Annotated in this window: 45 protein-coding genes (2 of these 45 cut by a window edge); 23 read left to right on the forward strand and 22 right to left on the reverse strand. The window is 63.0% G+C overall.

Annotated features, from left to right (window positions below; all coding sequences use genetic code 11):
• From GSQ73_RS07400 to hrpB, 5 genes are all read left to right on the forward strand, one after another.
• Positions 1–1,028 carry the 3' portion of a PilN domain-containing protein gene (locus tag GSQ73_RS07400; RefSeq protein WP_158882601.1) on the forward strand. Its footprint begins 148 nt before the window's first position, so only the last 1,028 of its 1,176 coding nucleotides appear in the window; its start codon lies beyond the left edge, outside the window; its stop codon occupies positions 1,026–1,028.
• A complete protein-coding gene (gene gspM / locus GSQ73_RS07405; RefSeq protein ID WP_158882603.1) occupies positions 1,025–1,657 on the forward strand; it encodes a type II secretion system protein GspM in 633 nt (210 codons plus the stop codon). The genes GSQ73_RS07400 and gspM overlap by 4 nt, the downstream gene beginning before the upstream one ends.
• Positions 1,654–2,349: a general secretion pathway protein GspN gene (locus tag GSQ73_RS07410; RefSeq protein ID WP_158882605.1), complete on the forward strand. Its 696-nt coding sequence runs from the start codon at positions 1,654–1,656 to the stop codon at positions 2,347–2,349. The genes gspM and GSQ73_RS07410 overlap by 4 nt, the downstream gene beginning before the upstream one ends.
• Positions 2,350–2,364: 15 nt before the next feature.
• Complete coding sequence (gene gspD, locus GSQ73_RS07415; protein ID WP_158882607.1) at positions 2,365–5,073, forward strand: type II secretion system secretin GspD; 2,709 nt, start codon at positions 2,365–2,367, stop codon at positions 5,071–5,073.
• An 87-nt stretch (positions 5,074–5,160) separates the two neighbouring features.
• A complete protein-coding gene (gene hrpB, locus GSQ73_RS07420; RefSeq protein WP_158882609.1) occupies positions 5,161–7,686 on the forward strand; it encodes an ATP-dependent helicase HrpB in 2,526 nt (841 codons plus the stop codon).
• A gap of 12 nt (positions 7,687–7,698) precedes the next feature.
• Here hrpB and rox read toward each other — a convergent pair whose 3' ends face one another.
• Positions 7,699–9,129: a rifampin monooxygenase gene (gene rox / locus GSQ73_RS07425; protein ID WP_216844743.1), complete on the reverse strand. Its 1,431-nt coding sequence runs from the start codon at positions 9,127–9,129 to the stop codon at positions 7,699–7,701.
• 291 nt (positions 9,130–9,420) lie between these two features.
• On the opposite strand from rox, the gene GSQ73_RS07430 reads away from it, so the two are divergent.
• Positions 9,421–10,104, forward strand: coding sequence for a helix-turn-helix transcriptional regulator (locus GSQ73_RS07430; protein ID WP_158882611.1), 684 nt, complete (start codon positions 9,421–9,423; stop codon positions 10,102–10,104).
• A 110-nt stretch (positions 10,105–10,214) separates the two neighbouring features.
• Here the strand turns inward: GSQ73_RS07430 and GSQ73_RS07435 are convergent, their stop codons facing one another.
• Complete coding sequence (locus tag GSQ73_RS07435) at positions 10,215–11,144, reverse strand: DUF2167 domain-containing protein (protein WP_158882613.1); 930 nt, start codon at positions 11,142–11,144, stop codon at positions 10,215–10,217.
• Positions 11,145–11,431: 287 nt separating this feature from the next.
• On the reverse strand, positions 11,432–14,221 hold the full coding sequence (locus GSQ73_RS18130; RefSeq protein ID WP_174236075.1) for a pre-peptidase C-terminal domain-containing protein: 2,790 nt from the start codon (positions 14,219–14,221) through the stop codon (positions 11,432–11,434).
• 796 nt (positions 14,222–15,017) lie between these two features.
• Between GSQ73_RS18130 and GSQ73_RS07445 the strand changes: the two genes are divergently transcribed.
• Positions 15,018–16,256, forward strand: coding sequence for a TIGR03862 family flavoprotein (locus GSQ73_RS07445; RefSeq protein WP_158882615.1), 1,239 nt, complete (start codon positions 15,018–15,020; stop codon positions 16,254–16,256).
• 45 nt (positions 16,257–16,301) lie between these two features.
• Here GSQ73_RS07445 and GSQ73_RS07450 read toward each other — a convergent pair whose 3' ends face one another.
• From GSQ73_RS07450 to GSQ73_RS07465, 4 genes are read right to left on the reverse strand one after another with little or no spacing between them, the layout of a single operon-like run.
• A complete protein-coding gene (locus GSQ73_RS07450; RefSeq protein ID WP_158882617.1) occupies positions 16,302–17,081 on the reverse strand; it encodes a glutaminyl-peptide cyclotransferase in 780 nt (259 codons plus the stop codon).
• A 40-nt stretch (positions 17,082–17,121) separates the two neighbouring features.
• Positions 17,122–18,516, reverse strand: a complete 1,395-nt coding sequence (gene dbpA, locus GSQ73_RS07455; protein WP_158882619.1) for an ATP-dependent RNA helicase DbpA — start codon at positions 18,514–18,516, stop codon at positions 17,122–17,124.
• Positions 18,517–18,531: 15 nt separating this feature from the next.
• Positions 18,532–19,956, reverse strand: a complete 1,425-nt coding sequence (locus tag GSQ73_RS07460; protein ID WP_158882621.1) for a DUF2867 domain-containing protein — start codon at positions 19,954–19,956, stop codon at positions 18,532–18,534.
• Between the two features lie 31 nt (positions 19,957–19,987).
• Entirely contained in the window at positions 19,988–20,308 is a 321-nt protein-coding gene (locus tag GSQ73_RS07465) for a metalloregulator ArsR/SmtB family transcription factor (protein ID WP_158882623.1), read from the reverse strand.
• Between the two features lie 144 nt (positions 20,309–20,452).
• Here GSQ73_RS07465 and folB point away from each other — a divergent pair, with 144 nt between their 5' ends.
• The 4 genes from folB to GSQ73_RS07485 all read left to right on the forward strand — a co-directional run bounded on the left by folB (position 20,453) and on the right by GSQ73_RS07485 (position 23,804).
• The gene (gene folB / locus GSQ73_RS07470) at positions 20,453–20,812 is read left to right on the forward strand and encodes a dihydroneopterin aldolase (RefSeq protein ID WP_158882625.1); all 360 of its coding nucleotides are present in this window, start codon (positions 20,453–20,455) and stop codon (positions 20,810–20,812) included.
• Positions 20,812–21,309 carry a 2-amino-4-hydroxy-6-hydroxymethyldihydropteridine diphosphokinase gene (folK, locus tag GSQ73_RS07475; protein WP_158882627.1) on the forward strand — a complete coding sequence of 166 codons (498 nt, stop codon included), beginning with the start codon at positions 20,812–20,814 and terminating at the stop codon, positions 21,307–21,309. The genes folB and folK overlap by 1 nt, the downstream gene beginning before the upstream one ends.
• 108 nt (positions 21,310–21,417) lie before the next feature.
• Positions 21,418–22,863: a circularly permuted type 2 ATP-grasp protein gene (locus tag GSQ73_RS07480; RefSeq protein ID WP_158882629.1), complete on the forward strand. Its 1,446-nt coding sequence runs from the start codon at positions 21,418–21,420 to the stop codon at positions 22,861–22,863.
• The gene (locus GSQ73_RS07485; protein ID WP_158882631.1) at positions 22,863–23,804 is read left to right on the forward strand and encodes an alpha-E domain-containing protein; all 942 of its coding nucleotides are present in this window, start codon (positions 22,863–22,865) and stop codon (positions 23,802–23,804) included. Before GSQ73_RS07480 ends, GSQ73_RS07485 begins: the two co-directional genes overlap by 1 nt.
• A 22-nt stretch (positions 23,805–23,826) precedes the next feature.
• On the opposite strand, the gene GSQ73_RS07490 is transcribed toward GSQ73_RS07485, so the two are convergent.
• Positions 23,827–24,654, reverse strand: coding sequence for a 20S proteasome subunit A/B (locus tag GSQ73_RS07490; RefSeq protein WP_158882633.1), 828 nt, complete (start codon positions 24,652–24,654; stop codon positions 23,827–23,829).
• A gap of 130 nt (positions 24,655–24,784) precedes the next feature.
• Between GSQ73_RS07490 and GSQ73_RS07495 the strand changes: the two genes are divergently transcribed.
• Positions 24,785–25,648: a DUF6159 family protein gene (locus GSQ73_RS07495; protein WP_158882635.1), complete on the forward strand. Its 864-nt coding sequence runs from the start codon at positions 24,785–24,787 to the stop codon at positions 25,646–25,648.
• 42 nt (positions 25,649–25,690) lie between these two features.
• Here the strand turns inward: GSQ73_RS07495 and GSQ73_RS07500 are convergent, their stop codons facing one another.
• Positions 25,691–26,434, reverse strand: coding sequence for a pteridine reductase (locus tag GSQ73_RS07500; RefSeq protein ID WP_158882637.1), 744 nt, complete (start codon positions 26,432–26,434; stop codon positions 25,691–25,693).
• Positions 26,435–26,503: 69 nt separating this feature from the next.
• Entirely contained in the window at positions 26,504–27,292 is a 789-nt protein-coding gene (locus tag GSQ73_RS07505) for a hypothetical protein (protein WP_158882639.1), read from the reverse strand.
• 220 nt (positions 27,293–27,512) lie between these two features.
• Between GSQ73_RS07505 and GSQ73_RS07510 the strand changes: the two genes are divergently transcribed.
• Both GSQ73_RS07510 and GSQ73_RS07515 read left to right on the forward strand, forming a co-directional pair.
• Positions 27,513–29,702: a TonB-dependent receptor gene (locus tag GSQ73_RS07510; protein ID WP_158882640.1), complete on the forward strand. Its 2,190-nt coding sequence runs from the start codon at positions 27,513–27,515 to the stop codon at positions 29,700–29,702.
• Between the two features lie 121 nt (positions 29,703–29,823).
• Positions 29,824–31,017, forward strand: a complete 1,194-nt coding sequence (locus GSQ73_RS07515) for an SAM-dependent methyltransferase (RefSeq protein ID WP_158882642.1) — start codon at positions 29,824–29,826, stop codon at positions 31,015–31,017.
• 38 nt (positions 31,018–31,055) lie between these two features.
• Here GSQ73_RS07515 and GSQ73_RS07520 read toward each other — a convergent pair whose 3' ends face one another.
• Positions 31,056–33,254 carry an LTA synthase family protein gene (locus GSQ73_RS07520; RefSeq protein ID WP_158882644.1) on the reverse strand — a complete coding sequence of 733 codons (2,199 nt, stop codon included), beginning with the start codon at positions 33,252–33,254 and terminating at the stop codon, positions 31,056–31,058.
• Between the two features lie 74 nt (positions 33,255–33,328).
• Positions 33,329–34,558, reverse strand: a complete 1,230-nt coding sequence (locus tag GSQ73_RS07525) for a multifunctional CCA addition/repair protein (RefSeq protein ID WP_158882924.1) — start codon at positions 34,556–34,558, stop codon at positions 33,329–33,331.
• A 123-nt stretch (positions 34,559–34,681) separates the two neighbouring features.
• Here GSQ73_RS07525 and GSQ73_RS07530 point away from each other — a divergent pair, with 123 nt between their 5' ends.
• The gene (locus tag GSQ73_RS07530; protein WP_158882646.1) at positions 34,682–36,307 is read left to right on the forward strand and encodes a tetratricopeptide repeat-containing sulfotransferase family protein; all 1,626 of its coding nucleotides are present in this window, start codon (positions 34,682–34,684) and stop codon (positions 36,305–36,307) included.
• 6 nt (positions 36,308–36,313) lie between these two features.
• Here GSQ73_RS07530 and GSQ73_RS07535 read toward each other — a convergent pair whose 3' ends face one another.
• The gene (locus tag GSQ73_RS07535) at positions 36,314–37,252 is read right to left on the reverse strand and encodes a complex I NDUFA9 subunit family protein (RefSeq protein ID WP_158882648.1); all 939 of its coding nucleotides are present in this window, start codon (positions 37,250–37,252) and stop codon (positions 36,314–36,316) included.
• Between the two features lie 29 nt (positions 37,253–37,281).
• Positions 37,282–39,348 (reverse strand): transglycosylase SLT domain-containing protein, encoded by a 2,067-nt coding sequence (locus GSQ73_RS07540; RefSeq protein WP_158882650.1) that lies wholly within the window; start codon positions 39,346–39,348, stop codon positions 37,282–37,284.
• A 132-nt stretch (positions 39,349–39,480) separates the two neighbouring features.
• On the opposite strand from GSQ73_RS07540, the gene GSQ73_RS07545 reads away from it, so the two are divergent.
• A complete protein-coding gene (locus GSQ73_RS07545) occupies positions 39,481–41,082 on the forward strand; it encodes a glycoside hydrolase family 17 (protein ID WP_158882652.1) in 1,602 nt (533 codons plus the stop codon).
• Here GSQ73_RS07545 and GSQ73_RS07550 read toward each other — a convergent pair.
• The 5 genes from GSQ73_RS07550 to GSQ73_RS07570 form a co-directional block, all read right to left on the reverse strand.
• The gene (locus tag GSQ73_RS07550) at positions 40,993–41,412 is read right to left on the reverse strand and encodes a hypothetical protein (RefSeq protein ID WP_254063321.1); all 420 of its coding nucleotides are present in this window, start codon (positions 41,410–41,412) and stop codon (positions 40,993–40,995) included. The genes GSQ73_RS07545 and GSQ73_RS07550 overlap by 90 nt on opposite strands.
• Complete coding sequence (locus GSQ73_RS07555) at positions 41,409–42,218, reverse strand: endonuclease/exonuclease/phosphatase family protein (protein ID WP_158882654.1); 810 nt, start codon at positions 42,216–42,218, stop codon at positions 41,409–41,411. Before GSQ73_RS07555 ends, GSQ73_RS07550 begins: the two co-directional genes overlap by 4 nt.
• Before the next feature lie 126 nt (positions 42,219–42,344).
• Entirely contained in the window at positions 42,345–42,998 is a 654-nt protein-coding gene (locus tag GSQ73_RS07560; RefSeq protein ID WP_158882656.1) for a thiol:disulfide interchange protein DsbA/DsbL, read from the reverse strand.
• A gap of 65 nt (positions 42,999–43,063) precedes the next feature.
• Positions 43,064–43,945, reverse strand: a complete 882-nt coding sequence (locus GSQ73_RS07565) for a thiol:disulfide interchange protein DsbA/DsbL (protein ID WP_158882658.1) — start codon at positions 43,943–43,945, stop codon at positions 43,064–43,066.
• 65 nt (positions 43,946–44,010) lie between these two features.
• Complete coding sequence (locus GSQ73_RS07570) at positions 44,011–44,742, reverse strand: c-type cytochrome (protein ID WP_254063322.1); 732 nt, start codon at positions 44,740–44,742, stop codon at positions 44,011–44,013.
• A gap of 164 nt (positions 44,743–44,906) precedes the next feature.
• On the opposite strand from GSQ73_RS07570, the gene yihA reads away from it, so the two are divergent.
• On the forward strand, positions 44,907–45,566 hold the full coding sequence (yihA, locus tag GSQ73_RS07575) for a ribosome biogenesis GTP-binding protein YihA/YsxC (protein WP_158882662.1): 660 nt from the start codon (positions 44,907–44,909) through the stop codon (positions 45,564–45,566).
• 100 nt (positions 45,567–45,666) lie between these two features.
• Here yihA and GSQ73_RS07580 read toward each other — a convergent pair whose 3' ends face one another.
• Entirely contained in the window at positions 45,667–46,158 is a 492-nt protein-coding gene (locus tag GSQ73_RS07580; protein ID WP_158882664.1) for a GAF domain-containing protein, read from the reverse strand.
• A gap of 58 nt (positions 46,159–46,216) precedes the next feature.
• Here GSQ73_RS07580 and GSQ73_RS07585 point away from each other — a divergent pair, with 58 nt between their 5' ends.
• The 5 genes from GSQ73_RS07585 to GSQ73_RS07605 all read left to right on the forward strand — a co-directional run bounded on the left by GSQ73_RS07585 (position 46,217) and on the right by GSQ73_RS07605 (position 52,283).
• On the forward strand, positions 46,217–46,900 hold the full coding sequence (locus GSQ73_RS07585; RefSeq protein ID WP_158882666.1) for a TMEM175 family protein: 684 nt from the start codon (positions 46,217–46,219) through the stop codon (positions 46,898–46,900).
• On the forward strand, positions 46,897–47,577 hold the full coding sequence (bioD, locus tag GSQ73_RS07590) for a dethiobiotin synthase (RefSeq protein ID WP_158882668.1): 681 nt from the start codon (positions 46,897–46,899) through the stop codon (positions 47,575–47,577). Before GSQ73_RS07585 ends, bioD begins: the two co-directional genes overlap by 4 nt.
• A 52-nt stretch (positions 47,578–47,629) precedes the next feature.
• Positions 47,630–47,977, forward strand: a complete 348-nt coding sequence (locus tag GSQ73_RS07595) for a hypothetical protein (RefSeq protein WP_158882670.1) — start codon at positions 47,630–47,632, stop codon at positions 47,975–47,977.
• 124 nt (positions 47,978–48,101) lie between these two features.
• Positions 48,102–50,297 carry a peptidyl-dipeptidase Dcp gene (gene dcp, locus GSQ73_RS07600; RefSeq protein WP_158882672.1) on the forward strand — a complete coding sequence of 732 codons (2,196 nt, stop codon included), beginning with the start codon at positions 48,102–48,104 and terminating at the stop codon, positions 50,295–50,297.
• Between the two features lie 159 nt (positions 50,298–50,456).
• Positions 50,457–52,283, forward strand: a complete 1,827-nt coding sequence (locus GSQ73_RS07605; protein ID WP_158882674.1) for a monovalent cation:proton antiporter-2 (CPA2) family protein — start codon at positions 50,457–50,459, stop codon at positions 52,281–52,283.
• 28 nt (positions 52,284–52,311) lie between these two features.
• Here the strand turns inward: GSQ73_RS07605 and GSQ73_RS07610 are convergent, their stop codons facing one another.
• Both GSQ73_RS07610 and GSQ73_RS07615 read right to left on the reverse strand, forming a co-directional pair.
• Positions 52,312–55,761, reverse strand: coding sequence for an ankyrin repeat domain-containing protein (locus GSQ73_RS07610; RefSeq protein WP_158882676.1), 3,450 nt, complete (start codon positions 55,759–55,761; stop codon positions 52,312–52,314).
• Between the two features lie 93 nt (positions 55,762–55,854).
• Positions 55,855–56,148, reverse strand: a complete 294-nt coding sequence (locus GSQ73_RS07615; RefSeq protein WP_158882678.1) for a YcgL domain-containing protein — start codon at positions 56,146–56,148, stop codon at positions 55,855–55,857.
• Positions 56,149–56,411: 263 nt separating this feature from the next.
• On the opposite strand from GSQ73_RS07615, the gene GSQ73_RS07620 reads away from it, so the two are divergent.
• Positions 56,412–57,671, forward strand: partial view of an outer membrane protein transport protein gene (locus GSQ73_RS07620; protein WP_158882680.1) — the 5' portion only. 177 nt of this gene lie beyond the right edge of the window; 1,260 of the gene's 1,437 nt are visible here — the first part of the coding sequence; its start codon is at positions 56,412–56,414; its stop codon lies beyond the right edge, outside the window.

Below are 57,671 nucleotides of genomic sequence, written 5' to 3' on the forward strand. Positions count from 1 at the left end.
GTGCGGACTGGTATCTGCTGCAGCGCATCGGCGTGCAGTGGACGCTGCGTCGTTCCAATCATCCCGAAGTGCTCGCGCGCTGGAACGACGGCGACGACGTTTCCGCATTCGACGAAAGCGCGCGACAGGCCGCACTTCACGCGGTGCTGCAGAAAGTGGATCGCGAAGATCTGCGATTGTCGCTGTTGCTGCCGCCCGAAGCGGTGCTGCGCCGCACGCTGGCATTGCCGGCGGCGACACGCGACAACCTGCAGCAGGTTGTCGGTTTCGAGATGGATCGGCAGACGCCTTTCACTCTCGCGCAGGTGTATTACGCGGTGCGCGAGTTGCCGACAGCCGTCGGCGACGGGCGCGTTCACGCCGAACTGGTGGTGATCACGCGCGGCGCACTTGATCCGTTGCTGTCGCAGGTTCGCGCGCTGGGTGTTTCGATCGATGCGGTGGATCTGGCACAAGGCAACGGTCGTCTCGGCGTCAACCTGCTGCCGCCCGAACAGACGCCGCGCCATGCGCGTCCGCGCCGCCGCATGAACCTCATCCTGGCCGGCTGCGCCGTGCTGTTGCTGGTGCTGGCGTTGAACCAGTGGCTGCACAACCGGCAAGTGGTGCTCGACCAGATGCAGTCCGAAGTGGACGGCATGCGCAATGAAGCGCAGCAGGTCGCGTCGCTGCGCCAGCGCCTGCAGGACAACGCCGGCGCCGCCGGATTCCTGGCGCAGCGCAAAAAGGATTCCGTAAGCATGCTCAGCGTGCTTCAGGACGCTACCGCGCGCCTGCCGGACAGCACGTGGCTGGAGCGTTTCAACATCGACGCGACCGGTCAGATCGGCATGCAGGGACAGAGCCAGCAGTCGGCAAAGTTGCTCGATGCGTTGAAGGATTCCACGCTGATCACACAGGCGAGTTTTCAGGGCAGCATCCAGCCCGATCCGACCTCCGGCAAGGAGCGCTTCTACCTGATCGCGCAACTGCATGAGCCGACGCCGGCGAAGCCACCGCGCAATGTGCAGGCCGGAGGCACGCCATGAAGATGTCGAGACTCAAGCCGCGCGAAAGCCGCATCGCCGCCATCCTTCTCTTGCTGCTGGTGCTGGTGCTCGGCTATTTCGTGCTGCTGCACTGGTGGTTCGTGGCGCCGTTGCGGCAGATGCGTGCGGATATGTCCGAGCTGCGCGATACACACAGCCGTTTCGCCGCGGCGATCGCCGAAAAGCCCGCGCTGCAGCAGCGCATCGCCGCGCTCGGTGCGGGCCAGGCGGCCAGCAGCGCATTCCTTGCCGCGGACGATCCCAACACGGCTGCTGCGGATCTGATGCAGCGCGTGGTCGACGTGGTGGGAAGCAACACGCAGGGCAGCAATTGCGTGGTCAGCCAGAAGACCACCATGCCGAATCCGCCGACCACGCCGGGGGAGCCGTACCGAAAGGCCGCGGTGAGCATCAGCCTCAGCTGCGACATCGAGCCGTTGTCCGCCGTACTGAATGCGCTGGAGCAGGGCACGCCATATCTTTTCATCGACGACATCAGCATGTATCGCAATCCGGTGGCGGCGCAGCCCGGGCAAACGCCGCCGCTGGAAGTGCAGTTCACCTTGTCCGGCTACGTGCGTCCGTCGCATTCCGCGCCTGCGGCAGCACCGGCAGGAGCGGCGCCATGAACGCTGCCGACCAGCGTCGCCTGACACCCGTGCTCGCGACTGCGGTCGTGCTGTTCGGGCTGGTGTTCGTGGCCTTGCTGTCGGGCATGGGCCGACGCGTGCATTGGGGTCATTCGCGACCGGCAGCGCCATTGCCGGAAGCGGGCAATCCGGTGAATCTGCCGCACGCGCTGCCGCTGGATCAATTTGCCCTGGTCTGGCAGAAACCGTTGTTCAGTCCCGATCGCAAGCCGGTATCCCGCGCCATCGATGGCGGCAGCAATCTGGGTGATCTCAACCTCACCGGCATTGTGCTCACGCCGCGCCTGCGCATGGCGCTGCTGCACGACAAGAACGGCGATCGCCAGGTGCGCCTGCGCGAAGGCGAGTCGTTGCCCGATGGCAGCGTGAAACTGGTCGAGGTGCGTGCGCGCTCCGCGCTGTTCGACGCGGCCGGCGGACGCACCGAGTTGAAACTGCCGGCCGGCGCGCCGATCGACATGCCCAAGGCCGGCGCGGACGACAGCGCAGGCATCGCTCCCGGCGATGCCTCGATGCGCTTCGGCGCCGGTCGCGCCAACGGTGATCAACCCGGTTTGCAGGGCCCGCGCCGCCGCCCGGGCGATGCCGATGCGCCGCCCGGTTCGGTGATCGAACGGCTCAGAGAAAACATCAGACGACGTCGGGCCGGCAACGCCGCCACGACTCACTAAGGAGTACGTAGATCCATGTTCCGCAAGCTCCCACGATCAATTCTCCGCACCGGCATGCTGGCCGTCGTCGTGTGCGCCGCCGGTTGCGCCAGCCTGCCCAAACCGCACGACGACGGTGCCCTGCAGCGCGAGGCGATGGCCGGCACGCAGAATCCGGCGCCGGCACCGTTGCCGCTGACCAACGACATCAACGGCGACAACAACACCGACACCACGCCGAAATCCGAGATCAGTCGCGGCACCGGGCAGTTTATCCAGCCCAGCTTGCTGAAGACGCCGCGACCGGTGGTGGCCGGTCCCGATGGCGTCACCTTCAACTTTGAAAACCAGCCGGTGCAGGCGGTGGTCAAGACCATCCTCGGTGACCTGCTCAAGCAGAACTACACGATCGTGCCGGGCGTGCAGGGAAATATTTCCTTCTCCACCTCCGAGGCGGTGGAAGTCAGCCAGGCGCTGCCGATTCTGGAGACGCTGCTGTCGTGGACGCACAACGCGCTGGTTCAGCGCAACGGCGGTTACGTGGTGATGCCGGAGAAGGACGCAGTCGCCGGCAACATGGTGCCGAGCCTCGGTGCCGGTTCGCCGCAGGGCGGCATGCAGGCGCGACTGTTTCCGTTGCACTTCATCTCCGCCACCGAGATGCAGAAGCTTATGAAGCCGTTCGCGCGAGCGGACGCGACGCTGCTGGTGGACCCGGCGCGCAATCTGCTGGTGATGTCCGGCACGCCGGATGAGCTGGCCAATTACCAGAGCATGGTGCGCACCTTCGATCGCGACTGGTTGCGCGGCATGTCGGTCGGCGTGTTCAATCTGCAGAACGCCAACGTCGACGAACTGATGCCCAAGCTCGACGGCATGTTCGGCACGCATGGCGACACGCCGCTGGCTGGCATGCTGCGTTTCATTCCGATCGAGCGCACCAATGCGCTGGTGGTGATCAGCACGCAGCCGACGTACCTGCAGGAAGTCGGCGAATGGATCAGCCGCATCGACAGCGGCGGCGGCAACGAGCCGCAGCTGTTCGTCTATGACGTGCGCAATATCAAGGCATCGGATCTGGCGAAGTACCTCGCGCAGATCTACACCAACGGTTCCGGCAGCGGTGGCGACAACGGCGGCAAGGTCGGCCCCGGCCAGAACGGCAGCACGCTCGGCAACGCCGACAATGCCAACGGCACCAGCATGGGCAGCACCGCCGGCAGCTTCGGCAACTTCGGCGGTTCGGCCGGATCGAGCAACCTCACCGGTACCAACAGCGGCAGCACCGGTGGCATCGGCGGCTTGGGCAGCACGGGTGGCGTCGGCGGCACGAGCTCCGGTTTTGGAAACGGCAGCAGCGGCGGCATGGGTTCGGACGGCCACGACAGCAGCGGCGGATTCGGCAGCAGCGGCTCATCGGGAAGCGCCGGCGCGAATGGTGGCAGCGGCAGCGGCTCGGGCGATCAGCAATACACCTCCAGCGATGGCAGCGTGCGGATCAGTTCGGTCGACGGCAGCAACCAGTTGCTGGTGCGCGCGCGTCCATCGCAGTGGGAAGAAATCAAGGCCGCGATCCGCAAACTCGACAACGTGCCGCTGCAGGTGCAGATCGAAACACGCATCCTCGAAGTGAACCTCACCGGCGAATTTTCGTTCGGCGTGCAGTGGTATCTCGAAGGCCTGGCCGGCAGCACCACGACCACCGACGCCAATGGCGATCCGGTCGTCACGCCGGGCCAGCCGTACCGTCATCGCTCGGCGGCGCTGGGCGCCGGCGGCGCGGCGTATGGCGGCGAGCCGTTTTTCTATTCGTTCCTCAACAAAACCATGCAGGTTGCCGTGCGCGCCATGGAAACCAGCGGCAACACGAAAACGCTTTCGGCGCCTTCGATGGTGGTGGCAAACAACCAGCTCGGGCACATCCAGGTCGGCGATCAGGTGCCGATCAACCAGACCAGCGTCAACACCGGCATCGGCGTCGCGGCCAGCTACAACCAGGTCAGTTATCTCAACACGGGCGTGATCCTCAACGTGCAGCCGCGGATCAATCCAGGTGGCCTGGTCTACATGAACATCAGCCAGGAAGTGAGCCAGGTCTCCAAGGCCGGCACCAGTGCGACCAATGGCAACCCGACCATCTCGCAGCGTGAACTGGGCACCCAGGTCGCGGTGCAGAGTGGGCAGACCGTGTTGCTTGGAGGCTTGATCCAGCAGGCTGAAGACACCAACGACACCGGCATCCCGGGGCTCAATCGCATTCCCGTGCTGGGCCGGCTTTTCGGCACCACCGATCGCAACCGCAGTCGCACCGAGCTGATCGTGCTGATCACGCCGCGCATCATCCGCAGCAGCGATGACGCCAAGCAGATCACCGACGATTACCAGACCAAGTTCGAATCGCTTGAGCCGTTACGCGCAGACAAAAAGCCGACGACAACGAGCCTCGCGAATTTCGAGCCGCCCGCGCCGGCGGTGATCACGCCGCTACCGACCTCGTCCAGCACCGTCGTCACGCCCTGGGCCGAGCAGTTGCAGCAACATGCGGAAGCGTCGCTGCAGCAACACGATTACGCCAGCGCCGAAGACATGGCGATGCAGTCGTGGAAGCAAGGCACGCGTCACGGCAACCTGTGCGAACGCAACTGGCAGGTGATCGGCGAAGTGCGCAAGCACAACGACGATCTTCGCGGTGTCACCAGCGCACGAAAGCAGGAAAACGCCTGCCTGATGTCCGCGCCGCACTAGCCGCTTGAACGATGCCGGGGCGCGCGCGGTCGCGCCGTCCCGCCATCGTATGCTGGCTGCTTCGCGCAGTCGCTATCATGCGAGCGGATGACCGTCGTTTCCGCCGCCTTTCCGATCGTTCCGCTGTTGCCGCAGATCTGCGCGTCGCTCGCAGCGCATCCGCGGCTGGTGCTCGAAGCGCCGCCCGGCGCCGGCAAGACCACGCAGGTGCCACCCGCGCTGCTCGATGCCGAATGGCTGGGCGGCCGCAAAATCGTGATGCTCGAACCGCGCCGCATCGCCGCGCGCGCCGCAGCGCAGTTCATGGCGCAGCAACTCGGTGAAGCGGTTGGCGACACCATCGGCTATCGCATCCGCTTCGAGTCGAAAGTGAGCGCGGCCACGCGCATCGAAGTGGTTACCGAGGGCATCCTTACGCGACTGATCCAACGCGATCCCGAGCTCGAAGGCATCGGCGCGATCCTGTTCGACGAATTCCACGAACGCCATCTCGCCGGCGATCTGGGCGCGGTGCTCGCGCTCGACGTGCAGTCGACGCTGCGGTCGGATCTTCGACTGGTGGTGATGTCGGCCACGCTCGATGGCGAACGCATTGCACGCTGGCTCGACGCGCCGCGCATCACGAGCCCCGGTCGCAGCTTTCCGGTACGCATCGAACATCCACCGGCGCGCACGCAGGAAACCGTCGAGCATCATCTCGTGCGCGTTGCGAAACAGGCGTTGCAGGAAACCGATGGTGACGTGCTCGTCTTTCTGCCGGGACGGCGCGAGATCGCGCGCACGCAGGCACTGCTCGTCGATGCATCGACACTGACGGACAACATCGAAGTCGTCGCGTTGCATGGCGAGCTGTCGCTGGCCGAACAGCAGTCTGCACTCAGTCCGGCCGAAGCGGGCACGCGCCGCATCGTGCTGGCGACGAACGTGGCCGAATCCAGCATCACGCTGCCCGGCATCCGCGCGGTGATCGACGCCGGCCTCGCGCGCGAGCCGCGTTTCGATCCCAGTTCGGGATTCACACGACTCGAAACCGTATCGATTTCGCAAGCGTCGGCCGATCAGCGCGCCGGTCGTGCCGGTCGCGTGGCGGCGGGTACGGCGTATCGCCTATGGCCGCAAAGCAAGCGGCTCGATCCGGCGCGTACAGCGGAAATCAGCCAGGCCGAATTGTCCGGCCTCGCGTTGGAATTGGCGGCATGGGGCATTTCGGCGAATCACGACGACGATCTGCACTGGCTCGATCCGCCGCCCGCCGGCGCACTGGCGCAGGCACGTGATCTGCTCACGCAACTCGGCGCACTCGACGCCGATGGCCGCATGACGACATGCGGCCGCGATGTGCTGATACTCGGCGCCACGCCGCGACTCGCCGTGGCCGCGTTGCGTGCGCCGCCCGCGTTGCATGCCTTGATCGCCGATTTGCTGGCGCTGATGGAAGCACGCTCGCCGATGCGCGGCATGGCTTCGCGCAGCGACGATTTCCGTGTGCGCGTTGCATCGCTGCATGCGTGGCGGGATCGTCGTCATCCCGCCGGCGGCGCCGATGTCGATCGTGGCGCGCTGGCGGCGATCGAGCAGGCGAGCAAAGGTTGGCGCAGACGTCTGGACGTCCGAACGGCAGCCAGCGGCATTCCCGACAGTCATGCTGTCGGCGACTTGTTGCTGTACGCGTTCCCCGATCGCATTGCCCGTCGCGACGATGCGAATCCGCTGCGTTACACGCTGGCCAACGGACGCGGCGCACGATTGCACGAGAATACCGCGTTGCTGGGCGAGCCCTGGCTGGTGGTGCTCGATCTTCGCCACGAAGCACGCGACAGCCTGATTCTCGCCGCCGCGCCGCTCGATCTGCGCGTGCTGGAACGCGATCATTCCGAACGCTTCACGCGCGAGCGCGTGCTGCGCTGGAACGACGAACGATCGGCGGTCGAGGCGTTCGAGGAACATCGCTTCGGCGCCATCGTGCTCGATCGGCGAAGCGTTCCGCTGAAACCCGAAGACGCACGTCAGGCCTTGCTCGCTGCCGTGCGCAACAAGGGCCTCGATGTGTTGCCATGGAGTGCGGGCGCTGGCCGTCTGCGTGCGCGCATGCTTGCCGTACGCGCGTGGATGCCCGAGCTTGAACTGCCCGACATGTCCGATCATGCATTGCTGGCATCGCTCGACGAATGGCTCGGTCCATGCCTCGATGGCAAGCGTGGACTCGACGCCTTGCGCGCGGAGGAGTTGTCGCAAGCCTTGTCCGCGACCTTCACCTACGAACAGCGCCGCGCTCTCGACACGCACGCGCCAGAGAATTTGATCGTGCCCAGCGGTCAGAGCCGGCGCATCGATTACGCACAGGGCGAGCCGCCCGTGCTGGCAGTGAAACTGCAGGAGCTGTTCGGCCTTGCCGACACGCCGCGCGTGGGCGGCGGGCGCATTCCCGTCACCCTGCATCTGCTGTCGCCGGCCGGCCGGCCGATCCAGGTCACGCAGGACCTGAAAGGTTTCTGGGAACGCACCTATCCCGAAGTAAAAAAGGAACTGAAAGGCCGTTATCCGCGCCATCCCTGGCCGGACGATCCGTGGACAGCCACGCCGACCCATCGCGCGAAACCCCGCGGTACCTGAGGCGCATCACGATCACGTTCGAGAAGTTCCGAACCATCGCCGCATGTTGTCGATCAGTGTCGCCTGATCATCGCCAACCCACGCGACGTGTCCGTCCGGTCGCAACAACACCGCAGGCACATCGAGTTCATCGCTGACATCGACGACGTGATCGATGCGATCTGCCCAACCTGCGACCGAGAGTTGCCCGGTCTGGTCAAGCAGCAGCCCGCGGCCGCGATGCATGAGGTCGTAGAGGCGGCCACGTTTCAACGGCACGTCGCGCAGTCGTCGGCCCAGCAGCCGATGGCCTTCGCCGAAGTCGTAACGCACGCTGATCGCCGTGATTTTCTCGGTCAGGTATCGGTTCACCTCGTCGAAATCCATCAATTGCGATATCAGCCGCCGCACCGCCTGCGAACCGGGTTCGGTGGACATCAACTGCATCTGCGCGCGAGTGTTGTCCAGTACATCGGCGGCGACCGGATGGCGTTCGGCGTGATAGCTGTCCAGCAGATTTTCTGGTGCCCGGCCGGCGATGTCAGCGGCGAGTTTCCAGCCGAGATTGAAAGCATCCTGGATGCCGAGGTTGAGCCCTTGTCCGCCAATCGGCGGATGGACATGCGCTGCATCTCCGGCCAGCAACACGTGGCCGACGCGGTAACGTTCGGCGTGTCGCGTGGCATTGCCGAAACGCGACATCCAGCGTGGCGAATGCGCGCCGAAATCGCTGCCAGCGGTTATCCGCAACTGCTGCGCGAATTCTTCAAGTGTCGGCGGAATTCTGCGATCGCCGGCCACGCCTTCGGCGGGCACGACGACGCGGTAAACGTTATCGCCAAGCGGCATCACGCCGAAGCGCAGTTGTGTCTTGCGGACTTCGGTCATCACGGCGGTCAATGTTTCCAGCGGTGCGGTCAACACCATCTCGCCCAGCAGCGTGTCGACCGTGCTTTTTTCACCGGGGAAACCGATGGCCGAAAGTTTGCGCACCATGCTGCGGCCACCGTCGCAACCGACAACGTAACGCGATTGCAGTCGCGTGCCGTCGGCCAGCACAACGGTCACGCTGTCGTCGTCCTGACTCAACCCGACCACTTCGCATTCACGAAGAATCTCGACGCCGACCTCGGTCGCGTGCTCGGCGAGCAGGCGGTCGGTGATGCTCTGTGGAATGCCGAGAACGTACGGATGCGCCGTATCCAACCCGTCGGGCGGCGACTTGTAGATGCCGGCAAAACCACCCAGCGGATACTTTTTTCCTAGCGCGAGGAATCGATCCAGCAAGCCGCGCTGATCCATGATTTCGATGCTGCGCACATGCATGCCGAGCGAGCGCACGATCAGGCTCGGCTCCGCGCCTTTCTCCAGCACGAGCACTTGCACGCCCTGCAATCGCAACTCGCTCGCCAGCATCAAACCGGTCGGCCCGCCGCCGACCACGATCACGTCGATCATCTGCATTCGCAACTCCCATCACCGCCGGGTTCGGCTTCGGGCGGCGATTCTGTGGTGCCGCCCCGTGCTTGTCGCAAGTCCCCCGGTGCGTTATAAATTGATGGCGGGAAGAGACGATCTGCTTTTTCATCTCCCGCTCGCCGCTACAGGCACTCAAGCATCGAAGCGCACGCCCTTCGTCTCTCGCGTGCGGCATCTCTGAAGACCGCCCCCGAATCAATCCCGTCTCGACATCGTGACAACGATGCTTCGCTGCCGCGCGAATCGTCGCGGCGCTCGCACGGATAAACTGCACGCATGCACGACGCAGGCGCCATCAATCGCTATCAACTCGCCGAATTGGGAAGCCTGCTGGCAGAACCCGCGCGTGCGGCGATGCTGCTTGCATTGACCGACGGCACATCGCGGCCCGCCGGCGAACTCGCGCGTGCTGCCGGCGTCACGCCGGCGACGGCCAGCGCGCATCTGCGTCGACTGCTGGATGGCGGTCTGCTCGCTTTGCATGTGCAAGGTCGCCATCGCTATTACCGCCTCGCGGACGATCGCGTGGCGTCGATGCTGGAATCGCTTTCGCTGGCGCGCATACCCGCGCATGCACTGCCAACCAAAGGCAACGCGCAATTACGCAGGGCGCGTTATTGCTATCGACACCTGGCCGGCGAGCTGGGCGTCGCGTTCTGCGCCGCGTTGTTGCGCAACGACTGGTTGCGAACCGGCACGCGCGGATTGCAACTGGAAATCACTGGCGTCGATGCGCTGGCATCGCATGGCCTGCAGTTCGTCGATGTATCCCGCGTCTATGGTCGCAGCTGTCTGGACTGGACCGAACGCCGCATGCATCTGGGCGGCCCGCTCGGCGTGACGCTGACCAGCGCGATGTTCGAAGCAGGCTGGCTGCGTCGATCGCCACGCAATCGCGTACTGATTCCCAGCGCCGATGGCTTGCGCCGGCTCAGCGAACTCGGCGTCGACGTTTCCTGATTCCGAATCTTCATCAGCGACATCTGCGCGGTATTGGCGGACATGCCATCTGCAACTTGCGCGACATATCGTCTCCGCGTTGTCATAGACGGTAGCGTCCACGACGCAACCTAGCTTTTGCGACGGTTGAAGAATTTCTTCACTGCAGCGGCCACCGCCGCGATGCCGATGATGACGAACTTCTTCAGCGCCAGCAGCATCAGTCCGAGTTTGGCGAACAGGCCGGCCTTTGCCGCGATGCCGCCAGCCACCAGCGCGGCAACGCCATAGGCGGCGAGTTTGTCGGTCTTGCTGTCGTAATCGGCATAGCGCTCGCCGGTATCGAAGCTGGTCATCGTCAACACCTGCGGCATGTCGGCGCTGACCTTGGCCAGCGCGTCGACCGGCGCCACCGCATTGAGCGAGAGATAGCCGCGCCGGCCGAGTACGCGAATGTCGTAGTTCAGCGATTGGCCGTCCGCCGAGCCATCGGCTTTCTTGAACCTCAGGTTGCGCGCCCAGTAAAGCTTGTGCGTGGCGGCGTCGTAATGCGGCGGCTCGGCCCAGCCGACCAGTTCGATCGCGGGATAGCCTTGCTTGAGGCGCTCGGGATTCGATTCCGACGTGCCTTTCTGCATGTCCTTGAGCATCTCCGCGTAGTCGGTTTTCGCCGCATCCGCGTCGGAGACATAACCCTCCTCGGTGTACGTGACGACCACGGCCCAGTTGCTGTCGTCCAGCAGCACGTGCGGATCCGTGCTCGGAAGAATCATGCCGAGCACGCTGTTGTCGGGCGGGTTGCTCCACAAATCGCTGAGTACGCGTTGCGCGTCTTTTGCCGGCAGGAAACTGTAGCCTGGCGCAAGTTGCAGGGTGGCTTTGGCGGCCGGAATGGAAACGCTGCCCGTTACCGGATGCAGCGAATTCAGAAAGTTTTCTGTCTTTGCCGAAACGGCATGATTGGGCGACGGATCATCGGCGGCGATAGCGCGCGGCGACAGGGTCGAGACAAAAACAAACGTCAGCAGCGCAAGCGCCACGGTGAGTGATTTGCGGGTCATGAGCAATCCTTGGAAGTCATCCGGTGACGCGCGGCACATCGATGCGCCGCGGCGGGACACTCCCCCATGGCGTGTCCCGATCGCTTTTTAGCAGGCGGTCAAGTGATTGCGCCAGTCCCGCAGCGACGAACGACGAATGGCTTAAGCGATCGGGTGATCGTCGTAGTCACGATCGAACACATCGTTGCCACGTGTCGACCAAAAAAGAAGAGACCCGATCGTTGCCGATCGGGCCTCCTGTTTCGCTATCGACACGCATCGCTGCGTGTCGGTTCTATCGAGCTTGCTTACTGCGTGTAGCTGCCTTTCAACGTGACGCCGGTGTAGCTGCTATAGGCACGCACCATGATGTAGTAGGTACCGGCAGTTGACGGCGAGATGCTGCAGCTTTCGGTGTTGCCCGAAACGTACGGGCGGCAGTCGTAGCTGCTGGTGGTCGGTGCCGAGCCGCGTTTCACATAGAGGTCGGCGTCGCCGGTACCACCGGAGATCGCGAACTTCAGTGCGGAAGCGCCGGATGGAACAACCATCGTGTAGTTCACCGCGTTGTTGGTGGTCGCAGCCAGGCCTGTGACAGCCACGCCGTTCTGCAAAACGGTGCCGCCACCGCCGCCGCCACTACCGGCTGTCCACGTCGCCTTGATGCTCAGGCCCGAGAACGCGGCATAGGCATTGAGCATGACGTAGTACGTGCCGGCCTGCGGTGCTGCCACGGTGCAGGTTTCGTTGTTGCCGGTGACATACGGACGGCAGTCGTAGCTGCTAGTGGTCGGTGCGGAACCGAACTTGGTGTAGAGATCCGCATCCCCGGTGCCACCGGATGTGGCGATCACCAGGTTGGTGGCGCCAGACGGAATCACCACGGTGTACGCAAGCTGCGCATTCTTGGCAGCGGTCTGTCCGGTCAGGGCCACGCCGTTCTGCAGAACGTTGCCGGTGCCGCCGCCACCGCCACTGGACACCGTGACCGAGGAGGTCTTGGTGTTGGTTGCGCCGCCGTTGTCCGTGACCGTCAACGACACGGTGTACGTACCCGCGGCAGTGTAGGTGTGGCTCGGGCTGGCGGTGGTGGATGTGCTGCCGTCGCCGAAGTTCCACGAGCGCGACGCGATGGTGCCGTCGCTATCGGTGGAGCTGTCGGTGAAGTTCACCGTCAAGCCGCTGATGGTGTCGCTGAAGTTCGCGACCGGCGGATTGTTGGTCGGCGGCGGCGTGGTGCCACCCCAGTTTGCGGCGGCAAACGTGCTCACCTTGCCGATGTCGAAGCTGCCGAAGCCGGTGGTGTTGTCCCAGCCTGCGGCGGCGTTGTAGCCATTGCCGCCATAGCCGTTGTTGCCCGAGGTTACGTCATGCAGCAGCGACGGATTGCTCGGGAACGCGGCGTAGAACTTCGACGCGGGGAAGCCCAGGTTGTTGCCGTTGGCCGAGAGGATGCGCGCCCACGCGCCAACGAAGATCGGCGATGCCAGGCTGGTGCCGCCAACCTGATACTGGCTGCCGTTCGCGTAGATCAAGGCACCCGTAGATTGCGCAGCATCGAATGCCACGTCGGGAATTTCACGCTTGGTGACCGAGCTGCCCAGCGCGGTCTTCTGCCATGCCGGTGCGGTCTCGAATTTGCTGACGCCGCCGCCGGTTGCCCACAGCCGATCGTCGGCGGTGGTGTTCTGGTCCTGCTCGACGCCTTCGTTCCACACCGTCTCGCCGGACCACGTGGTGCCGCTGGTGGAAAGCGTGGTACCGCCCACGGCGATCACGTTGGGCGATACCGCCGGTTCGCTCACCGTGTAGTTGGTGAGGCTGACACCGGACAACACCGTAGTGGTGCCGTGCTTGAGGATGTCGCCGCCGTACGACTCGTAGACGCCTTCGTCGCCGGCCGATGCCGAGAACGTCTGTCCCTGCGCGGCGGCTTGCGCGAAGATCGCGTCGTCCGTGGCCAGCGTGCCGGAGCTGTTCGCTGCGGTTTCGTCTTCGCCGAGCGAGATGTTCACCACCTTGGCGACGTTGTCGGTCACGGCCTTGTTGTAAGCCGCGCTGATGCCGGCGTCGGTCAGCGACGCGTCATTGGTGCCGTTGACGGCTGCGTAGAAGATCAGCTTCTGCACGCCGCCGGAGGTGCCGACGATCGACTGCGAATCCAGCGACCATTCGACGTTGGAGTCGGCGTCGTTCCAGAACGTGCCGCTGCCGACATTCACTGTCGTGGCATTCACCGTGGCCAAGCCTGCGCTTGAGGTGAAGGTGCCGAGATCGGTGATGGTCTGGGTCATCTTGCCCCAGGTGATCACGCCAACCGTGGTGTTGGTTGCCGCCGGCATGCTGCTGCCGCCGTAGATGGTAGAGAAGTCAGCCGGGCTGTGACCGACCGCGGCTTGCGGCTGCGTCACCAGCGTCGCCTTGTGGAACATCGTGTGCTTCACTTCGATGTTCTGCAGACCCACGACTGCGTTGACGATGTTGCCCAGCGCCTGCGGTACGGAAGCCGCCGAATCGTTGGCGAAGCGCGGCTTGCCATTGAAATCGAACCGCTTCATGTTGGTTTGGAACGCGCTCGTGACATTCAACGCATGACCATCGGCAGTCACCAGCTGGTTGTTGCCGGCCACTTCGATGTTGGTAAAGCCGTTTTGCTGCAGATGCGCCACCACCGCCTGGACTTCGGCGTCCGTCGGCGCGTATTTCGCCTTGAACTGCGCTGCCGTCAGGAACTTGTGATAGTTGGCGCTGCCTGGTTGGTTGAGCTGGGCCAGAAACTGGTCGAGCTGATCGGCGTTGTGCAGCTTCAGGCTGACGGCGATATGCAACGGCTGGCTCGCTTCCAGCGGAGAAACCATGGTGCCGGACAAGCTGGGGTTGCCGCTCAACGCGAGGCTGTACCCCGTGAGGCCGGAACCGGCGGTGGCCGCGACAGCAGGTGCGCTGGTCTTCAGCAAGGCCGGGCCGGTGTGCGTTGCTACCCAGGTGTCGGCGGCGTGCGCCGTCAGCGACATCATGGCGAGAGAAAGAGCGGTTGGCAGCAAGGCCTTGCGATAACCCGGCGAAGCGATGCTTCGAACACGACTGCGGTTTGTCATTGACGAACTCCCAAGTGTGTTGGCCGTACGACCCGATGGGTCGAATGAGCCTATGAATGAAATGCCGTGGACAGACACGGCCTCATTGGTTCTTTTTTGTTTTCCACGATTCCGTGAGCCTGCGATCCATTCCTCCCCGCTTATTTCCCTATAGGTTCGCTCGCAGGTCTAGCCGAATAACGCCAGGACAGGATTTTCTGGCGTCATTGAATAACGGGATCATCCGTCAAGTGTCCAGTCGACGAACTGGTTGACGGTAGGCCCCCGCTCCGGGGAGCGTCAATAGGACTTTTTCAGAGAGTCGGTGACTTGGGTCACACAAGTCGCGTGGCCGCGTGCCACCGAGCTCTGCTGGTCATTTTTGAGGCAGGACAAGGGCTGCGCGGCTTTGGACGCTGAAAACGATGTAACCGTTTTCGTGAAAAATTATCCATGCGAATCAACACTGTCAAAGTGAAAGCGACGCTGCCTTGAGCGCATTATCCGGTTCCGAATTTCGTGCTGTTTGATCGATCCAGAAAACGCCAAGTCGCACGCCTCGCGACGGGATTGGGAAATTTTCATATAAATGCACCGCCGAGTATTTTATATATTCAATTTCAATTCAGAAAAACCGGACTTTGCCAACAGAGGCGCTGGAATGGGAATGCGGATCCACCGATTTACTCTTTTGCAATAACGCGGATTATGGGCGTTTATCCGTTTAGCCGTCCGGATGAATGTCGCCATCATGATTTTTGCGAGGATGGTCGAAACGGAAGAAGCTGCGGAACGCCGCCCGTGCGACCATGCACGGATGAAGACGGACTCTGGAAGATTGGCCATTATCGGCGGCGGCCCCGCTGGTTTGATGGCAGCCGAAGCGGCTTGCGCGGCGGGCGTGGCCGTCGATCTTTACGACGCCATGGGATCAGTGGGCCGTAAATTTCTGCTCGCAGGCAAGGGCGGCCTCAACCTCACGCACGCCGAGCCATCCGAACGCTTCGTCGAACGCTATGGCGAACGTCGCACCGACATCGCACGCTGGCTCGAAACGTTCGACGCCGACGCGTTGCGCGAGTGGGCGCGGGGTCTGGGTGTCGAAACGTTTGCGGGCAGTTCCGGCCGCGTATTTCCAATCGATCTCAAGGCGGCGCCGCTATTGCGCCGCTGGCTGCATCGACTTCGCGAATCCGGCGTGACATTTCATATGCATCACCGCTGGCTTGGATGGCAGGCGAACAACGCGCTGCATTTCGCCACGCCAGGCGGCGAGCGCGCGGTGCCGGCATCAGCGGTCGTGCTGGCGTGTGGAGGCGCAAGCTGGCCAAAGCTGGGTTCCGACGGTGCGTGGCTTGTGCCGCTGCAAAAATCCGGTATCGACATCGCGCCATTGCGACCGGCCAATTGCGGTTTCGAGCATGCCTGGAGCGAGCATCTTTCCAGCCGCTTCGGCGGCGCGCCCATCAAGCCGGTGGTTGCGAGCTGGATTGATCGAAAAGATATGGCGCACGCACGACAGGGCGAATTCGTGCTCACCGAATACGGCATCGAGGGCAGCCTCGTTTATGCGATCGGCGCGGAGTTGCGCGAACAAATCGCCGAGCGTGGAGAAGCCACGCTCAAGCTCGACCTCGTGCCCGGATACAGCGTGTCGACGTTGGCGGAACGATTGGCCGCAGCGCGCGGCAAGCACAGCATCGGCGACTGGCTGCGTCGCCGCGCGGGGCTGGACAGCGCGAAATGCGCGCTGGTGTTCGAACTGACCGACAAGAAAGCCCTGGCCGATCCGCTGGCCCTGGCGGCGCAACTCAAGGCGTTGCCGCTGCGGCTGCAATCGCCGCGGCCAATGGCCGAAGCCATCAGCACGGCAGGCGGCGTTCGTCTCGAAGCGCTGGATGACGCGTTGATGTTGCGCGCACGGCCGGGTGTGTTCTGCGCCGGCGAGATGCTCGATTGGGAAGCGCCAACCGGCGGCTATCTGCTCACCGCCTGCTTGGCCAGCGGACGAATGGCCGGCGCTGGCGCGGCACGCTGGATGGCCAACGCGCAGTGAGTCCGCATTTCCGACGGTGACGATTCGCTCAAGGCGCGCGACGCATCACGGCGTCGCGGTTTTCTTCACCAGCTTGATCTCGAACAGTTTCGGCCAGCGCTTGCCGGTCACAAACAAACGATCGTGGCTGGCGTCGTACGCGATGCCGTTGAGTACGTCATTGCCGGGATCGGGCAACTGATTCACATCCAGTAATCCGCTGAGATCGATCCATCCGACGACGTGCCCACTGGCCGGATCGATGCGCGCGATGCGATTGGTCAGCCAGATGTTCGCGTAGATTTCGCCCTTCACCCATTCCAGCTCGTTGAGACTGGCGACCGGCGCGCCATCGGCGGTGACCATGATGCTGCCCGTCGATGCGAGCGTTTCCGGATCGAGGATGCGCAGCACCGGCGAACCATCGCTCATGTACAGGTGATGCGCGTCGCGCGTCAGTGCCCAGCCTTCGCCGGGATAAGCGAACGTGCGTTGCAACTTGAACGTCGCCAGGTCGTAGACGAAACCGACACCTGTCTGCCAGGTGAGCTGTACCAGCTTGTCTTTCCAGTCGATGATGCCTTCGCCGAAATACTGCGACGGCACGTTGTAGCGCTTCACGGTTTCGCCGCTTTTCAGATCCACCTTGCGCACGGTGGATTCACCTTGCTCACCGGTGCTCTCGTAGAAATATCCGCCGAGATAGAACAGGCCTTCGGTATATGCCGACGTGTCGTGCGGATACGCACGCACCACCTTGAAACCATAGACGGGAATCGCCGCGTGCAGTGGCGCGACAACCGCCAGTGCGACGAAAGAAAAAATGCTGGCAAGCCATCGGTTCATCAGGATCAATCCGTATGCGGAAGTCGGCAGTCGGCGAAGATTAGCCCAACGGGCGCACGCGGAAGTTGCGACCCTTGATCTTGCCGGCGCGCAGTCGTTCCAGCGCCTTGTTTGCCAATGCGCGGCTGATCGCCACATAGGCGCGGGTGGCAAACACGTCGATCTTGCCGATGTCCTTTGCCGCCAGCCCGGCATCCCCAGTGAGTGCGCCGAGAATATCGCCGGGTCGCAACTTGTCCTGCCGGCCGGCGTCGATCACCAGCGTTTTCATTGGCGCCAGATGCAAGGTTTTGCTGCGCGCAGGCGAAATTTTCAGCGGAACCCAGCGCAAAGGCGTGCCATTCAATTCCTCGATGTTCGCGGCCTTCGGTCGTTCGCGCGGCGTGCACAAGGTGATCGCCAGACCCGATTGCCCGGCACGTCCGGTGCGACCGATGCGATGCGTGTGAGTTTCCGGGTCGTGCGCGATGTCGTAGCTCACCACCAGCGGCAAAGCGGCGATATCCAGTCCGCGCGCGGCAACATCCGTGGCCACCAATACCGCGCAACTGTGGTTGGCGAACCGCACCAGCACCTCATCGCGATCGCGCTGTTCCATGTCGCCATGCAGCGCGAGCGCGGAGAAGCCGCGACGATCTAGCTCCTGCGCCACGGCATCCACTTCGCGACGCATGTTGCAGAACACCAGCGTCTGATTCATGCCGGTATCCGTCGCGTGCACGCCGCCGAGCAGCTGCGCGAGCGCGTCGGGTTTTTGCGCAGGTTCCACTTCGTGAAAGCGCTGCTCGATCGCCGGCTTTTCGTCGGCCGGTGCATCCACCGTCACTTCGACCGGATCGCGCTGCACGCGCTTGCTCACCGCACGAATCTCGTCCGGATACGTGGCCGAAAACAACAGCGTCTGATGATGTTTCGCAATGCGCCCGATGATGTCGTCGATCGCCTCGGTGAAGCCCATGTCCAGCATGCGATCCGCCTCGTCCAGCACCAGCACCTTGATACCGCCGCCGTGCAGGCTCTCGCGCTTCAGGTGTTCCTGCACGCGGCCGGGCGTGCCCACCACGATATGCGGATCGTGCGTCAGCGATGCCAGTTGCGGGCCCAGCGGCATGCCGCCGCACAGCGTCAGCAGCTTCACGTTGGGAATGTTCGCGGCCAGCTTGCGGATCGCCTTGCTCACCTGATCGGCCAGCTCGCGTGTCGGGCACAGCACCAGCGCCTGCAGCCGGATCGTGTCCACATCGATCGACTGCAGCAGGCTCAAACCAAAGGCCGCCGTCTTGCCGCTGCCGGTCTGCGCCTGCGCGATCACGTCGCGTCCTTCCAGCATCGGCGGCAAGCTCTGCGCCTGCACCGGCGTCATCGTCGCGTAGCCCAGGGTTTCAACGCTGGCGAGCAGGGCGGGCTTGAGTGGCAACGTATCGAAGGAAGTCATTCGCACATGATCGCATCAATGGGCGACGGGGATGGAAAACAGCGAGTGCGGAGATCGCGCGACGTGACTTGTGGCAGGCTGCTGAAACGCGTGCTCGGCGGCCATGCGCAACATGGTTGGCGAAACATGGGCCCGGTGCGTGCGATCGATCAGTGCCATGTATAGCCGGCCAAACAGATTGCTGTAGCGAACACGCGTGCCAAGCGTGATCTCCAAGGTCCATCGATCAAGAATCTGTATCCCCACGCAGGAGCGAAATACCAGATGCCTGTCGTCTGCACCGAGGATTACTTGAGCGCGTTGTCCGTCGGCATCGATCGACTGGGCAAGTACCGGATGGCGCTGCTCGAAAAGCATCTCCGTGCAAGTAGAGAGCAATGATGAAACGGGGCAACCCAGCGGCGAGGTGCGCAATCCGATCGGGCGCGCGATGATGTTGCGCAACATCATCATGCGCGAAACACTCGCTGGTGGATTTTCGAGAAAGCCGTCCAGCAGTCGACTCAGCAATGTCGCTGCATTGCCTTCGCCAACATTCTGGCCGGTGAGCACGAGACGAAACATGTCTTCGTGATCGGCGTCGATCAGTTGCCGTGCGAGCAGAGAATCTGTCGGGACACCGTCGAGTTCGACAACGCTGCGGCGTGCATGGAAACCCCCATGCGCGTGTCTTGTGGACCACGCACTGCGAAGCACGCCCGCGGTGCGACGCACGATACGACAGAAGCCGGCGTGCCAGCTACCCGGCGGCGCATCGAGCGACAATTGGACGGTGGGCACACGCTGAAGATCGATCGGTGCGGCGCGCAGCGATGCTTCAACATGCGGCGGCAGCAGCTCCGTGAGTGCAGGAATGCTGGCTTCGTTCGCCAGCACTTTTTCACGCAACGCATCGGGCATGTCGCCACCGAGTTCGTTCGTGTGGCACGACAACGCAAAGAACGCCGGGTGCCTTTCGCCTTTCGACAGTGACGCAAACTGATGCCACGTATCACCGCCGAAGCGCACCGTGAACAGGCAATCCGGCGGGATGTTGATCTGGTGAAGCGCACGGATGAAGTTTTGCGGATCTGCGTCGATCTGTTCGCGCGTCGCGCTGGAGAATCGCAATTGCGTTCCGGCGCTGCCTGCGATGGCGGTGAACACGCGGTGTCCGGCATGGCGATGGAATGGATGGCCTTTCGCGCCGACCGCAAAGGAATACAGCGAACTCGCGTCGCCACGGGGAAAATCCACGCCGCCCAGCCGCGCGGAAGGCTCATCCATTTCATCGACGAACGATTCATGGCCGCGCTGACGTACCAGTGACTCGGCAAAGAAGCGATCGCCGGCGCCGTGGCCGAGTTGCGCGATCAGCGACACCTCCACTGGCAGGCCGCCCGATGTCGACGGAACGCGGGCCGAAGGAAAGGTGCCTACTTTGCGAACGGGTGTCGACATGGCTGCATTTCCTTGGCTCGGAATACGTGACTCAAGCGGGCTTTTTCCTGTTCGAAAGCTTGCGCGCCTCACGCTTGAGCGGGCCTGCGACCGGGCAAATCTCCATCGCGAAACCATTGAGCGTGTTGACCAGGCTGTCCTTGTTGAGCTGATAGAAAATGAATTGGCCGCGGCGGTCGCTGCTCACTAATCCGGCCGCTTCCAGCACGGACAGGTGGCGCGAAATGGCTGGCCCGCTCATCGAGAAACGACTGGCGATGTCGCCGGCGGTCAGTTCCTGCGCCGACAGATACGCGAGAATTTCCCGGCGTGGACGGGATGCAAGCGCTTCGAAGATGCGGTCGATGGCCATAAATAATTAATCATTTAAAGTATTAGTTAAATATATTTATGTGGCGCGCGCCTGTCAAGTGCACGCGTTCATCAAGTTCGGGCGTCTTGCATCCTTTCACCAGCTCGCCGACCCTGTACGTCTGCTCACCTCGCGAAAGGCACCATGGATATCGTTTTCATCGAAGACCTGCGCATCGATACCGTGATCGGCATCTACGACTGGGAGCGGCGTGTGCGGCAAACGCTGTCGTTCGACATCGAGATGGCGTTCGACAATGCAAAGCCCGCCGCGACCGACGATATCGCCGATACCTTGAACTACAAGGACGTATCGAAGCGTCTGGTCGACTACGTGGCAGCGTCGAGTTTCGGTCTGGTCGAGACACTGGCCGAACGATGTGTCGCGATCATTCGTGAGGAATTCGGTGTTGCCTGGGTGCGCCTGAAACTTTCCAAGCCCGGAGCCGTGCGCGGCGCAAAAGCAGTGGGCGTGCAGATCGAGCGCGGCATACGGCCCGGCTGATGGCGCGCGTCTATCTGAGTCTCGGTTCGAACATGCAACCGCAGCGTTATCTTTCTGCAGCGCTGACCGAGTTGCGCGCGCGTTTCGGCGACATCGCGGCGTCGCCCGCGTATCTGAGCAAGGCAGTGGGTTTCGATGGCGCGGATTTCATCAATCTGGCGGTCGGGCTGGATACCGAGCTGTCGCCCGAAGCGTTGAACGAATGGCTGCATGCGCTGGAAGATCGGCACGGCCGTCGCCGCGACGTGCCGCGATTCCACGATCGCACGCTCGACATCGATATCGTGTTTTACGACGACCGCGTCATCGACGGCCCTGGCCATCTGCAGATTCCGCGCGACGAGATTCGCCACGCCTTCGTGCTGCGGCCGATGGCCGATATCGCGCCGGATTTCTTCCATCCGGTCAGCGGCGTGCGCATGGCCGATCTGTGGGCAGCCTTCCCGAAGGCACTGGAACCATTGCATGCGGTCTCGCTGGATCAGCCGTCTATCTAGCGAGATGTGAAAGCGGATCGCCTTGACGCTCCCGATCAATCCGGGCATGTTGCATTGCAAGGTGAAGGCCCGTTCGACGCGTCCGGTCCCGCCCGCGCGGAGACACATATGGACTGGACGGGTTACCGCTCGCCGACATGGGACGAGTTGATCGGCCACGATGGCCGTCCGCACGCCGCAGCGCGACCGCTGGTCGATTACCTGGCCAGTCTGAGTCGAGCCGAGCTGGCCGAACGGCAGCTCGCAGCGGATGTCACGGCGCGCGTGATGGGCGTGACATTCACGGTTTACACCGAAGGTCGCAACGTCGATCGCATGCTGCCGTTCGACCTGATTCCGCGCGTGATCGCGCGCGCCGAATGGGATCGCACCGCGGCCGGTTTGCGTCAGCGCATCCAGGCGTTGAACCTGTTCATCGGCGACATCTACGCCGCGCAGAAGATCGTCAAGGACAAGGTGTTCCCCGAATTTCTGCTGAAGGATTCGGTGAACTTCCGCCCGCAATGCGTCGGCATCCGCCCGCCGCTCGATATCTGGGCGCACATCTGTGGTTCCGATCTGGTGCGCGATGGCGACGGCACGCTGTACGCGCTGGAAGACAACCTGCGCATTCCCAGCGGCGTGTCGTACATGATCGAAAACCGCATGGTTTCGAAGCGGGTGTTTCCCGAATTGTTCGAGACCAGCGCGATCCTGCCGGTGGACAACTATCCCGCGCAGCTCTACGACACGCTGGCTGCGCTATCGCCGCGTCCGGGCGACACGCCGGTCATCGCGTTGCTCACGCCCGGCATCTACAACAGCGCTTACTTCGAACATTGCTACCTCGCGCAAAGCATGGGTATCGAACTGGTCGAGGGCGGCGATCTGTTCGTTGGCGATGATGACGTCTGCTACATGAGCACGGTCTATGGCCCGCGCCGGATCGACGTGATCTACCGCCGCGTGGACGACATGTTCATCGATCCGGAAGTGTTTCGTCCTGAATCCCTGCTCGGTGTGCCGGGCCTCATTCGCAGCTGGCGCGCCGGCAAGGTGGCGCTGGCGAATGCACCCGGCGCGGGTGTGGCCGACGACAAGGTTGTGTTCGCGTACGTACCGAAGATGATCAAGTACTACATGGGCGAGGACGCCATTCTGCCGAACGTGCCCAGCTATCTGTGCCACGACGACAAGGAGCGCGCGTACGTGCTCGATCACATCGAGGAACTGGTGGTGAAGCCGGCAAACGAATCAGGCGGCTACGGCATGCTGATCGGCCCGCGCGCAAGCAAGGCCGAACACGCACAATTCCGCGAACTGATCAAGGCCAACCCGCGCAACTATGTGGCGCAGCCGACGTTGTCGCTGTCCACCGCGCCAATACTCGGCGATCATGGACCCGAGCCGCGGCACCTCGACCTGCGTCCGTTCGTGTTGTCGCGCAAGGACATCTACGTCACCACCGGCGGACTCACGCGTGTGGCGATGAAGAAGGATTCGCTCGTGGTCAATTCATCGCAGGGCGGCGGTGCAAAAGATACCTGGGTGGTCGACATGGACGAGGTGAGCTGATGCTGTCGCGTGTCGCCGCCAACCTCTACTGGTTCAGTCGCTACCTGCGACGTGCCGAAAATCTTGCCCGGCTCGTCAACGTCGGCAGTCAGTTACAGCTCGATTTGCCACGCAGCATGCGGTTCGCATGGCGACCGTTGATCGAAACGCTTGGCGCCGCAGATGAATTCGATCGGCTGCACCCGCCCGGCGAAAAGCAACCCGACGAAGCGGGCGTGATTCGTTTCCTGCTGGTCGATCCGGAGAATCCGCAGTCGCTGCACGAAGTCGTGCGCCAGGCGCGCGAACTTCAGCGCAGCGTGCGCGAAACGCTGCCGCAGGATTGCTGGATCGCGATCAACGATCTCTATCTCTACATCGAGGCCAGCACGGATCGCGCAGGCAGCCGGCGCTATCGGCAGGAATTCCTCGATCGCGTCATCGACAGTTGCCTGCGCGTGTCCGCCTTGCTTACCGCGAATGTCAGTCGCGACATCGGCTTCCAGTTCCTGCGGTTGGGAACCGCGATCGAACAGGCGGACATGACCTCGCGCATCATCGACACCGCGGCGGCCGGATTGATCCAGCCGCGCAGCGAGGAAGATGCCGAAGCGTTCCGCGAAATGCAGTGGATGAGCGTGCTGCAGTGCCTCGCCGCGTATCAGATGTATCGCCGGCACCTGCGCCAGCGGGTCAGCGCCGAACTGGCGTTGCAGTTCCTGCTCAAGGATCGGCAATTTCCGCGCAGCGTGCTGTTCTGCCTCACGCGTATCCAGGGGATTCTTCCGCTGATGCCCGCACGCCGGCCGGTGCAGCTGGCGCTCAATCGCGTGCTGGGTTCCGTGTTCGATGCGGATCCCGCACGCGTGCTACAGACCGGGCCGAGTGTGTTCATGGATCGCTTGCAGGTGGAACTCGACGCGCTGGATGGCGCGCTGCGTCAGTCGTATTTTCCGAACTGAGCGGCGCCGGTTCGCGCCGCGATCACTGCTGTTGCTGCGCAGCCTGTGCGGCGATTTCGGGATCTTTCGGGGCGATGGGTCGCTGCGCCTGCGATGGCGGTGTCGATGGCAGGCGCTCGCCATGCTCCCACGGAAAACGCGGCAGGCTGCGTACCGCGGCTTCGAGTTTCACCGACCAGTTGTCGCGGATGTCGATGTACAACGGCGTATCGGAATCGAGCCGGATGCGCTCGCCGATCCGCAATTCCCCGGTGCGCATCAGTGCCAGATCGATCGGCAAGCCCACCGAGACGTTCGATCGGATGGTCGAGTCGAGCGACACCAGCGCGCAGCGCGATGCGTCTTCCAGCGTGGTGTCCGCGCGGATGATGCGATCGAGAATCGGCTTGCCGTACTTCGATTCGCCAATCTGCAGATACGGTGTTTCCGGCGACGTGGAAATGCAGTTGCCCAGCGGATAAATCAGGAAGAGCGCGGGCGGTTCGTCGCCGATCTGACCGCCGAAGATCAGCGTGGATTCCACGCTGACACCGCTCTGCATCGCCGCGGTGGAAATCTGCGCCTGTGCCGCAACCAGCGCCTGGCCAATGTATTCGGCGACTTCGAACATGTAGCGCGGCGTACGCAGCGAAGTGCTGGCGTTTTCGTTGAGATCGCGCTGCAGCCGCGACACCATCGCTTGCGTGGTCCCCAGATTGCCTGCCGACATCAGCATGAAACTGCGCTCGCCCGGGAAGTCGAACACGTGCATTTTCGTGTGCACGCGAACGTCGTCGAAGGAGGCACTCGTACGCGTGTCGGCTGCGAAAACCAGGCCGTCATCGACCAGGATTCCGACGCAATAAGTCATGGGGACAGTCCATTGAAGATAGGACCTCATTGTAGAGGTCGTGTCCGGATCGAACCAGCGGCAATCCGCATCGCTGTCATGGCGGCGAAATCGGTGCTAAAAATCTCCCACCAAAACGGGGAGAACAAACATGGCGGGCAAATTCGCACGTAGCTGGGCGTTGATGAAAGCCAGCGCGGCAGTATTGAAGTCGGACAAGTCGCTGTTGGTGTTTCCGCTGCTGTCGGGGCTTTGCACGCTGGTGGTGGCGGCGAGTTTCCTGCTGCCGGTGGCGTTGATGATGATGGGCGACGAGCACGCAGGGCAGGATCCGCAGCAGCGGATGTCGGTCGGTTCGTATCTGCTGCTGTTCGCTTTTTATCTGGTGCAGTACTCGGTGATCATCTTCTTCCAGACGGCGTTGACCGGCGTGGCGCTGATGCATCTGCGCGGCGAACCGACCAGCGTCAGTGCCGGTTTTGCGCTCGCACGTTCGCGGCTGGGCAACATCATCGGTTACGCGCTGATTGCCGCAACCGTGGGGCTGGTGTTGCGAATGGTGCAGGAACGTCTGGGCCTGATCGGGCGGTTCGTGGTCGGATTCCTCGGACTTGCCTGGACCGTGGCGACTTTCCTGGTGGTGCCGCTGATCGCAAGCGAGGATGTGGGTCCGGTCGACGCGGTCAAGCGCAGCGTGGAATTGCTCAAGCGCAGCTGGGGCGAGAACCTGATCGGCAACGGTGGCATCGGCGTGGTGTTCACGCTGGTGATGTTGTTGGCCATTCTCGTCGCGGCGTTGCTGATCGGCGGCGCCTTCGCGCTGCATTCGATCGTCGCGGTGGTGGTCGTGGCCGCGCTGGCTGTTGTTGGTTTCGTGCTGCTGGCGCTGATCCAGTCCTCGCTGCAGGGCATCTATGCAGCGGCGCTCTATCGCTTCGCGGAATCGGGCGAGGCCAGCGTGGGTTTCGATCAGGGGCTGCTCGAACAGGCATTTCGCGACAAGAAGAAAAAGTGACGGTCACGACACGCCCGTGCATGAGCATGGGTGTGTCGCGCGTTACACCGAAAGCGTACGACCTCCGTCCACGCGGATAACCTGGCCGGACACGAACGGCGCATCACGCAGAAGCCACAGCACTGCGCCGGCGACATCTTCCGGCGTGCCGGCACGTTGCAACGGCGTTCGCGAAACCAGCGCCTTGCGGTCGTCGTACGTCTTGCCATCGCTCGGCCACATCACCGCACCGGGTGCGACGCCGTTGACGCGCACATCGGGGCCGAGCTCCAGTGCGAGTGATCGTGTCATCGCCGCGAGCGCCGCCTTCGCCATGCAGTAAAGCGTGTGTCCGGCCAGCGGGCGTTCGGCGTAAATATCGAGCAGGTTGACGATGCCGCCGTGCGATTTGCGCAAGGCCGGTATTGCGGCCTGGCTGAGAAAAAAAGGTCCCTGCGCATTCGAAGCGAACAACTCGTTCCACTGCGCCGGCGTCGTCTCGCCAAGCGGCGTGGGATAAAACGCCGACGCATTGTTGACCAGCGCGTCGAGCCGCCCGTATTGCGTCAGCACCTGATCGACCAAATCGGGCAACATCGCCAGCTCGGACAAGTCGGCCTGCAACAGCAAGGTGCTGCCGGATCGTTCGCGTTCCAGATCGAACACGAGTTCGCGCGCTGCATTTTCCGAGCGGCGATAGTGCAAGGCGACGTCGTAGCCCGCGGCGTGCAGCGTGCGCGCGATCACCGCACCGACCCGCTGGGCGGCGCCGGTGATCAGCGCAACAGGTCGATCAGGCGATGTCATGCGCGGATTCCGGCAGGCGGTCAGCGCACAGCTTGCCGCAAGCGCCGCGATGCGTCACGCACAGTGCGACTACTTGGTCTTTGGTTTGGCCTTGGCCGCCTTTTTCGCTGCGACTTTGCTGGCCTTGGCTGCGACCTTTTTCGCTGCACCGGCCACGGCCTTGTCGACCAACTTGGTCACTGCGCGACGGGTCGCCGAGGCTTTCTTGCGCGGCGCAGGCTTCGCAGGTTTCGCCTCGACATTATCGGGATCGTCTTCGATGGTCATCTCACCGCTGAACAAAGCGATTGCCGTGCTGGCCACTTGCCCGGTGTCGTAATACGCATACGCGCCAACGCCCAGCGCGCCGACCACGGGCAACCAGCGCGAGATGCCTTCGGTCACCGTGCGCTGGGTCAGTTTCACGCCGATCTGTTTGGCGACGCGCTGCGCGATGCCGTGCGACATGCGGCGAAACACCAACCGATCGCCCATGCGTACCACCAGATCGCGGAATGCCTGCGCGGCGGTGTGGCGGAACAGACACCAGAGCATCTGCTCGCGGCCCAGCGTGGCGTGACGCCCATAGGCCGCGGCGATGTCGCTGACCATCTGGCCCTGAATCTTCCAGATAGCAATCAGCTCCGGCAGCAGCGTGAGCCATCCGAGCGGACCCGGCGGCAGCGCCAGCGAACCGGCCGTGAGCGCGGCACGTTGCGCGGCACGATTACCCAGCCGTCGCGCTTCGGTCGTCGGATCCTTGCTGCTGTCGACCTTGCTGTCAGGCACGCGACTGACGAAATCGAGAATCGCCTGCGTGACCCGATTGTGTTCGACCGGCGCGATCACCGCGGGAACGTTCTGGCTGCTCTTGGTCATGTCCGACTTCCTTCCGGTGCGCTGCCGGCCTCGACGAGGTTGGCGAATGTCCAGTCTAGGACGCCGGCGTGAAGCTGGCCTCAATGGCCGCGCCAGCGCGGATTTCTGGATCAAGGTTTCCTTCGGAGCATGACTTCTGGGGCAGGTGGTCATTATTTCGCGTTAGTAATGTTATAACATTACACACTTCGACTTCATGACCGCCTGACGGAAACTCCAGATGAAACGCTCCCTTCTTGCCTTGAGCCTCGCGCTCGCCTTCAGCGCCGCCGCTGTCCACTCCGCGGACACGACCACGCCGCCGCCAGCCACGGATGGAAGCACCGCTGCGACGGGTGGCGACGACAACGTCGATCACGGCACGCGCAACAAGCAGCCAAAAAAAGTGCAAGACCTCGGCACGGTCGATGTATCGGCCAAACTCGATCAGGCGCGCAACGCGCTGTCGCCCGATACCGGCAGCAGCCAGTACGTGATCGACCAGAAGGCCATCACGCAATTGCCGCTGGGCGCATCCACGCCGATGAACCAGGTGATCCTGCAGGCGCCTGGCGTGGTGCAGGATTCGTACGGCGGCCTGCACGTGCGCGGCGATCACGCCAACCTGCAATACCGCATCGACGGCGTGATCATTCCCGAATCGATTTCCGGTTTCGGCCAGACGCTCGACGCGCGCACGGTCGACAACGTGAAGCTGCTCGACGGCGCGCTGCCCGCGCAATACGGCTTGCGCACGGCGGCGGTGGTCGACATCACTACCAAGAGCGGGCACGACCTCGGCAATGGCGGCAGCGTGGGCATCACGGGTGGCTCGTTCGGCACGCTCAATCCGAACGCGTCGATCTGGGGCAGCGACGATCGCTGGAGCTATTTCCTCACCGGCAATTACATGGAAGACGATGTCGGCATCGAGAATCCGACCGCCAGTCGCAAGCCGATCCACGACCACACGAATCAAGTGAAAGGCTTTGGCGATATTTCGTATCTGATCAACGACGACACGCGGTTGAGTTTCCTGTTCGGCGTGTCCAACAACCGCTTTCAGATACCGAACAATCCGGGTCAGGTGCCGCAGTTCGGTTATCTCGACACGGTGGATTTCAACTCGGCCAACCTCAACGAACAGCAACGAGAGGACACGCGATTCGGCGTGCTGTCATTACAGGGCAAAGTCGGAAGCACCGATTACCAGGTATCGGTCGGTCAGCGTTACAGCAGCCTCGATTACCAGCCCGACGATATCGGCGAGCTGATGTTCAACGGTGTCGCTTCGGCCATCAGCCGCAGCAATCGCGCCAGCACATTGCAGGCTGATTTCGCCACGCCGCTGGGTGAAAGCCATACCTTGCGCTACGGCGTGTATGGCAGTTTCGAGAACGCGGTCAGCGGCAACAATGCGCTGGTGTTTCCGGCCGATGCCGATGGCAACCAGACCGGCACGATCCCGATCAACATCCTCGATAACTCCAGGCTCACTGCGCGTACCTGGTCCGCCTACGTGCAGGACGAATGGAACATCAGCGACAAGTGGACGGTGAATTACGGTTTGCGTGGCGATCAATATCAACTCGCAGGCACCGAAAGCCAGCTGAGTCCGCGCGTCGGACTGGTGTGGCAGGCGACCGACACCACCACCGTGCACGGCGGCTACTCGCGTTACTTCACGCCGCCGGCAACGGAGATGATCACCAGCTCCAACATCGCCAAGTTCGACGGCACCACCAACGCAGTGCCGGACAACGGCAACAACACGCCGCTGGCAGAACGTTCCGATTACTACGACGCCGGCATCGCGCAAAACCTGGGCTCGGCCTGGACGCTCGGCGTCGACGCCTACTATCGCAAGGTGCAGCGCCTGCAGGACGAAGGCCAGTTCGGTTCGGCGCTGGTCTACTCGACCTTTAACTACGATTTCGGCCGCGTGAAGGGCCTCGAGCTCACCGCCAATTACGAACAAGGCCCGTTGTCGGCGTACGCGAATGTTTCCTTCAGCCGTGCGATGGGCAAGCGCATCATCACCAGCCAGTACAACTTCTCGCCGGAAGATCTGGCGTACGTCTACAACAACTTCATCTTCCTCGATCACGACCAGGCCGTGACATCGTCTGGCGGCGTGAACTACGCCGTGACCGATGCCACCAAGGTCGGTGCGGATTATCTCTACGGCAGCGGCCTGCGCAAGGACGGACTGGTGCCGAACGGCGCGTCGGTGGCGGCGTATTTCCAGTTGAACCTCAACGTCTCGCACGATTTTTCGTTCGATCACTTCGGCAAGCTGCATACGCAACTCGCGGTGATCAACGCACTGGATCACGTTTACGAATTGCGTGACGGCAGCGGCATCGGCGTCGGTGCGCCACAGTTCGGTCCGCGTCGTGGTTTGTACCTGAGCCTGCAAAAGGATTTCTGATCGAAGATTTTTGGGTAAAGAAAGGAGCGCTTGGTGCGCTCCTTTCTTTTGAGTGCCGCGCAGGGCGCGGCGTAGATGACGCATCCATTATCCTTGTGGCTATTTCGTCAACAGCAAGCCGATGCCTTCCCGCCTACCCGAACCCAACTCCGACGAACTCGCGCATTCCGATCAGCTGCTGCAGTGGCTGCGCGGGATGATCACGGCACACGGACCGATGCCTTTCTCGCAGTACATGGAGCGTTGCCTGTACGCGCCAGGGCTCGGTTACTACAGCGCCGGTCGCACCAAATTCGGCGCAGCGGGCGACTTCGTCACCGCGCCGGAGTTGGGCGATTTGTTCGCGCGCTGCGTGATCAATGCAGTGCAACCGACGCTGGCTCTGCTCGGAGATGACGCCGATTTTCTCGAGCTCGGTGGCGGTAGCGGTGCTTTCGCCGAATCCGCACTGATGGCTTTGAATGCGGGCGGCACAATGCCGCGCTGCTACCTGATCCTTGAACCCAGCGCTGATCTGCGCGAACGCCAGCAGAATCGATTGCGCACGAATCTTCCTGCAGCACTTCACTCGCGCGTGCAGTGGATCGATAGTCCGCCGGAACAGGATTGGCGCGGCGTGCTGTTCGCCAACGAAGTGATCGACGCGCTGCCGGCGACGCGCTTCACCGTGCGCGCTGGCGAAGTCTACGAAGAGCACGTCACACTTGATGGCGATGGTCGTTTGCAACGGGTCGATCGCCCGGCCGATGCGCTGGTGATCGGCGCGGTGCGGCATGTCGAGCGCGATCTCGGATGTGCGTTCGCCGATGGGTACCGCTCCGAAATCCTGCCACAGCTTCCGTACTGGATTCAGGCCGTGGCCGGTTCACTGGTGGCGGGCATCATGTTGTTTGTCGACTACGGCTACGTGCGCCGCGAGTTCTATCTGCCCGAACGCGACGACGGCACGTTGATGGCGCACTACCGTCATCACGCGCACAACGATCCGTTGCATCTGCCTGGCTTGAATGACCTCACCGCGTCCGTCGATTTCACCGCGCTCGCCGAAGCCGGCAACAGCGCCGGCTTTGGCGTGGCGGCATATCTGCCGCAGGCGCAGTTTCTGATCGCTGTGGGCTTGCAGGATGTGTTTGCCAGCGCGCAGTCGCAGATCGCCGACGAGCATGAAACCTATCGGCTTGCACAACAGGTCAAGCGCCTGATGCTGCCGGACCAGATGGGTGAAAGGTTCCAGGCGATGCTGCTGGCGCGCGGCCTGGATGTGCTGCCGTTGCCGGCAGACATCCTCGCCGCCGATCAGGGCGCGAGGCTCTGATCGAACTTTCATGTCTGGCCGTATGGACGGCCAGACACTCAGTGGACCAAAGTGCCTGCCGAAGCCGCTGAAGCTGGCACAGCGAGGGACCTGGCTGCTGCGGGTGCTTGCGCAACAGGTGCCAACGGCGTCGCATCGTCCGGCCGCAGGATCAGCTTTCCTTGCTTGAACAGCTCGCTGGACACTTGGTAGTACGCCACGGTCTGGTCGATCAACGTCTGATCCTGCGGTTGCACGGGCGTGGCATCACCAGTGTCGTAGTCGGGTTTGAACTGTTCCAGCTTGCGCTGCGGCTCGAGCACGGTCAGCACGTCATTGCGCAGATAGCCAAGTTTTTCATAGGTGCCCGGAAATGCGTGTCCGCTGCTTGCGGGAACCTGGAACACGTCCTGCCCGAAGAAGCGCGTGCGATAGCTGAAGTTGAGCATGCCGAGCAAGGTCGGCGGAATATCCAGTTGGCCCATCAATTGATGCACGCGCTGCGGCGGAAAATATTTCGGCGCGTAGATCCACAACGGGATGTGATAGTGGTTGATCGGCAGGCTGGTCTTGCCCGCGCTGGACGCGCAGTGATCGGCGGTGATCACGAACACGGTGTCATCGAAATACGCCTTGCTGCGAGCGCGCTGGATGAAATCCTTGATCGACCAGTCGGTGTACGCAACCGAACCCGGACGCGACGGTGCGATCTGTGGAACGCGGCCGGCCGGATACGTGTACGGGCGATGGTTGGACGTGGTCATGATGTGCAGGAAAAACGGCTTGCCGGCCGCGTGCGCATTGTCCATCTGTTTCAGCGCGAGTGTGTAGAGATCTTCGTCGGCCACGCCCCACACGTTCTGGCTGTGGATGGTCGCGCCCTTCGGGATGTCGCTGCGATCCACTGTCTTGTAGCCGTTGTGGCTGAAGAAATAATTCATGTTGTCGAAATAGCCATAGCCGCCGTAGACGAAGTCCGACTGATAGCCGCGATTGTTGAAAATGCTCGCAAGCGAGAACAGATTCTCGTTGTGATGTTCGCGGATCAGCGAATCGCCCGGCGTCGGCGGCACCGACAGCGACAACGCTTCCAGCCCACGTACGGTGCGCGTGCCGTTGGCGTAGAGGTTGTCGAAAAATACGCTCTGCTGCACCAGCGAGTCGAGGTAAGGCGTGATGTTTTCCTTGCTGCCGAACGTGCCCAGGTAATCGCCGGACAAACTCTCCACGCTGATCAGCACGACGTTGAGATGTTTCTCCGCGCCAGCGTGGCTGATAGCACGGGTGAGGTCTTTCGGATCGTCGCTGATGAAGCTCGCGTCGGGCGATTTCAGTGAATCGCGCACCAGTTTGTATGCCGCATCGTCCGGCAACGTGCGGTAGAACTTCGCGTAGTCGAGATGGCTGCTGCGAAACGCTTCGAAGAACTGATAGATGCCGTTGCCGGCCAGCTCGTTGACGTAACTGTTGTCCGTGCGGTCCTTCATGCCGCCGTTCACTGCGTACAGCGACACTACAGTCAGCACCAGCCACAGCAACGCGATTTTTCCGCGCTGCAAGAAACGGCTGCCGTCGTCGCGCGTGCGCAATCCGCGCCGTGTCAGCGCGAACACGACCAGGGTCAGCACGATCAGCAAGCTCACCCAGGTAAAGATCGGATACGACTCGCGGATATTGCCGATCACTTCGGTGGTGTAGACGAGGTAATCCACTGCAATGAAATTGAAGCGCACGCTGAACTCGTTCCAGAACACCAGTTCGCACGCGGCCACGAAAAACAATCCGTAAAGCAGCACCAGGCCGAGGATGTACATCGCCCATTGCCCGCTGCGCGCCGAATACGCGAGTGCGGGCATCGGCAGAAAGAACAGGAACAGGATGATCAGTGGCCACGATTCGTGCACGCGCACATGCCACAGCAGGAACACCGCGCTAAGACACAGCGCATACAGCAGCGCCATGCCGAGCAGATACGCCAACCAGCGCGCGCCACCGTGAATGACTGCGCGCCGCGCCGGCACCAGCCACAGGAAAAGCACCATCGGCCACGCAAGGTAGATGAAGGTGACGAGATCGAAACCGAAGCCCACGACGAACGCGTAGAGCAGATTCGCCGGGCCGTGCACGACCTCGTGTCCGGACATCACCAGTAGAACGACGCGCGTGACGAACGAGATCGCGATGAAGGTGATGGCGAGCCACCAGAGCGGACGAAAGCGCTGACGCAAGGGCGAGACCGTGGTGAATAGACGCGGCACGGGTAACTCCAGAAGTTGAAGGCGAGAGCCTGCGACGGGCGCTGGCGAACACGGCTTTATACAACGAGCGGACGCTACGTATGTTCAGTTTTCAGTGCGGCGATCGCCTCGATCCGAGCCGCTTCCATCGCCTTGCCGATGGCCGGGCCGGACAACCCCTGCGTCACGAAAGTTGTTGCGCTCACGGCCGCCGCAGAGGCACGCGCCTGGCGCAGATAATCGGCCTGCGGATAGGCGTCGTTTTCATGGCCGAGCCTGCCGCGTTTGTCCGCTTCGCATGCCGCGAGAAAGACGTCCAGACGCTCGGGCCGACGCAATGCATCCAGGCCGGCGAAAAGTTTGAGCACGGTCGCCGGCTTCAATTCAAACGCGCGGTGCGCGTTCAAGTGCTCGCGGCACACCTGTTCGGCGAGCGCGGCGTATTCGACCGGCACTTTCAATCGTTCGACCAACGCGCGCAGCGGCGCGAAGCCGCGGTGTTCGTGGCCAGCATGATGCGGCAGTTCGTCAGCTGGCGTCAGCGCCTTGCCGAGGTCGTGCAGCAACGCGCAGAAGCCGACCAGGTCATTGCCGGGCGCGATGCGCGCGGCTGCGTCGAGCACCATTTCCAGATGCACGCCGGTATCGACTTCGGGATGGAATTCGGCGCGCTGCGGCACGCCGTAGAGCGCATCGAGCTCGGGGAAAAGCACCGCCAGCGCGCCGCATTCGCGCAGCACGCGGACGAACGCGGAAGGCTGCGCTTCACCGAGCGCCTTGCGCGTTTCAGCCCACACACGCTCCGGCACCAGATGATCCACTTCGCCATCGCGCACCATCTGCTGCATCAGCGCCATCGTCTCGTCGGCGACCGTGAAACCCAGCGGCGCGAAACGCGCGGCGAAACGCGCGACGCGCAGCACGCGCACGGGGTCTTCGACGAAGGCCGGCGATACATGTCGCAGCACCCGCGCCTCGATGTCGCGCATGCCTTGGTACGGATCGGTCAGCGCGCCGTGTTCGTCCTGCGCGATGGCGTTGATGGTGAGGTCGCGTCGCGCGAGATCCTGCTCCAGCGTGATCGTCGGGTCGGCCTGAAAAAGAAAACCGTGGTAGCCGCGGCCGGTTTTGCGTTCGGTGCGGGCGAGCGCGTGTTCCTCGCCGGTATGCGGATGCAGAAACACGGGGAAATCCTTGCCGACCGGCCGATAGCCGAGCGCAAGCAAATCATCCGGCGTGGCCCCGACCACCACGTGATCATGGTCGGTCACCGGTCGCCCGAGCAGTTTGTCGCGGACCGCGCCGCCGACCAGATAGATGTCCATGCCACGATTCTGCCATGCGCGCCGCGCAAGCTGTGGCGCCACGGCGCATCGGACACTTGTGCTGCGGGCGTGCTTGCGTAAGCTCAGGCATGGGTGCGTGGGGCGCATCCAGGGGGTCCGACCATGGTGGCAAAGCAGGCCCATCCGTTGCTGCGGGATCGCAGCGGGGGTTTATCGACGGTCGCTGCGCGCATGCTGCGAAAAGCCGCGGCAGCAATGAGTCGCGGGGAATTGAATACGGCGGCTGCCATGTTGAACAACGTGTTCGCGCTCGCGCCCGGTCATCCCGAGGCGCTGCGCATGCTAGGCGTGTTGCATCATTTTCGCGGCCATCTCGCCGAGTCCGTGTCCGCGCTACGCGAGGCACTCGCCGCGAAGCCCGGCGACGCGCTGACCATGATGAATCTGGCGACGACACTGCATGAACACGGGCACGTCGAGGAAGCGATGTCCCTGCTGCAACGTGCATGCGCGCTCGTGCCGGATTTCGCACCGGCCTGGTACAACTTCGGCAAGATGCTGCGCATCCAGGGTCGTCACAGTCGCGCGATCACGGCGCTGCACCGTGCGGTGGATCTCGATCCGCAGCATGTATCAGCACGAGTCATGCTGGCGAACGTGCAGGCGAGCCTCGGCGCGATGACACCGGCCGCAACGAGTTTCCGCGAGGCGCTACAGCGGGCGCCAGGTCATGCCGATGCGTGGATGGGGCTGGCTCAACTGCATGCCGAGACGCTCACCAGCGACGATGTTTCGCAACTTCGGCAGGCCTTGCAGGCCGCATCCGTTGTGCATGAGCGCACCACGCTGGGTTTCGCGCTTGCGCATGCACTCGAAGACACCGGTCTTCATGCCGAGGCTTTCGACACGCTGGAACAGGCCAATGCGCTGAAGCGCCAGCGCGTCGACTGGGATGCGCGCGCGGCGCACGCGCACACGGAATCGATTCTGCAGGCTTTTACGCGACCGGCGCGCGGCGCAACCGAAGCGCGCCTGGGCGAAGAAGTGGTTTTCCTCGTAGGGCTGCCGCGGTCCGCTTCGACCCTGGTGGAACAGATCCTTGGCGCGCACCCGCAGATCGCGTTGATGGATAAACCCATCGCACTGATGCAGATCCTCGACGAGGAATCGACACGTCGCCGGCAGCCTTTTCCGCAATGGGTCGCGACGACAAAGCCGGCGGACTGGACACGCATGGGCGCGGATTATCTGGCAAGGACTGAGCATCGGCGTCGGCAGGGAGTGCGTTTCGTCGACGCCCACCCGCTGCACTGGCGGCTGATCGGCGCGGCAATGGCGATGCTGCCCGGCGCACGCGTGGTGAATTGCCGGCGCGATCCGCTTGAGCATTGTTTCAGCTGCTATCGGCAACTGTTCGCCAGCGGCCACCATTTCAGTTACGACCTCGACGACATCGCCAGTTACTGGCGCGACTACGACAAGCTCAGTCGGCACTGGCTGGAAATCTTTCCGCAGCGTTTCTTCGAGCATCGTTACGAGTTGCTGCTCGACGATCCGAACGTGCAGATGTGGTGCCTGCTGGATTTTCTGGACCTGGAATTCGATCCGGCGTGCCTGGCGTTCCATCGCCAGCGCGGCGCGGCGCGCTCGATCGAGGCGGCACAGGCGCGTCGGCCACTGCAGCGCGGCATCGCGCGTGGTGAACAGTACGGCGACAAGCTCGATCGTCTGCGCACATTGCTCGGTATCGAGGCAGCGGTGAACCAGGCCGAGGAAATGGACGGCTAAACGAAATCAGCGTCCCAGTGTGCGCGCTTCGTTCAAGCGACGCTCCGATGCCGAACCGTGCAACAGTTGCGGCAACCACGGCGTGAACGGTTGCGGCACGATGCCGAGCGCGGCGTAGCCGTCCACCTTGCCGACGGAATCGATGAGCAGCGAACGGAAATTGTCGAGCGAGAACGGTTTGCCAGGCAGCCATCCTGCCACCCGCGCCTGCAGCCGGCCGAGGTTGTCCGGCAACGCCATGATCGGTGTTCGCAGGCCGGCGGCCTCGCGGATCCTGCGCACGATATCGCCGAGCGTCAGAACTTCCGGGCCATACAGTTCGAAGCTTCGTCGTTGTCCGAGTTTGTCGTTGCCCACGCAACGCGCGATCGCCTCGGCGACATCGCCGACGAACGTCGGTGCCATCCGCGAAGATGCGCGCGCGAGCGGCAGCACGGGCAGGCGACGCAGCAACGTGGCGAAGCGGCGGACCAATCCGTCGCCGGCGCCGAAGATCACGCTGGGCTGATAGATCGTCCAGTCGAGGCCGGACGATCTGACCAGTGCTTCGGCTTCACCGCGCGTTTTCAGGTATTGCGATTGACCCTGTCCCGCCTTGAGCGAACTCATTTGGTGCAGGCGTTCGACACCGCTCGCATGACAGGCCGCGATCAGGCGCCGCGCCAAATCCACATGGGCGTGCTGGAACGTATGGCGACCCTGTGGATTGAGAATGCCGATGAGGTTGATCACCGCATCGGCGCCGACGAGTTCGCGGCGCAACGCTTCGTCGTCGTACACATCGGCACTGCGCACGCGCACCTGCGGAAGCACGCCCAGTGCGCGACGCTGCTCGCGATTGCGACTGAGCAGCAATATCCGGTGACCATCGGCAGCCAGTCGCGGCACCAGATGGCTGCCGACGAAACCGGTGCCGCCGAGGATCACGAGCTGTTGCGCGGGCATGCCGTTCGATCCTCCGGCGAACCGGATTTCTAGGGTGTGGTGTCGAGCGTAGTCGATGCGGTCGCCGGCGCGTGTGACGACGCACTCGACGAAGGCGCGGGCGCGACGGCCGGGCATTCGATCGAGCGGCGGAGGTCGTTCGCGGCAGGCAGCGCATACGCCTGGCCGATCGCGCTCATGCGGCGGCTCAAGGGCGTGGCTTTTCCGTTGAGTCGCCAGTCGTAGATCACGCTGAAGGCCATCACGCGCGCCACGTATTCGCGGGTCTCCTTGAACGGAATGGTGGCGACGAACAATTCCGGCGACAGTGTGCCGCGCGCGGCCAGCCATTGATCGACACGATTCGGGCCGGCGTTGTATGCCGCGCTGGCCAGCCACGGCGAGCCGTTGTAGCGCTCGGCCATCTGCGCGAGATAGCGCGTGCCCAGCTTGATGTTGGTGGACGGATCGTAGAGCGTGTCGCCACCGCCCCAGTCCAGTCCGTTGCGTCGCGCGACGAGCGCTGCGGTGGCCGGTACGAGTTGCATGAGGCCGCGCGCATCGGCGCCCGAACGCGCGTCGGTCATCCAGGCGCTCTCCGCGCGCAGGATGCCGTAGGCCCAAACCGGTTCGATGCCCGCCTCGATGGCTTGCGGTACCACACCGTCCTGGCTGGCCAGCGGAAAGCGCAGTTCGTACAGCCGCAGCGCATCGCCGCTGCTGAGCGTGAACACCGCGCGGTCATACCAGCCGCGACGATTGGCGAGGTCCGCGGCGAGACGCAAGGTCGGCGCGTCGGCGCCATCCAGCGCGCGCGTCCATTCACGGCGCGCAAGCTTCGGCAGGCCGACCGCGTAAAGCTCGAACGCGCGCACGAGACCGGGTTCGTTCAACAGCGCCTGTTCTTGTTGCGGATCGCCGGCCAGTTGCGCCGGGCAGATCGCGTAGGGCGTGCCGAGGCGATCGGCGGCGAGGAAGCCGAAAAACGTGGCTTCACCGGCGAGGCTCTGCAACACCTGTTTCGACTCGTCGCCGCGGCCCAGTTCGGTCAATGCGCGCGCGAGAAAATAGCGCCACTCGCCATCCTGCTGTTGCGTGGCCGGCATGGACTGGATCGCAGCGAGCACGGCCGGCCATTTCTGTTTCGACAACGCAACGCGCACGCGCCACTCGCGGCTCGCATCGGTTTGCGCTGCGGCCGGCAAGGCGATCAATCGTTCGAGTGCCTGATCGTCGAAATCGGTCGCGTGAAAAAGTGCCAGCGCGTAGAGAATCTTGTCGCGTTGCTGTTCGCTGAAGGCGAAGCGTGTCTGCAGGTTTTGCCATGCACTGTCGGCGCTGCCGGATTGCCGCCGCGCCAGCCGAGCGATGGCGAGCGTCACCGCCTGTGTGTTGTGCGGCGTGTTCGCCCACGCGTCGGCCGCAGCCACGGCCGACGAAGGATCGCGCAAAGCTTGCGCGAGCCGCTGCGCGGTGCTGGCGTCGTCACCCTGCAGCCAGTCGGCGGTGCTTGCGATGGTGTCGGCCTTGCCGGCATCGGCGGCGCGATCGATGCGCGACCACAGCCGACTCGTGGTCAACAAGGCTTGATCATGCGCTGCATCGAGCGCAGCATCGCAGGCGCCGGGCAACGTCGGCTTCGACCACAGCGCGTCGAGGTCCTTGTCGAAATTCAGTTTCTCGCCGCGGGCCAGTCGCGCTTGCAACGCGTCACAGCTGAGCGCGTCGCCGATGCCGGGCTGATACAGCGCGAGGAAATTGGGCCAGTCTTCGCGACGCGCCAGTTCCAGCAGAAAGTCGCGGCGAAGATCGGCGGCGGGAATCATGTCGGTGTAGCGATGCAGGTAACTTTCGACCGCGGCGCGATCAGTCTGATGGATATCGTGTTCGAGTGCTGCCGCTTCGAGATACGGATACAGCGGGTAATCGTGCAAGCCGTTCGACATGCCGCGCCACGCATCGCCACCTTGTTGCGCGACCACGTAAGCCTGACGAAAGGCATCGCGTTGCGCATCACTGGGCTCTGCGGCCCCCGCCGTCGTGGCGATCAGCCAGCCGCACGCGATGGAGAGCCAGCCGACTCGTGCGATGCGCCGCGAAGGTAGAAGAAAAAACATGGAAGCTCCTGCAATCGAATCCGTCGGCAGTGTAATTCATGGTGCATGAGCGGCCGCCGCGACACCGCATCGGCGTGTCGCTGGACGCCTGCTAAGCTGATGCGTCTGGGTCTCACACTTTCACGGATCGGCATGTCGTCAGCTCGCTCGCGCCTCTCTTTTCGGCACCTTCTTGCGTGGCTCGCGCTGGCTCTGATGGCGCTGGCCGCGGCGTTGTGGTGGTGGGCGCTGGGTCGCCCGGTAAATCTGCCGGATGCACCATCGGCGCGCATCGCGTGCGTGTCTTACGCGCCTTTTCGTCAGGCGGGCGAAACGCCGCTCGACCCGACGGCATCCATCAGCCCGCAGCGCATCGATGCCGATCTGCGCGCGCTGTCGCAGCGGTTCGATTGCGTGCGCACGTATTCGCAAGGGCAGGGCCTGAGTGCGGTGCCGGAAATCGCCAGTCGCTACGGCATGAAAGTGCTGATGGGCATCTGGCTCGGCAGTGATGTGGTGTCCAACGAGCAACAGGTTGCACTGGGCATTGCGACCGCGCGCAAATATCCGAACGTGCTGCGCGGCGTGATTGTCGGCAATGAAGTGCTGCTGCGTGGTGATCTTTCGTCGAAGGCGCTGCTGGGCTACATCAATCGCGTGCGCTCCGCGATCAACGTGCCGGTGACGTATGCCGACGTGTGGGAGTACTGGTTGCGTCATCCGGAAGTTGCCGGGTCGGTGGACTATCTGACCATCCACATCCTGCCGTACTGGGAAGATCGCCCGGTGTCACCCGATCGCGCCATGGAACATGTGGCAGCGGTGTACGCGCAAACGAAAAAGGCGTTTCCCGGCAGGCGGGTAATGGTCGGCGAAACCGGTTGGCCGAGTGCCGGCCGTACGCGTCAGATCGCCGATGCCAGCGTGGTGAACGAAGCACGTTACCTGCGCGAATTTCTGCGCTATGCGGCGACGGTCAACATGCCGTACAACGTGATCGAAACGTTCGATCAGCCATGGAAGCGCGCCCAGGAAGGCACGACCGGGGGCTACTGGGGCATCTTCGATGTGCATGCGCAGCCGAAGTTCCCGATGCGGGGTCCGGTGATCGAAGAATCGTCATGGTGGAGCGGATGGCTGGCAGGCATCGGCGGCGCCGCGTTGTTCGTGCTGGTCGGATGCTGGGCGCGTCGCTGGAACAGTTTTCGCGGTTTCGCCGCGCTTGCGTTGGCCGGATTCGCCAGCGGCGGTGCGCTCGCGTGGCAATCCCGGCAGATGTGGTTCGCGTGTCGCACGCCGTGGGAATGGGCGCTATCACTGCTGCTTTGTGTCTTCGCGTTGCTGAGCGCGTTGCAGCTCGCGCGATGGATCGCCGCGCGACTGGCTGGTGTCACGCAACAGGCAGCGCCACCGGCATGGCAACGGTTTGGATGGCTATTCGCGCTTGCGTTCTACGACTTGCTGCTGGTGTTCGACGGGCGTTATCGCGATCTTCCGCTGGGCCTGTTCGAACTGCCTTGCTTCGGCTACGCATTGATCGCATGGCTATCCGATCGACGCGTGCTGCAACCCCCGTCGCTGGAACAATACTTCCTCGCCGCGCTGTTGCCGTGTCTCGCGCTGGCGGTGGTGATCCAGGAAGCGGGTCTGTCGCCGGTCGCCTGGCTATGGCTGGGCGTGAACCTGGCGATCGCGTTGCCGGTCATGCTCGCGTGGCGCCGTGCGAGTGGACGCTTGCAGCCGCAGCAGGCGTAGGCAGCCGAGCAGAAACGCCAGCGCACCGGCGAGGATGCAATACAGCAACAGCGATGTCGCACCCAGCGCCGCGGCGAGCCATGCCACCCACGGGCGCCTGCCGATGAACGCCCATGCCGTGGCGACCAGCGCAGCGATGCCATACGCGTAATAGAGAAAACCCAGCACCAGCGCGCGTCGGAGTTCGCACCACCAGGGCACGCTGATCGCGTCACATCGCAGCGTTGCGGTCGCGGATTCGATGAAGCCGTAACGAATCCACGCCACCGCCAGACCGGTCGCCAGCAACAGCAGCCACGGCAGCATCCAGCGCCAGCGCGAGAGATTCATCGACGACGGCTCCGCGGCGCGCGGCCGATATGTGCGGGCAAACGGATGTCCGCAGCGAGCGGCAGATGATCTGAAAACGCCTGCGGCAGCGTCCAGCGTTTTTCCACGTGGATCGCCGCCGAGGTAAGTATGTGATCCAGCGCCTTGCGCGGTTTCCAGCTCGGGAACGTCGGCGTTGATTGCGCTGGCGGCTGCAGGCTGCATTTGGAAAAAAGCTGGTGCATTTCCACGCTGTGCGGTTCCGTGTTGAGGTCGCCCATCAGCACCGCATGCGGAAAATCGTGCAGCAGTTCCGCGATGAAGCCGAGTTGTTTCGCGCGCGCCGGGGCGCTCAGCGACAGATGCGCCACCATCACCGCCAGCGCCTGGTCGCCTTCGCCGAATTGCGCCAGCAATGCACCGCGACCGGGGATGCGGCTGGGCAGCGGATAGTCCAGCACCGAATGTGGTTCGAACCGGCTGATCAGCCCGTTGGCCGAATGCGCCAGGCGCGCCATCGCGCGGTTTGGCTGATGGCTCCAGAACGGCATGCCGGCGGTTTCGGCGAGATAGCGGGTCTGATTGAGGAAGCCCGAACGCAGGCTGCCTGCATCGGCCTCCTGCAGACCGATCATGTCGAACTGCGGCAGCACTTCGGCGAGACGATCGAGGTTATCCATCTTGCTGCGGCCGGGCAGTACCGCATTGATGCTGCGCGTCACGTATTCGCTGTAACGCTGCACGCTGGCGCCGGCAAGGATGTTGCAGCTCAACAGGCGAAGGCGCCGTTCGGCAGGTGCAGCAGCGGGCGGTTCGGCAGAGGTCATCGCGACACGATACAGAGAAAGGGAGCACGAACCATCACGAAGATCGGATCACCGCGCGGTCACGCACGACGAGCATGAACCGCGCGATGTGAACGTCATGCAAGCCGTGCCGCAAACACGATGAAATTACTTTCCAGCCAGCTCGCGTTTGGCGAGCCACTGGGTCACCGCCACGATCTCGTCAAGTGAGCTGACCGCCGCGACACGGTATTTGCCGTCGACCACGATCGTGGGCGTGCCATCGACCTGCCACTTCTGCATGAGTTCGAGATCCTTCTTCAGCAGCGCGGTGGTTTCGTCCGACGTGGCGATGCGCATGAACTCGTCACGATTGACGCCCTGCTTGGCGTAGAAATCGCCCAGTTCGTCCATCGTGTTGATCGGGTATTGCTCGCCAAACTTGGCCTGGAACAATTGCAGATGCGTGCGCTCCACCACGCCCATTTTCTCGGCCGCGATGTAGGCACGCGCGAACGGCAGCCATTCGGCACTGAACGGCGCCGGCAACAACTTGAACTGCACGCCCGGCGGCAACGATTTGCGCAGCTTTTCCGCATACGGCGCGAAATGCGCGCAGTGGATGCAGCCGTACGAAAACACCTCGACCACTTCGACCTTGCCGGTGCTGCTGTAACGCTGCGCCGGAGCGGGAAGCGTCACGTACTCGCTGCCCTCGGTGTAAGGAGCGGCGCTGTTGCTGGTCTGCGCCGTGCAGGCACTGGCCAGCATGAGGCCACCGATCAGTGTGAGGCTGTGCCAGCGGACGAATCGCTTGAACATGGAATTTCTCATGGCGTGAATGGATCGGCGAAAGGTGTTTAGCGTGCAGGCGAAATGGACGGCTATTACTTGCCGGCCGCTTCTTTCGATGCCAGCCACTTCACGAGTTCGATCGACTGCGAAAGATCTTTGAACTTGAGCGGTTCGACGCGGTATTTGCCATCGATGATCAAGGTCGGCGTGCCTTGGACACCGTAGTCCTTCATTAAATCGTCGGCGCGCTTCATTTTCGTATTGATGGCGAACGAATTGGCGACCGCAGCGAATTCCTTCGGATCTACGCCGACCTTGGCGTAGACCTTTGCGATGTCGTCGATGGTGGGAAGCGCATCTTTAGGCTTCAAACCGGAGCCATTGGAATTTTCGGAACTCAGCTCGCGCGTGTTCCACACCGCGTCATACATCGCATCGTTCCCCTTTTCGGCGACACCCAGCGCCTGCGCAGTGATATACGCGCGCTGCAATGTCACCCAGTTTTCCTGCGGCATGAAGGAAGCAGGCAGAAAAGCGACGACGACATTCGAAGGGAGCTCTTTGACCATCTCGTTCATGGTCGGGTGATAGGCATTGCAAGCTGGACAGCCATACGAAAAAGCTTCGATCACTTCGATTTTGTCCGTGCCAGTCAGCTTCGGCTGCGCGGGTTCGATCACGGTGTAATCCTTGCCTTCCACCCACTTGCCATTGTCAACAAAGGCCGGCAGCGCGGGCCCATTCGACGGCGAAGCATCGGTCGAAGCAGTCGTGGATGCGGCGGCGGGCGCGCTGGCTGCAGCTGCAGGCGCAGCAGTCGTTGTTGGCGCAGCAGGCGGTGCTTTCGTCAACGGCGTGGCTGCCGAGGTTGCCGCTGCGGGTGTCGGCGCCGGTGTCGCCGCGCTGTTGTTGTCATGGCTGCATGCGGCAAGCGCGAGCAGGGCGGCACACAGAATCGGCAGACGTTTGAACATGGCGGAACCTCGAACGGGTAAACGCTAAAACCGAAGGCGCCGACACAAGGTCGGCGCCGGAGATATCAGGGAGTGGCTGCCGCGGGCTGGGTGGCGCTGTGCAGGCCTTCGACGTAGCTGGCCAGTGCGGCGATGTCGCCCGGCTCCAACTTCTTCGCGATCGACGGCATGATCTGCGAATGCGGGTCGTCGCCCCAGCTGGTGCCGTCATGCCAGGCTTTCAATGTGGCCTGGATGTACTGGGCGTGCTGGCTGGTGAGCTCCGGATACATCGCGCCCGGGTTGCCGCGGCCGTTGATGCTGTGGCAAGCCATGCATGCAGGAATGCCGCGCGCGGTATCGCCTTGGCGGAACAACTTCTGACCTTGTTCGACCAGCGCCTGATCGGCCACGCCCGGAAGCGCGGTCTGGCTGGCGAAGTACGCGCCGATGTCATGCATGTCCTGCTCGGAGAGCGGCGTGGCCATGCCCATCATGATCGGGTTCTGCCGCTGGCCCGATTTGAAATTCGCCAGCTGGCGCGCGATGTACTGCTCGCTTTGTCCGGCCAGCTTCGGGTACTGCGCGTCGCTAGAGTTGCCATCCATGCCGTGACACGCGCCGCATGCGGCCGCCTTGCCTTGACCGGCAGTGGCGTCGCCGGGTTTGGCCGGTGCACCGGGGGTTGGCGCAGCAGTCGCAACCGCGGGTGCAGCGGGCACTGCTTTCGAGCTCGATGCAGCCGCGGGCGCTGCGGATTTCGGCGGCGTCCCCTGAGCCATCAGCGCACTGGCGGAAAGCGCGAATGCGAGCGCCATGGCAGACCTCAGAACAGCGGGCCGAAAACCAGCGGACCGAAAACTCATACACTTGACTCCCGAAAGACGTGCGAACAAAGCCGTGGATTGCAGCCAGCAGGCCTGCAGCAGGCAGAAACCGCAGAATTATCCCCGTGCCACCATAGCTTGGTCAAACCATTCCCATGCCCAATCCCCTGCAAGGCGCGCAGTTCGTACTGGCTGCGCATCGCATCAGCCAGCTTCCTGCCGACCAGGGCGCGGAGGTCGCGTTCGCCGGTCGCTCCAATGCCGGCAAGTCCAGCGCGTTGAATGCGCTCACCAATCACAAGGGCCTGGCGCGCACTTCCAAGACGCCCGGACGCACGCAGCAGATGGTGGCTTTCAGCCTGCCGCCGCCGCAGCAGATCGACGGCCAGCCGCCCGCCGATGTGCGGCTGATCGACTTGCCGGGCTATGGCTACGCGAAAGTGCCGCTGGAAATGCGCGAGCACTGGAAGCTGGAAATCGATGCATATCTGCATCAGCGACGAAGCCTGCGCGGTCTCGTGCTGATCGTCGATATCCGACATCCGCTGAAAGAATTCGATCGCCTGATGCTGGAGTTCTGCTTCGCCACGCAGTTGCCTTGCCACTTGTTGCTGACCAAGGCCGACAAGCTCTCGCGCAACCAGGCCACGCAGGCACTCGCCGTTTTACGCAAGCAGTTCGCCGCCGAAAGCCTGCACGCCACGGCGCAGGTATTTTCGTCGTCGGCGGGGACGGGCGTGGACGAGGCGCGTGAGGCAGTGATGACGCTGCTGAGGCAACCGAGGGATGGGGCCCATCAGGAACGCGAGCGCTGAGGCTTCACTGGACTGTCGTTGGGCAGTGTCGATGGCTTCGCCGGAATAACGAGAGTGGAGAGTCGCGCGAGCGTTCCATCAGAACAGCCTCGGGCGCCAGTCACCCGCGCACCGACTCCATAAAAACCGCGCAAAGCTTCTCCATCCCCTCACGATCCTCATCGTCGAATCGGTCGATCACCGGGCTATCCACGTCCCACACACCCAGCAACGTGCCGCCGGCTTTCACCAGCGGCACCACGACTTCTGATTGAGAAGCGGCGTCGCAGGCGATGTGGCCTTCGAAGGCGTTCACGTCACGCACGAGTTGCGTCTGGCGGGATTGCGCAGCCGTGCCGCAAACACCTCGTCCGAGTGCGATGCGGATGCATGCGGGCTTGCCCTGGAACGGGCCGACGACGAGTTCGGTGCCGTCGTACAGATAGAAGCCGGCCCAGTTCACGTCGGGCAGGCTGTGGTAGATCAGCGCGCTGAAGTTCGCGGCGTTGGCGATCAGGCTCGACTCGCCGGCGAGCAGTCCACGCACCTGCTGCACGAGGTCGTCGTAGTGTTCGCGCTTGCTGGCGTAGGGCTGCGATTTCACTTCAAACATGCGACGGGTCCGGCGGCAAAGTCCGTATTATGCGCCGAGGGCCAATCGGGGTTGAAACATGAGTCTGATCGAGCGACGCGAAGGCATCGAAGCGGGACGACTGGATGCATTCGTTGATGGCGTGTTCGCATTCACGCTGACGTTGCTGGCGATCGGTGGCGACACGATTCCCGACGGCAGCGCGAAGCTTCTGCATTTGCTGCGCGACATTCCCGCGTCGGCGCTGTGCTTCGCGCAGATCGCGACCATGTGGCACGGCCATGTGCGCTGGCGCCATAGTTGCACGCGCAATACCAAACGCGGCCTGGTGTTTTCGCTGGTGCTGGTTTTTTTCGCGCTGATCTTTGTCTACCCGGTACACATGGTTTACGCGAGCATGTGCAATGCGCTCAGCGGCGGTTCGCTGTCGCCGGAATTCAGCATGACGACATCCACCGATGTGCGCGCAGTGTTCGCCACCTACGGCCTCGCTTACGCCTGCATGTCTGGCACGCTGGTGCTGTTGTTCCGACATGCGGCGCAGATCGCCAAAGCATCGGGGCAGGACGCGTTCAAGCCGCTGATCGAATCGGTGACGTGGAGTGTGCCGGCTGCGCTTGGTTTGCTCTCGGCGGTGGTCGCCATGATTCTTCCCGATAACACGCCGCCCTGGCTGTGGGCACTGCCGGGCTACCTCTATTTCCTGATGATGTTGACCGGTCCGATCCTGAAAATTTTTCGCCGGCGTTACCAGCCTGCATGACGCATTCCGCTGTTTTCATCGCCGGCACCGATACCGGCATCGGCAAGACGCATGCGTCATGCGCGCTGCTGCATGCACTGCGCGCCGCAGGTCATGAAAGCTGTGGCATGAAACCGGTCGCCAGCGGCTGCGCATCCACGGCGCAAGGTTTGCGCAATGACGACGCGCTGGCCTTGCAGGCGGCCAGCAGCGGTTCGCCTGCTTATGCGTCGATCAATCCGGTCGCGCTGCGCGATCCGTTGTCACCGCATCTTGCGGCGGTGCACGACGGCATCACGATTTCGCTATCGCCGATGCGCGCTGCATTCGATCAGCTTGCAGCAAAGTACGAATGCGTCGTGGTCGAAGGCGTCGGCGGTTGGCGCGTGCCGTTGGCACCGCTGTTGTTCGCGTCGGATATTCCGATGCAGTGGCAACTGCCGGTGATCCTGGTGATCGGCGTGCGCCTGGGCTGCATAAACCATGCGTTGCTGACCGCGCGCGCGATCGAAGCCGATGGTTGTCGGCTGCTCGGCTGGATCGGCAATCGCATCGATCCGGCGATGGATGCGCAAGAAGAAAATCTCGCCACGCTGCGTGATTTGATTTCCGCGCCGTGCCTCGGCGTGCTGCCGCATGGCGGATTGCCGGAAGACGTTGCAATCCATTTGCGCGAAGCCATCGCCGCGTTGGACTGAACTTCACATCGCCCGTGTTTTCATGGGCTCGTATTCCCCGTCGGAGCCGCTCATGGCACGCAATCACTATTACCTCTCCATCGCCGATCTCGGTCGCGCACGCGGCGACGATCCGCGCTTTGCCTACGACGGCGCCGGACCGAACGATTTTGCGTCGGCGCTGCAACAGGCGCTGCGTGGCGATGAATTATTCCAGCGCTGGCGCGCAGCGCAGCCCGATCCGGACGCGGTGGATACGAGCCTGGCGGTCACCGATGCGGATGCCGAAGTGCACGCAAAAGTCGCCGACCTGCACACCGAAGTCGACCTCGTCACCAGCCTGCCGATGAGCGTGGTGCGGCACCGGCTGTACCTGTTGATCGGATCGGCATGGCAGTTGCGCGACATGCGCGCAGCCTGATCGCGCTCGTCGCTCGTGCGATGAGTTGCGGGTCGATGGGTTTGGAAAGTCCCGCGGCTTGTCGGTACAGTCGGCCAGTTGTGACTTGCCTGTCGACCTCGAACCCACCCAAGGGGAAATACCGATGCTTCGTCTTCGCGCGATCGTGATCGCCACCACGGCGGCCCTCGCCGCCTGTTCCCAGTCGCTGCAGAACACCGCCAATCCGCCTGCACCGGCTGCCTCGACGGCGGTAGCCAGCAGCGCCGCTCCGGCCGCCACCGCCATGACCAGCAACCCCTTCTTCGCCGCCAGTACCTTGCCATTCCAGGCGCCGCCGTTCGACAAGATCAAGGACGGCGATTACCAGCCGGCGATCGAGGAAGGCATGCGCCAGCACATGGCCGAGATCGAGAAGATCGCCGGCAACCAGGATGCGCCGACATTCGAGAACACCATCGTCGCGATGGAGAAATCCGGCGCGATGCTCAAGCGCGTACGCCAGTCCTTCGACACCGTGACCGGCGCCAACACCGACGACGCGCTGCAGAAAGTGCAGGAGGAAGAAGCGCCAAAGCTCGCTGCACATTCCGATGCGATCCACCTCGACGACAAGTTGTTCAAACGTGTCGAAGCCATCTACAACCAACGCGCCACGCTGAAGCTCGATCCGGAATCGGATCGACTGCTCGATGTGATCTATCAGGATTTCGTGCACGCTGGCGCGAAACTTTCCGAAGCGGACAAGACGAAACTCAAGGCGCTCAACGGCGAAGAATCCACGCTGACCACGCAGTTCACCAACAAGTTGCTGGCTGCGACCAAGGACGCTGCATTGGTGGTGGACGACAAGGCGAAGCTCGCCGGATTGTCCGATGCGGAAATCAACGATGCCGCGCAAGCCGCGAAAGATCGAAAGCTCGACGGCAAGTGGGTGTTGCCGTTGCAGAACACCACGCAACAGCCGCAGCTGCAGGACCTGACCGATCGCGCCACGCGCAAGGCCTTGTTCGATGCGTCGTGGGGTCGTTCGGAAACAGGTGACGCCAACGACACGCGCAAGATCATCGAGCGTATCGCGCAGATTCGCGCCGAGCAGGCGAAGCTGATCGGCTTCCCGAACTACGCTGCGTGGAAGCTCGACGACCAGATGGCCAAGACGCCGGAAACGGCGATCTCCTTCATGGAGAAACTCGTGCCCGCCGCCACCGCGCGGGCACAGGCAGAGTCGAAGGACATCCAGGCCGTCATCGACAAGCAGCATGGTGGTTTCAAGGTAGCGCCGTGGGACTGGAATTTCTATGCCGAGCAGGTGCGCAAGGCGAAATACGATCTCGACGAAAGCCAGATCAAGCCGTACTTCGAGCTGGACAACGTGCTGCAGAACGGCGTGTTCTATGCCGCCAACCAGCTTTACGGAATCACCTTCAAGGAGCGCAAGGACATCCCGGTGTATCAGCCGGACGTGCGCGTGTTCGAAGTGTTCGACAAGGACGGCACCTCGATGGCGCTGTTCTATTGCGACTACTTCAAGCGCGACAACAAGGGCGGCGGCGCGTGGATGGACAACCTGGTCACGCAGTCCAAACTGCTCGGCCAGAAACCGGTGATCTACAACGTCGCCAATTTCAGCAAGCCATCGGCAGGGCAACCTGCGCTGCTGTCGTTCGACGACGTGATCACCATGTTCCACGAATTCGGTCACGCGCTGCACGGCATGTTTGCCGACTCGCAATACCCGAGGTTGTCAGGCGCCAATACCGCGCGTGATTTCGTCGAGTTCCCCTCGCAGTTCAACGAACACTGGGCCACCGATCCGAAAGTGTTCGCGCACTACGCGAAGAACTACAAGACCGGCGAGCCGATGCCGCAACCGCTGGTCGACAAGATGACCAAGGCCGGCAAGTTCAACTCCGGCTACAACATGACCGAGCTGGTATCGGCCGCGCTGCTCGACATGAACTGGCACTCGCTGGCGGCCGATGCGCCACTGCAGGATGCCGACACCTTCGAAGCCGCCGCGCTGAAGAAAGAAAAAATTGATCTCAGCTATGTGCCGCCACGTTATCGCTCCAGCTATTTCCAGCACATCTGGGGCAACGGTTACGCCGCCGGCTACTACGCCTACCTGTGGACGCAGATGCTCGCCGACGATGCCTTCGTCGGGTTCACACAACACGGCGGCCTCACCCGCGAAAACGGTGACCGCTTCCGCGCGATGGTGCTCTCGCGCGGCAACACCGTGGAACTCGCCAAGCTCTACAAGGACTGGCGTGGGCAGGATCCGCAGATCGAACCGATGCTCGAAAACCGCGGATTGAAGGAAGCGCCGAAGAAGTAAGTCGGCACTGGTCGACCGATCGGTCGTCGTTGCAAACGGGCCCGCCATGTGCGGGCCTGTTTGTTTCAACGCGCCGTCGACATCGTCAGATCTCTGCATGCACGGCACAGCTGCGGTCAGCATGAAATAATCGAACCTTCCCGATCCGGAGCGCCATCCATGGCCGGTCACAACTTTTTGCAGACCGCCGTGGTGTTCCTGCTGGCCACCGTGATCGCGGTGCCGTTGACCAAGCGCTTTCGACTTGGCTCCGTGCTGGGTTATCTGCTGGCTGGCGTGGTGATCGGGCCGCAGGTGTTGCGTCTGATCAGCGATACCGAAGGCGTCGCGGCAATTTCCGAATTCGGTGTGGTGCTGATGCTGTTCGTGATTGGCCTGGAATTGTCGCCACAACGTCTGTGGGTGATGCGGCGTTCGGTGTTCGGCATGGGTTTGTTGCAGGTCGTCAGTTGCAGCGTGGCGATCGGCGCGGCGGCGTACTGGCTGTTCGGATTGTCGGGTAACGCAGCAGCGATTGTGGGTGGCAGTCTGGCGCTGTCTTCCACCGCGTTCGGCTTGCAGATACTCGCCGAGCGCAAAGAGGCTGCATCGGCTTACGGGCGACAGGTGTTCTCGATCCTTCTGTTTCAGGATCTCGCGGCGATTCCGCTGATCGCCGCGGTGCCGTTGCTGGCGTCTTCCTCGGGCACGCATGGTTTTGATTTGATGGCGGTGGGCCGCACGGTCGGCGTGATCGTTGCGGTGATCGTCGGCGGTCGTTATCTGTTGCGGCCGGTGTTTCGTTTTGTGGCACGCGCCGATTCGGTCGAGGTTTCCACCGCCACGGCGTTGCTGGTGGTCATGGGTGTGTCGCTGATCATGGAGCTGGCCGGCGTGTCTGCCACGCTCGGCGCGTTTCTTGCGGGTGTGCTGCTGGCCGATTCGGAATATCGGCATGATCTCGAATCGCATATCGAGCCTTTCAAGGGTTTGCTGCTGGGTCTGTTTTTCATCAGCGTCGGCATGTCGATGGATCTGTCGCTGCTGCTGCATCAGCCCGGCCTCGTGTTCGGCCTGGTCGGTGCGTTGCTGTTGTTGAAGGCGGTCTTGTTGTGGCCGCTCGGCCGCGTGCTCGGCGGACTCAATCGGTCCGACACATTGCGGCTGATCGTGTTACTCGCATGCGGCGGTGAATTCGCATTCGTGCTGCTCAAGCAGGCGGCGGAATCACAACTGATTGCGGTTGGCCAGCGCGATGCACTGGTGCTGGCGATCACCTTGTCGATGGCGTTGACGCCGCTGCTGGTCGTGCTCGCGGCGAAAATGCTCGACGTGAAGCCTAAGAAATCGACGCGCGAGTTCGACACCATTGATACCGACGTGCCGCGAGTGATCATCGCCGGTTTTGGTCGCATGGGGCAGATCGTCGCCCGCGTTCTGCGCGCGCAGAAAATTCCTTTCGTGGCGCTCGAGCATTCGGTGGAACAGGTGGATTTCTCGCGCCGCTTCGGCACCGTCAATCTGTTCTTCGGCGATCCAGCGCGACCGGAATTACTGCGCGCCGCGCAGGCCGACAAGGCCGAGGTATTCGTGATCGCCATCGACGATCCGGAAGCAAGTTTGCGCACCGCCCGCGTGGTTCGTCGGCAGTATCCGCATCTGAAGATTGTTGCGCGTGCGCGCAATCGCCAGCACGTGTTCCGCCTGATGGACATGGGCGTGGAAGAGCCGGTGCGCGAGACGTTTCACTCCAGCCTCAAGATGACGCGCAAGACGCTGCAGGCACTTGGGCTTTCGCCGGAAATGGCGATCGACCGGATCGAGCGCTTCCGTCGTTATGACGAAGATTTGCTGAAAAAACAGTCGCTGGTTTACGACGACGAGACGCAGTTGATCCAGAGCACGATGGATGCGCTGAAGGATCTGGAGCAGTTGTTCGAAGCCGATGCCGAGCCGGGCGCGGAACGCGATCGCGAGAAGGGCGAAGTCGCGCCGGATCAACCCTGAGCGATGCGGCGCACATTGCGCGGAGCCTTCAGTCTGCGGGTTGCGCCGGTTGGCGCAAGGTTTGACGAACGCTGGGAATCGCACCGCTGCGTGCGGCGAGTTCGTGAGCGATGTCGATGTAACCAAGTTGCCGCGCGACATCCGCCGCGGTGCGGCCGAAGGCATCGGCGGCGTTCCGATCCGCGCCGCGAGACAGCAATACGCGAGCCGGCGGCAACAACGCATGCATGGCGCAGGCGTGCAGTGCTGTGACTCCGCGCTGGTCAGCGTGTCCCACCGTCGCGCCGGCTTCCAGCAGCAACGGCACGAGCGCGCCGATGTGCGTGGCATCGCAATCACTGCCAGGGCGAAGTTGCGCGCCGAGCAGCAACAACAACGGTGTTTTTCCTTCGGCGTCGGCGCGATTGATATCGGCACCGCGCTTGAGCAAAGCATCGAACAACCGGCGCGCTCGCAGGCTGTCGTTGTGTTCGAAACCGAATTGCGCTGCTGCGTGCAGCGCGGTGCGCCCGCTCGCGTCCACCGCGTCCACTTCCGCGTTCGCGCCGAGCAGCAGGTCGACAATTTCCGGGTAACCCATCGCCGCGGCAACCATCAGTACGGTTGCGTCGTTGGGCAGCCGTTGTTCTATCGCAACGTGGTGCTCCAGCAACAGGCCGACCAGCGCCTCGCGACGCGCGGCGACCGCCGCCGCCAGCGGCGTGACGCCGGTGCGTGCAGCGAGCGACGCATCCGCACCAGAATCCAGCAGGCAAGCGGCGACGTCACGATGACCTGCGCCGCATGCACGCAGCAATGCGGTGGCACCCTGATCGTCACGCGTGTCGACGGCAAAGCCGAGTTCGAGCAATCGCTGCACGGTGGCGAGCGCGCCGGCGCTTGCGGCCGCGGGCAGATCATCGGGGCGCAGCGCGCGATGCGGTCGCGGCCAGTCGCGCCAGTTCAACCAGCGCTCCACTTCGGGATGTTCCAGCGCCAGGCCCAGCGGCGTTTCGCCGTTGGCATCGGCGGCCTCGGGATGTGCGCCGTGCGCGATCAATGCGCGCACGAACGGCAGTGCACTCGCGCCATGTTCGAGCGCGGCAAACAACGGCGTACGTCCGTCGCGATCGCGCGTGTTCGGATCACAGCCGCGGGCCAGCAACGCGTTCACCAGTTCGATCTGCCCGTTGGTCACGGCGAGATGCAGCGGCGTGCGATCTCGCGCATCGGGACCAAAGGGATCGGCGCCACGTTCGAGCAGATGGATCGGCAGTGCGGCGCCTTGGGCCGAGCCGTTCAAGCGCGCCAGCGCCTGCGCGAGCAGGCCCGCGCCCGCCGGTGTGGCGCCGGCCTGCAGCAGATCGTCCAGTGCTTCGGTGGCGTTCGGCAGTTGTTGCAACAACGCGTCGAAGAGTCGACGACCGATGAGCGAGGTCGTTTGCGTACTTGCCTCGTCTGCGTCGTTCGTGGTGATCGATTGCAGGCGCGCCTCGGCATCGAGCCCGTGTTCGAGCAACCATCGACGACCTGTGCTCAGGCCTGGCGCCGCCAGCTCCATGTATAGCTGAGCGAGCTGTGCCTGCGGCCATTCGCGAACGCGTTCGGAAAAACCCGAGACGATCGCCCAGTGCCCGAAGCGCAACGCGTCCAGCAGATGCGATGGCGTGTCGGCGCCGTCGGCGAGGAGATCACGGCTGTGGCTGGCCGGCAATGGTGTGTCGGGATCGAGCAACGCAACCAGATCCCAGCGTCCGGCGGCGGTGGCGTGGTCGAGCGCGCTGCGTCCATCACCACCGGGCGTTTTCGGTTCTGCGCCCAGGGCGAGCAGGGCGCGCACCGTATCGGCGTGAGCGTGCGGCGACTGGCAGGCGAGAGTAAGCGCGTCGCGGCCGTGGTGATCGCGCAATCGTGCATCCGGTTGCGATTGCGCCAGCAGCGCCACGATGCCATGCGAGCCAGCACGCGCGGCTTCCATCAACGCGGTGCTGCCGCGTTGATCGGCGAGCGTGATGTCGGCACCCGCAGCGCAAAGTGCGCGCGCAATTTGTTCGTGGCCTTCTGCAGCGGCACCGAGCAGCGCATGACGATGCCGCGCGTCGACCGCGTTGATCGCGGCGCGATGCTTGAGCAGCAGCTTGACGCCGGTGACATCGTCGTCGGCAATGCTGGCTGCGGCGACGAGTGCGGGTTCACCGCCGGGGCTCACCGGCTTCGCGCCGTGCTCCAGCAGGAATTTCACCAGCGGCCAGTTTGCGGCTCGGCACGCGGCGGCCAGCGGCGTGATACCGGCCTTGTTCTGCACATTGAGCGGCGCGGCGGAGTCCAGCAGCATCGCCGCCACGCCGGCATCGCCGCTAAGTACGGCACCGTGCATGGCGGTATTGCCTTCGCCATCGGCGATCAAGGGGCTGGCGCCGTTGGCAAGCAGAGTCAGCACCGCTTCGGCACGTCCATGCCAGCTATCGCGCGTTGCCGCGAGCAACGGCGTGATGCCGCCGCTGGTGCGATTCACGTTCGCGCCCTTGGCGATGAGTGCACGCAGCAATCGCGTATCCGGCAGCAGCGCGGCGAGCATCAATACCGGCCGCTGATCGCGATCGTCCGCGTTGGGCGCGGTGTCGGGATCGGCACCCGCTTCAACGAGTGCGAGCGCGCGATCGATATCACCATCGCGTGTCGCAGCGAGCAGCGCTTCGGCCTGCTCGGGCGTGCCGGCGGTGCGCTCCTGTTCGCTCAGCGCGACCACAACCGGCGCGACCTTGACCGCAGCGACCGGCATCGCGAGATCGGACTTGTGTCCGCTGCGTCGCTCGGAAAGCAGCGCGCGCAATGTGCGATTGGCGATGATCAGGCAGGCAAGTGGCAACAACACCACGGCATAGATGGCCAGCGCTGCGATGCGCAGCTCGGAGGGCAGCACGCCATAGAGCCCGGTGAGCGCAATGGCGCCGAATGCCAGCACCAGCAGCGACAACGCAGCCGGCAGGAAATGACTGAAGAAACGTTCCTCGCGCGAAAGATGCCGCCCGAACGCCATGCTGCGCAACGTGGCGGTGAAGATCCACGAACCATCGCGTTGCGTCGGGTAAGCGTCGTCCCAGACAAACACCAGTCCGTAAGCGGGCCACAAACGCCACAACGCGACCAGCGCCAGCGCCAATGTCGCGGCCAACGTCAGCGCGGCACCGAGACTCGGTGTGTGGCTCAGTTGCAACATCGGCCACGCGACCAGCACGAACACAAGCACGGTGTAGCCGGTGAACATCACCAGATGCGCTGCACCACGGCGCATCACCGTGCGACCAAAACGCGGCTCGGGATCGAAGCCGATCGCGTGGCATACCGCCGCCATGGTCAGTGCGTTGGCGACCAGCAGCGGAATCAACGTCAGCGGGTTCGTCATCAGTCCGGCGAGCGCGACCGCGATCAAGCCGGGAATGAACCAGGCAAACGCTTGCAGAAGAGGAGGGCGGCGACGCGATTTGGGCTGGGTCATTGGCACAGTATAGAAATCGTTGAGTCGCCAGACGGTAACCTGGCGTTAACTCGGTACACACGGTGTGCGAGTGTTATGCGTCGACATCAGCGTTCATTCGTCGCGGTCGTCGCGAACGGTGTGCTGATAGGCAAGATGATTCGCCGCAGCCAGCGTTTCCTGCGGCGGTAATTGCAAATGCCAACCCTGGGTGCGCAGGTGTTCGACAATCATTGCCGCATCCTCGACGGGGAGTTTGCGCTGATCGTCAAGTTGAACTTCGAGCACGAAGCGCAATTCACCCAACAGCAGCGCGAGTGATTCGGAAAGCACCTCGAAACCATCGCGCCGCGAGAGCCACAGATAACTGTCGTTCTTGCGCAGGCTGGCGTAGACAAAGCATTGCATGGCGACTCCGATGGACGAGCGCAGCGACGGGATGCCGACAGGTCCACGAGGTTAACAGCGACGGCCGGATTCTGCGCCCTGCGTCGCGCCAGATCGCGGGTGGCGGGCATGGCCGGCATTCGTTAAAAATTTGCTGCGCCTGCACTTGCAACACCTTGGACGAGCGGGCAAAGTGCCGCGCACGGGCTTCAAACGCGCGTATGAATCCACGTCCGAGCCCGGGCACTCCACCCGGGCCGAATTACGATAAGCAGGAGCAAGCGATGCACAAGTCTTTCCGTTCCACCAAGGGCGTTGCCCGTTCGCTCACGCTCGCTGCGTTGAGCGTTGCCATCGTCGGCGCGCTTGTCGTACCGAACCGCGCCACTGCCAGCGCCTTCCAGCTGAAGGAAGACAGCGCCAAGGGCATGGGCCGCGCGTATGCGGGCTCGGCTACCGCGGGCGGCGACGTTTCCGTGGTCGTCAACAATCCCGCCGCGATGATGGATCTGGATGGAACCTACTTCCAGGCCGACGTCACCGCCATCAATTTCGGCTCGCAGTTCCACGGCACCGCGAATGACGCACTGGGTCGCCCGATCGGTGGCGGCAACGGCGGTGACGCCGGCACCACGCTTCCGGTGCCTTCGCTTTTCTTCGCTACCAAGATCGGCGATCGCGCGCATCTGGGCTTGGGCCTCTCCGTGCCGTTCGGTTTCCAGACCGAATACGACAAGGACTGGGTCGGTCGTTACAACACGATCAAGTCCAAGTTCGAGTCGCTCGATGCGACCGTGTCCGGCTCGTTCGACGTCACGGATAATTTCAGCCTCGGCGCCAGCTTCATCGCGCAGAAAACCAGTGCCACGCTGACCAACGCGATCAACTTCAACATGGTTGGCCTCGGGTTGATCCAGCAGGCCGCTGCTGCCGGGCAGATCAGCCCGCAGGTGGCGCAGGCGCTGGCCGCACAGGTCGGTGCCGTGGTGCCGCCGGGCACGGATGGTTACGCGCGCATCAACGGTGACGACTGGGCATACGGCTGGCAGGCAGGCGCTTACTGGAAGGTCACGCCGAACGACCGTCTGGCATTCAACTACCGTTCGAAGATCTCTCACACGCTGCACGGCACCGCCAACTATCAGGTACCGGACAACGTCGTTGCGCTTTTGTCCAATCCCGCCGTGGCGCCACTGCTCGGTGGCGGCATGCCCTTCACGCACACGGACGGCACCGCACCGTTCGACACCCCGGCGTCGACGAGCTTCAGCTACTGGCATCAGGCGGAAAAGTTCGGCCTCGGCGCGGACGTGGCCTGGACCCAGTGGAATTCGTTCAAGACGCTCTCGGTGACCTACAGCAATCCAGCGCAGCCCGAGAGTGTGCAGAATTTCAACTGGAAGAACAGCTGGTACGCCTCGGTCGGTGGTGACTATTACGTCACCGATCAGCTCACCCTGCGCGCCGGCCTGGCGCTGGATACCACGCCCACCGACAACACCTACCGCGAGCCGCGCGTGCCGGACGAAACCCGCAAGCTGGCC

Origin of the sequence: Rhodanobacter sp. L36 (assembly GCF_009765755.1) — a bacterium.
GTDB lineage: Bacteria > Pseudomonadota > Gammaproteobacteria > Xanthomonadales > Rhodanobacteraceae > Rhodanobacter.

What these genes read in the sequence shown, in the direction of transcription:
- GSQ73_RS07565 (WP_158882658.1), bottom strand. Translation starts at nt 43,945, where the DNA reads ATGTTCAAACGTCTGCCGATTCTGTGTGCCGCCCTGCTCGCGCTTGCC.
- GSQ73_RS07570 (WP_254063322.1), bottom strand. Translation starts at nt 44,742, where the DNA reads ATGGCGCTCGCATTCGCGCTTTCCGCCAGTGCGCTGATGGCTCAGGGG.
- GSQ73_RS07555 (WP_158882654.1), bottom strand. Translation starts at nt 42,218, where the DNA reads ATGACCTCTGCCGAACCGCCCGCTGCTGCACCTGCCGAACGGCGCCTT.
- GSQ73_RS07525 (WP_158882924.1), bottom strand. Translation starts at nt 34,558, where the DNA reads ATGGACATCTATCTGGTCGGCGGCGCGGTCCGCGACAAACTGCTCGGG.
- GSQ73_RS07495 (WP_158882635.1), top strand. Translation starts at nt 24,785, where the DNA reads ATGGCGGGCAAATTCGCACGTAGCTGGGCGTTGATGAAAGCCAGCGCG.
- GSQ73_RS18130 (WP_174236075.1), bottom strand. Translation starts at nt 14,221, where the DNA reads ATGACAAACCGCAGTCGTGTTCGAAGCATCGCTTCGCCGGGTTATCGC.
- GSQ73_RS07485 (WP_158882631.1), top strand. Translation starts at nt 22,863, where the DNA reads ATGCTGTCGCGTGTCGCCGCCAACCTCTACTGGTTCAGTCGCTACCTG.
- GSQ73_RS07605 (WP_158882674.1), top strand. Translation starts at nt 50,457, where the DNA reads ATGGCCGGTCACAACTTTTTGCAGACCGCCGTGGTGTTCCTGCTGGCC.
- GSQ73_RS07510 (WP_158882640.1), top strand. Translation starts at nt 27,513, where the DNA reads ATGAAACGCTCCCTTCTTGCCTTGAGCCTCGCGCTCGCCTTCAGCGCC.
- GSQ73_RS07490 (WP_158882633.1), bottom strand. Translation starts at nt 24,654, where the DNA reads ATGACTTATTGCGTCGGAATCCTGGTCGATGACGGCCTGGTTTTCGCA.
- GSQ73_RS07435 (WP_158882613.1), bottom strand. Translation starts at nt 11,144, where the DNA reads ATGACCCGCAAATCACTCACCGTGGCGCTTGCGCTGCTGACGTTTGTT.
- hrpB (WP_158882609.1), top strand. Translation starts at nt 5,161, where the DNA reads ATGACCGTCGTTTCCGCCGCCTTTCCGATCGTTCCGCTGTTGCCGCAG.
- gspD (WP_158882607.1), top strand. Translation starts at nt 2,365, where the DNA reads ATGTTCCGCAAGCTCCCACGATCAATTCTCCGCACCGGCATGCTGGCC.
- GSQ73_RS07460 (WP_158882621.1), bottom strand. Translation starts at nt 19,956, where the DNA reads ATGTCGACACCCGTTCGCAAAGTAGGCACCTTTCCTTCGGCCCGCGTT.
- GSQ73_RS07500 (WP_158882637.1), bottom strand. Translation starts at nt 26,434, where the DNA reads ATGACATCGCCTGATCGACCTGTTGCGCTGATCACCGGCGCCGCCCAG.
- GSQ73_RS07535 (WP_158882648.1), bottom strand. Translation starts at nt 37,252, where the DNA reads ATGCCCGCGCAACAGCTCGTGATCCTCGGCGGCACCGGTTTCGTCGGC.
- rox (WP_216844743.1), bottom strand. Translation starts at nt 9,129, where the DNA reads ATGCAGATGATCGACGTGATCGTGGTCGGCGGCGGGCCGACCGGTTTG.
- GSQ73_RS07515 (WP_158882642.1), top strand. Translation starts at nt 29,824, where the DNA reads ATGCCTTCCCGCCTACCCGAACCCAACTCCGACGAACTCGCGCATTCC.
- gspM (WP_158882603.1), top strand. Translation starts at nt 1,025, where the DNA reads ATGAAGATGTCGAGACTCAAGCCGCGCGAAAGCCGCATCGCCGCCATC.
- GSQ73_RS07610 (WP_158882676.1), bottom strand. Translation starts at nt 55,761, where the DNA reads ATGACCCAGCCCAAATCGCGTCGCCGCCCTCCTCTTCTGCAAGCGTTT.
- bioD (WP_158882668.1), top strand. Translation starts at nt 46,897, where the DNA reads ATGACGCATTCCGCTGTTTTCATCGCCGGCACCGATACCGGCATCGGC.
- GSQ73_RS07480 (WP_158882629.1), top strand. Translation starts at nt 21,418, where the DNA reads ATGGACTGGACGGGTTACCGCTCGCCGACATGGGACGAGTTGATCGGC.
- GSQ73_RS07540 (WP_158882650.1), bottom strand. Translation starts at nt 39,348, where the DNA reads ATGTTTTTTCTTCTACCTTCGCGGCGCATCGCACGAGTCGGCTGGCTC.
- GSQ73_RS07560 (WP_158882656.1), bottom strand. Translation starts at nt 42,998, where the DNA reads ATGTTCAAGCGATTCGTCCGCTGGCACAGCCTCACACTGATCGGTGGC.
- GSQ73_RS07465 (WP_158882623.1), bottom strand. Translation starts at nt 20,308, where the DNA reads ATGGCCATCGACCGCATCTTCGAAGCGCTTGCATCCCGTCCACGCCGG.
- GSQ73_RS07580 (WP_158882664.1), bottom strand. Translation starts at nt 46,158, where the DNA reads ATGTTTGAAGTGAAATCGCAGCCCTACGCCAGCAAGCGCGAACACTAC.
- GSQ73_RS07505 (WP_158882639.1), bottom strand. Translation starts at nt 27,292, where the DNA reads ATGACCAAGAGCAGCCAGAACGTTCCCGCGGTGATCGCGCCGGTCGAA.
- GSQ73_RS07530 (WP_158882646.1), top strand. Translation starts at nt 34,682, where the DNA reads ATGGTGGCAAAGCAGGCCCATCCGTTGCTGCGGGATCGCAGCGGGGGT.
- GSQ73_RS07615 (WP_158882678.1), bottom strand. Translation starts at nt 56,148, where the DNA reads ATGCAATGCTTTGTCTACGCCAGCCTGCGCAAGAACGACAGTTATCTG.
- dbpA (WP_158882619.1), bottom strand. Translation starts at nt 18,516, where the DNA reads ATGACTTCCTTCGATACGTTGCCACTCAAGCCCGCCCTGCTCGCCAGC.
- GSQ73_RS07550 (WP_254063321.1), bottom strand. Translation starts at nt 41,412, where the DNA reads ATGAATCTCTCGCGCTGGCGCTGGATGCTGCCGTGGCTGCTGTTGCTG.
- GSQ73_RS07445 (WP_158882615.1), top strand. Translation starts at nt 15,018, where the DNA reads ATGAAGACGGACTCTGGAAGATTGGCCATTATCGGCGGCGGCCCCGCT.
- GSQ73_RS07595 (WP_158882670.1), top strand. Translation starts at nt 47,630, where the DNA reads ATGGCACGCAATCACTATTACCTCTCCATCGCCGATCTCGGTCGCGCA.
- GSQ73_RS07410 (WP_158882605.1), top strand. Translation starts at nt 1,654, where the DNA reads ATGAACGCTGCCGACCAGCGTCGCCTGACACCCGTGCTCGCGACTGCG.
- yihA (WP_158882662.1), top strand. Translation starts at nt 44,907, where the DNA reads ATGCCCAATCCCCTGCAAGGCGCGCAGTTCGTACTGGCTGCGCATCGC.
- GSQ73_RS07585 (WP_158882666.1), top strand. Translation starts at nt 46,217, where the DNA reads ATGAGTCTGATCGAGCGACGCGAAGGCATCGAAGCGGGACGACTGGAT.
- GSQ73_RS07430 (WP_158882611.1), top strand. Translation starts at nt 9,421, where the DNA reads ATGCACGACGCAGGCGCCATCAATCGCTATCAACTCGCCGAATTGGGA.
- dcp (WP_158882672.1), top strand. Translation starts at nt 48,102, where the DNA reads ATGCTTCGTCTTCGCGCGATCGTGATCGCCACCACGGCGGCCCTCGCC.
- GSQ73_RS07545 (WP_158882652.1), top strand. Translation starts at nt 39,481, where the DNA reads ATGTCGTCAGCTCGCTCGCGCCTCTCTTTTCGGCACCTTCTTGCGTGG.
- folB (WP_158882625.1), top strand. Translation starts at nt 20,453, where the DNA reads ATGGATATCGTTTTCATCGAAGACCTGCGCATCGATACCGTGATCGGC.
- folK (WP_158882627.1), top strand. Translation starts at nt 20,812, where the DNA reads ATGGCGCGCGTCTATCTGAGTCTCGGTTCGAACATGCAACCGCAGCGT.
- GSQ73_RS07450 (WP_158882617.1), bottom strand. Translation starts at nt 17,081, where the DNA reads ATGAACCGATGGCTTGCCAGCATTTTTTCTTTCGTCGCACTGGCGGTT.